Annotated in this window: 43 protein-coding genes, 3 tRNA genes and 2 pseudogenes (2 of these 48 only partly in view); 25 read left to right on the top strand and 23 right to left on the bottom strand. The window is 62.8% G+C overall.

What is annotated here, in order from left to right:
- A protein-coding gene (locus KI241_RS12415) for a FecR family protein (RefSeq protein ID WP_123579966.1) crosses the window boundary here: on the top strand, positions 1-299 show its 3' end. It extends 709 nt beyond the left edge of the window; only the last 299 of its 1,008 coding nucleotides appear in the window; its start codon lies off the left edge, out of view; the stop codon is at positions 297-299.
- Between the two features lie 141 nt (positions 300-440).
- On the opposite strand, the gene KI241_RS12410 is transcribed toward KI241_RS12415, so the two are convergent.
- Positions 441-2,789, bottom strand: coding sequence for an acylase (locus KI241_RS12410; RefSeq protein WP_212803761.1), 2,349 nt, complete (start codon positions 2,787-2,789; stop codon positions 441-443).
- A 298-nt stretch (positions 2,790-3,087) separates the two neighbouring features.
- On the opposite strand from KI241_RS12410, the gene KI241_RS12405 reads away from it, so the two are divergent.
- Positions 3,088-3,468, top strand: a complete 381-nt coding sequence (locus KI241_RS12405; RefSeq protein ID WP_042731963.1) for a fe2+ zn2+ uptake regulation protein — start codon at positions 3,088-3,090, stop codon at positions 3,466-3,468.
- A 9-nt stretch (positions 3,469-3,477) separates the two neighbouring features.
- Here KI241_RS12405 and KI241_RS12400 read toward each other — a convergent pair whose 3' ends face one another.
- The gene (locus KI241_RS12400) at positions 3,478-3,666 is read right to left on the bottom strand and encodes a hypothetical protein (protein WP_042731964.1); all 189 of its coding nucleotides are present in this window, start codon (positions 3,664-3,666) and stop codon (positions 3,478-3,480) included.
- Positions 3,667-3,922: 256 nt separating this feature from the next.
- Between KI241_RS12400 and KI241_RS12395 the strand changes: the two genes are divergently transcribed.
- The 15 genes and pseudogenes from KI241_RS12395 (at position 3,923) to KI241_RS12325 (ending at position 28,356) form a co-directional block, all read left to right on the top strand.
- Positions 3,923-5,917: a methyl-accepting chemotaxis protein gene (locus KI241_RS12395; protein ID WP_047738169.1), complete on the top strand. Its 1,995-nt coding sequence runs from the start codon at positions 3,923-3,925 to the stop codon at positions 5,915-5,917.
- 237 nt (positions 5,918-6,154) lie between these two features.
- Positions 6,155-6,601, top strand: coding sequence for a DUF411 domain-containing protein (locus KI241_RS12390; protein ID WP_042731966.1), 447 nt, complete (start codon positions 6,155-6,157; stop codon positions 6,599-6,601).
- Positions 6,602-6,701: 100 nt separating this feature from the next.
- The gene (locus KI241_RS12385; RefSeq protein WP_042731967.1) at positions 6,702-7,733 is read left to right on the top strand and encodes an alpha/beta hydrolase; all 1,032 of its coding nucleotides are present in this window, start codon (positions 6,702-6,704) and stop codon (positions 7,731-7,733) included.
- An 11-nt stretch (positions 7,734-7,744) separates the two neighbouring features.
- The gene (locus tag KI241_RS12380) at positions 7,745-8,707 is read left to right on the top strand and encodes a D-2-hydroxyacid dehydrogenase family protein (protein ID WP_047738167.1); all 963 of its coding nucleotides are present in this window, start codon (positions 7,745-7,747) and stop codon (positions 8,705-8,707) included.
- Between the two features lie 774 nt (positions 8,708-9,481).
- On the top strand, positions 9,482-11,053 hold the full coding sequence (glgA, locus tag KI241_RS12375) for a glycogen synthase GlgA (protein WP_042730662.1): 1,572 nt from the start codon (positions 9,482-9,484) through the stop codon (positions 11,051-11,053).
- A gap of 7 nt (positions 11,054-11,060) precedes the next feature.
- Complete coding sequence (gene treZ, locus KI241_RS12370) at positions 11,061-12,863, top strand: malto-oligosyltrehalose trehalohydrolase (protein WP_212803760.1); 1,803 nt, start codon at positions 11,061-11,063, stop codon at positions 12,861-12,863.
- Positions 12,860-14,938 (top strand): 4-alpha-glucanotransferase, encoded by a 2,079-nt coding sequence (malQ, locus tag KI241_RS12365; protein ID WP_123579961.1) that lies wholly within the window; start codon positions 12,860-12,862, stop codon positions 14,936-14,938. The genes treZ and malQ overlap by 4 nt, the downstream gene beginning before the upstream one ends.
- Positions 14,935-17,721: a malto-oligosyltrehalose synthase gene (locus KI241_RS12360; protein ID WP_042730659.1), complete on the top strand. Its 2,787-nt coding sequence runs from the start codon at positions 14,935-14,937 to the stop codon at positions 17,719-17,721. The genes malQ and KI241_RS12360 overlap by 4 nt, the downstream gene beginning before the upstream one ends.
- 18 nt (positions 17,722-17,739) lie before the next feature.
- A pseudogene (locus KI241_RS12355) lies at positions 17,740-18,074 on the top strand (DUF2934 domain-containing protein).
- A gap of 215 nt (positions 18,075-18,289) precedes the next feature.
- Positions 18,290-20,449, top strand: coding sequence for a glycogen debranching protein GlgX (gene glgX, locus KI241_RS12350; RefSeq protein WP_042730657.1), 2,160 nt, complete (start codon positions 18,290-18,292; stop codon positions 20,447-20,449).
- A 254-nt stretch (positions 20,450-20,703) separates the two neighbouring features.
- Entirely contained in the window at positions 20,704-21,468 is a 765-nt protein-coding gene (locus KI241_RS12345) for a PIG-L family deacetylase (protein ID WP_042730656.1), read from the top strand.
- Between the two features lie 198 nt (positions 21,469-21,666).
- A protein-coding gene (locus KI241_RS12340; RefSeq protein WP_144419424.1) for an IS3 family transposase occupies positions 21,667-22,814 on the top strand; the annotation gives its coding sequence in 2 pieces (ribosomal slippage) (positions 21,667-21,922 and positions 21,922-22,814; 1,149 coding nt in all).
- Between the two features lie 310 nt (positions 22,815-23,124).
- Entirely contained in the window at positions 23,125-23,925 is an 801-nt protein-coding gene (locus KI241_RS12335) for an endonuclease/exonuclease/phosphatase family protein (protein WP_042730655.1), read from the top strand.
- Positions 23,926-24,102: 177 nt separating this feature from the next.
- The gene (locus KI241_RS12330; protein WP_212803759.1) at positions 24,103-26,556 is read left to right on the top strand and encodes an autotransporter outer membrane beta-barrel domain-containing protein; all 2,454 of its coding nucleotides are present in this window, start codon (positions 24,103-24,105) and stop codon (positions 26,554-26,556) included.
- Between the two features lie 174 nt (positions 26,557-26,730).
- Positions 26,731-28,356: an NADP-dependent glyceraldehyde-3-phosphate dehydrogenase gene (locus KI241_RS12325; protein WP_047738156.1), complete on the top strand. Its 1,626-nt coding sequence runs from the start codon at positions 26,731-26,733 to the stop codon at positions 28,354-28,356.
- Between the two features lie 15 nt (positions 28,357-28,371).
- On the opposite strand, the gene KI241_RS12320 is transcribed toward KI241_RS12325, so the two are convergent.
- Complete coding sequence (locus tag KI241_RS12320) at positions 28,372-29,265, bottom strand: DMT family transporter (protein ID WP_042732545.1); 894 nt, start codon at positions 29,263-29,265, stop codon at positions 28,372-28,374.
- Positions 29,266-29,399: 134 nt separating this feature from the next.
- On the opposite strand from KI241_RS12320, the gene KI241_RS12315 reads away from it, so the two are divergent.
- A complete protein-coding gene (locus KI241_RS12315) occupies positions 29,400-29,837 on the top strand; it encodes an Lrp/AsnC family transcriptional regulator (protein WP_042732546.1) in 438 nt (145 codons plus the stop codon).
- A 44-nt stretch (positions 29,838-29,881) separates the two neighbouring features.
- Here the strand turns inward: KI241_RS12315 and KI241_RS12310 are convergent, their stop codons facing one another.
- On the bottom strand, positions 29,882-31,231 hold the full coding sequence (locus KI241_RS12310) for a hypothetical protein (RefSeq protein ID WP_212803758.1): 1,350 nt from the start codon (positions 31,229-31,231) through the stop codon (positions 29,882-29,884).
- A 972-nt stretch (positions 31,232-32,203) separates the two neighbouring features.
- On the bottom strand, positions 32,204-32,875 hold the full coding sequence (locus KI241_RS12305) for a Bax inhibitor-1/YccA family protein (RefSeq protein WP_030142533.1): 672 nt from the start codon (positions 32,873-32,875) through the stop codon (positions 32,204-32,206).
- A 124-nt stretch (positions 32,876-32,999) separates the two neighbouring features.
- Between KI241_RS12305 and KI241_RS12300 the strand changes: the two genes are divergently transcribed.
- The 3 genes from KI241_RS12300 to KI241_RS12290 all read left to right on the top strand — a co-directional run bounded on the left by KI241_RS12300 (position 33,000) and on the right by KI241_RS12290 (position 36,129).
- Positions 33,000-33,087 (top strand) — tRNA-Ser (locus KI241_RS12300).
- A gap of 130 nt (positions 33,088-33,217) precedes the next feature.
- Positions 33,218-34,072 (top strand): prohibitin family protein, encoded by an 855-nt coding sequence (locus tag KI241_RS12295; protein ID WP_042731637.1) that lies wholly within the window; start codon positions 33,218-33,220, stop codon positions 34,070-34,072.
- 263 nt (positions 34,073-34,335) lie between these two features.
- Positions 34,336-36,129 carry a DAHL domain-containing protein gene (locus KI241_RS12290; protein WP_212803757.1) on the top strand — a complete coding sequence of 598 codons (1,794 nt, stop codon included), beginning with the start codon at positions 34,336-34,338 and terminating at the stop codon, positions 36,127-36,129.
- Between the two features lie 53 nt (positions 36,130-36,182).
- Here the strand turns inward: KI241_RS12290 and KI241_RS12285 are convergent, their stop codons facing one another.
- Positions 36,183-37,082, bottom strand: a complete 900-nt coding sequence (locus KI241_RS12285) for a polysaccharide deacetylase family protein (RefSeq protein WP_042731639.1) — start codon at positions 37,080-37,082, stop codon at positions 36,183-36,185.
- A gap of 239 nt (positions 37,083-37,321) precedes the next feature.
- Here KI241_RS12285 and KI241_RS12280 point away from each other — a divergent pair, with 239 nt between their 5' ends.
- Together KI241_RS12280 and KI241_RS12275 are read left to right on the top strand one after the other, a co-directional pair.
- Complete coding sequence (locus KI241_RS12280; protein ID WP_042731640.1) at positions 37,322-37,576, top strand: DUF6555 family protein; 255 nt, start codon at positions 37,322-37,324, stop codon at positions 37,574-37,576.
- Between the two features lie 150 nt (positions 37,577-37,726).
- The gene (locus tag KI241_RS12275) at positions 37,727-37,957 is read left to right on the top strand and encodes a hypothetical protein (protein ID WP_042731641.1); all 231 of its coding nucleotides are present in this window, start codon (positions 37,727-37,729) and stop codon (positions 37,955-37,957) included.
- A 79-nt stretch (positions 37,958-38,036) separates the two neighbouring features.
- On the opposite strand, the gene KI241_RS12270 is transcribed toward KI241_RS12275, so the two are convergent.
- Entirely contained in the window at positions 38,037-38,264 is a 228-nt protein-coding gene (locus KI241_RS12270) for a PLD nuclease N-terminal domain-containing protein (protein ID WP_042731642.1), read from the bottom strand.
- Between the two features lie 79 nt (positions 38,265-38,343).
- A complete protein-coding gene (locus KI241_RS12265; protein ID WP_042731644.1) occupies positions 38,344-38,529 on the bottom strand; it encodes a hypothetical protein in 186 nt (61 codons plus the stop codon).
- Between the two features lie 243 nt (positions 38,530-38,772).
- On the opposite strand from KI241_RS12265, the gene KI241_RS12260 reads away from it, so the two are divergent.
- Positions 38,773-39,135, top strand: coding sequence for an NUDIX domain-containing protein (locus KI241_RS12260; protein WP_042731643.1), 363 nt, complete (start codon positions 38,773-38,775; stop codon positions 39,133-39,135).
- A gap of 195 nt (positions 39,136-39,330) precedes the next feature.
- Here KI241_RS12260 and KI241_RS12255 read toward each other — a convergent pair.
- Together KI241_RS12255 and KI241_RS12250 are read right to left on the bottom strand one after the other, a co-directional pair.
- Positions 39,331-39,417: transfer RNA gene (locus KI241_RS12255), tRNA-Leu, on the bottom strand.
- A gap of 195 nt (positions 39,418-39,612) precedes the next feature.
- Positions 39,613-39,686, bottom strand: a tRNA-Cys gene (locus KI241_RS12250).
- A gap of 414 nt (positions 39,687-40,100) precedes the next feature.
- On the opposite strand from KI241_RS12250, the gene KI241_RS12245 reads away from it, so the two are divergent.
- Positions 40,101-40,880 (top strand): TSUP family transporter, encoded by a 780-nt coding sequence (locus tag KI241_RS12245; protein WP_042731997.1) that lies wholly within the window; start codon positions 40,101-40,103, stop codon positions 40,878-40,880.
- Here the strand turns inward: KI241_RS12245 and nudC are convergent.
- From nudC to KI241_RS12180, 13 genes and pseudogenes are all read right to left on the bottom strand, one after another.
- Positions 40,848-41,678 (bottom strand): NAD(+) diphosphatase, encoded by an 831-nt coding sequence (gene nudC / locus KI241_RS12240; RefSeq protein ID WP_042731998.1) that lies wholly within the window; start codon positions 41,676-41,678, stop codon positions 40,848-40,850. The genes KI241_RS12245 and nudC overlap by 33 nt on opposite strands.
- A gap of 6 nt (positions 41,679-41,684) precedes the next feature.
- Positions 41,685-42,497, bottom strand: a complete 813-nt coding sequence (locus tag KI241_RS12235; protein WP_042731999.1) for a crotonase/enoyl-CoA hydratase family protein — start codon at positions 42,495-42,497, stop codon at positions 41,685-41,687.
- A gap of 211 nt (positions 42,498-42,708) precedes the next feature.
- Positions 42,709-44,192 (bottom strand): annotated as a pseudogene (locus tag KI241_RS12230) (efflux transporter outer membrane subunit).
- Positions 44,189-47,293, bottom strand: a complete 3,105-nt coding sequence (locus KI241_RS12225) for an efflux RND transporter permease subunit (protein ID WP_042732001.1) — start codon at positions 47,291-47,293, stop codon at positions 44,189-44,191. The pseudogene KI241_RS12230 and the gene KI241_RS12225 overlap by 4 nt, the downstream one beginning before the upstream one ends.
- Before the next feature lie 181 nt (positions 47,294-47,474).
- The gene (locus KI241_RS12220) at positions 47,475-50,570 is read right to left on the bottom strand and encodes an MdtB/MuxB family multidrug efflux RND transporter permease subunit (RefSeq protein WP_123579954.1); all 3,096 of its coding nucleotides are present in this window, start codon (positions 50,568-50,570) and stop codon (positions 47,475-47,477) included.
- Positions 50,567-51,883, bottom strand: coding sequence for an MdtA/MuxA family multidrug efflux RND transporter periplasmic adaptor subunit (locus KI241_RS12215; protein WP_047738128.1), 1,317 nt, complete (start codon positions 51,881-51,883; stop codon positions 50,567-50,569). The genes KI241_RS12220 and KI241_RS12215 overlap by 4 nt, the downstream gene beginning before the upstream one ends.
- A 219-nt stretch (positions 51,884-52,102) precedes the next feature.
- Positions 52,103-52,603 carry a thiol peroxidase gene (tpx, locus tag KI241_RS12210; protein ID WP_047738127.1) on the bottom strand — a complete coding sequence of 167 codons (501 nt, stop codon included), beginning with the start codon at positions 52,601-52,603 and terminating at the stop codon, positions 52,103-52,105.
- Between the two features lie 103 nt (positions 52,604-52,706).
- Positions 52,707-53,378, bottom strand: coding sequence for a DUF3313 domain-containing protein (locus KI241_RS12205; RefSeq protein WP_042728232.1), 672 nt, complete (start codon positions 53,376-53,378; stop codon positions 52,707-52,709).
- Between the two features lie 214 nt (positions 53,379-53,592).
- A complete protein-coding gene (locus KI241_RS12200; protein ID WP_042728231.1) occupies positions 53,593-54,576 on the bottom strand; it encodes a LysR family transcriptional regulator in 984 nt (327 codons plus the stop codon).
- Between the two features lie 102 nt (positions 54,577-54,678).
- Positions 54,679-55,608, bottom strand: a complete 930-nt coding sequence (locus KI241_RS12195; protein WP_042728230.1) for a peptidylprolyl isomerase — start codon at positions 55,606-55,608, stop codon at positions 54,679-54,681.
- Positions 55,605-56,084 (bottom strand): YbjN domain-containing protein, encoded by a 480-nt coding sequence (locus KI241_RS12190; protein ID WP_212803755.1) that lies wholly within the window; start codon positions 56,082-56,084, stop codon positions 55,605-55,607. The genes KI241_RS12195 and KI241_RS12190 overlap by 4 nt, the downstream gene beginning before the upstream one ends.
- A gap of 23 nt (positions 56,085-56,107) precedes the next feature.
- The gene (locus tag KI241_RS12185) at positions 56,108-56,755 is read right to left on the bottom strand and encodes a hypothetical protein (RefSeq protein WP_053144307.1); all 648 of its coding nucleotides are present in this window, start codon (positions 56,753-56,755) and stop codon (positions 56,108-56,110) included.
- Between the two features lie 15 nt (positions 56,756-56,770).
- Positions 56,771-57,671: the 3' portion of a putative porin gene (locus KI241_RS12180; RefSeq protein WP_042728227.1), read on the bottom strand. The gene runs 791 nt beyond the window's last position; the window shows 901 of its 1,692 coding nt (coding positions 792-1,692); its start codon lies off the right edge, out of view; it ends in the stop codon at positions 56,771-56,773.

Below are 57,671 nucleotides of genomic sequence, written 5' to 3'. Positions count from 1 at the left end.
AGCCGCAGGTGCGTGACATTGGCGCCGATGACAGCTCACTGGCGTGGCGCAACGGCAAGCTGGTGCTGGACAACCTCGCCCTCAGCGAGGCACTGCCGCTGATCAATCGCTATCTCGCCCGCCCGGTCATGTTGGCCGACAACAGCACCGGCTCCCTGCGTATCGGCGGGATCTACAGCCTCAATGAAGTGCAGAACCTGGTGCCTTCCCTGCCCAAGGTCCTGCCGGTCTACCTGACCCAGAACAAGGATGGCAACCCGGTCCTCAACGCCATAGGGCAACGGCCAGCTCCACACTGAATGATTCCCCGGCGGGAGTGAGCCTGCTCGCGAAGAGTTGAGCCCAGCCAACATCAATGTCGCCTGGACTGCCGCTTTCGCGAGCAAGCTCGCTCCCACAGGGGGTCCCGGCCGGCCCCATCTCTCCTGTAGGACTGAGGCCTAGTGCGTTGCCAGCCGGCCTCTTTCATCGCGCTCACGAATGATCACGGCCTGGTAATCCGGGTCGGCCTTGATTTGCTCTTCGGTGAACGGCAACACACTCCATTGCTTCTGCGAAAACGCCCGGGTCTGGTCGGTTGAGTAAGGCGACGCCGGGTCGCTGGACAACGAGAACGCCAACAACCCCTGGGCCTGTGGCCCCTTGTCGTCGAAGGTCACCACTTGCAGGTAGCTGGTGCCGCCGACCACTTCGCGCTTGCCGTTCGCCGCCGGTACGCTCTGGATGGCGTTGTAGATCCCCAGTTCCCCTGGCCCGCCGTGGATCGGTGTCTGCCGGTCACCGCTGCTGGCGACTTGAATGTCTTGCCATTGACGGTCCTTAGACCATTGCGCAGCCTCCACTGCCGCCACCGAGGCCAGCATGGCCTCGCGCACGGCCTTGAGCACCGCCGGTCGCTCGATCGCCAGGCCGCGCGGGGTGTGTTGCGGGTCTTTTGGATCGAACGCGACCCGCCACGATTCAGGCAGCGCCTGCACGCGTTCCATGATGTGCTGGAAGTGCACGAAACCCAGCCCACTGTGCAGGCCCGCCGTGCGATCCCAGGCCTTGAGGCTGGCACAGGCCTCGGCGATTGCCGCGGCGTCTTTGCCGGCCTCGGCGGCGCATGCGCCAAGCAAGTCCGGCACGACCTGGTCAGCCAGGTAGACCCGATCGTCCATGACCATGCGTTGCAGATCTTCCACCTTCACCGCTCCGTCCTTGGCGAGCGAGCCCAGCCGATCCAGGGCAAACCGTGAACGCAAGCCCAGCGGCTGGCCGTGCTGGCTGATCAGCGGCGAATAGCCGGTCAGTGGCTGCGCCGGATTGACCATCCAGGCCGAATCGTTGGAGTTCTGCACGTAGTCGCGTCGCAGCAACTGCGGCAACTGGTCGGCGGCATAGATGCCCTGTTGCGCGGCGTTGGGATCCACATCCCAGGCACATTCACTGCGCGAACCGTCCAGCACGATCAGTTGCAGCCCGGCCCGGGGGTCGCTGCAGCGTGCCAGCTTGGCAGCGTTGACGTTCGGCACCACCGACAGGTTCATGTAGAGGCTCTGCCCCTGGTCGTCCACCGCCAGGGTGTTGACCCAAGGGATACCCTGGATGCGATGCACGGAGCCCTGCAAGTCCTTGAGCGAGACCGCCTGGTTCATGGCGTGCCACTGCTCCAGCACTCGGTCGTTGTCCAGGTTCGCGTCCCGCAGGCTGAAAGCGAAGCGGTTATCCCAGTCGAGCTTGCCTGGCCACTGGACGATTGGCCCGAACTGCGAGCCATAGACTACGCGGGACACCGCTTTGACCTGCCCGTCAGGTTGCTTGACGTCCACCGTGACCGCTTGTTGGCTCATTGGCACCGACTGGCCGTCGATCAGGTAGCGGGTCGGGTCCTTCGGGTCGAGTTGCAGGCGGTACAGAGTGAAATGCTTGGAGGTGTCGACAGTGTGGGTCCAGGCCAGGTGCTGGCTGAACCCGATGTTGATCACTGGCAGACCCGGCAGGGCCGCGCCCATGACATCCAGCTTGCCGGGAATGGTCAGGTGCATCTGGTAGAAGCGCATGCCGCCCACCCAGGGAAAGTGCGGGTTGGCCAGCAACATCCCGCGACCGTTGAACGAACGCTCGCTGCCGATGGCCAGCGCATTGCTGCCGCGCTCCAGGGCGAACCGTTGCTGCCGGGTCGCGGCGTCTGCAAAACCGTTGGCGGCAGCGCCATTGAGTGCGCTCGCCTGGGGTGGCTGCGCTCCGGCCAGGGCTTCGGCGAACTGGCCAACGCCGCCTTCCACCAACAGGCGCCGGGTCAGCTTGACCAGGTCCAGCGCCGTGATCGGCCGAACCCATTCGCTGGCGCACTCCACGGGCAGGCCTTTGGCCTTGCGCTCGGCCAGCGCCCGGTTGTAACCCGCCACGTAGCCTTCGATCCGTTGCTGGAGCGGTGGTGTCTGGGCCTGCCAGAAGCCGGACACCGCCTGCGGCGTGTTGAGCCAGTTGAAAAACACATCGCTGACACGGTTTTCCCGCTGCTCCACCGTCAGTTGCTCGGGCCCGAAGTAGCGCGAGCGCTGGCCATTGACCGTGACGATCTCGTTCGCCAACAGGCAGAGATTGTCCTGGGCGTACGCATAGCCGATGCCGTAACCCAGGCCGCGCTCATCCTGGGCACGAATATGCGGCACGCCAAAACGGGTGCGGCGGATCTCGGCGCTGGCCTGCGCCAGGTCGTCTTGCGCCACGACCACGGGGCTAAGCCCCAGGGCTACGCCCATAAAAGCGCCCGCGAGGGCCATCCTCGATAACTGCCCGGACATTCTCACGTTCACTCCAGGTGAAGACTTCAGAAAACCAGGACGGCTACCGACGCTCGTGACAACCGGCTGCGGTTCGCCCTGGAACATCCACACACCGCCCGTTCGAACGGAATGTGCCTCCCCTGGAAACGAACCGGATGAAAAAAAATTAATCGCCTGGAGGGCGTTCTATCACGGGGTTTGACGAAGCAAGGGCAAATTTTTCACATACCGCCCTTCATGATTGCCCGCCCTCGTTCGTCCTATTACAGGAGAGTATCCGTGACCTTTTCTGAACAGGCTGGTAAGGAGTTTCTGCATGCGTAACGCGCAACTGCCCATGGAGGGCAAGCCACGACCGACCGGCGTTTCGCTGGCCGTCCCCCACACCGTCTTCGCCAGGCCCGCCGAGCGCGGCGGCAATGAACACATCCGGCGCCTGCTCAAGAGCTTCGGACTGAGGACCAGCCTGATTCGCCTCAAGGTCATCGACGCGCTGCTCAAGGCGGCCGAGGACAATCACGGCCTGGGCGTGCGGGGTGTACACAGCCAGTTGCTGGGGCTGGACATTCCGTTGTCCTTTCTCAGTGTTCGCGAGGTGTTGAAGCGCCTGTGCAGCGAGGGGGTCATCGTCCTCAACCCCGACAAGAGCTACTGCCTGCACCCCAAGGCCATGGCCGTGATCGAGGCCGGTGAGTGACGCCTGGGGTCAGGGCTTGACCTTGCGCCGCATCACACCGTTGATCACCACCACGATGACCGCCACGGCAATGGCGATGTATTGAAACAGCTGCTCGCTGATCATGCCTTTGCCCTGCATCCAGGACAGGCCCAGCATGATCGCCAGGACCACGAGGACGATCAGAATCGAGTACTTCAAGCGTTGTGAATGAGTCATTGCCAATTTCCTGAATGTTACCGTTCTGTAGCCCGGGGCCTGCCGGGGTGACACCGGATCGAGCGATGACGGGCAGCGCACGGGAGGCCCATGGTACAGGCCAACCCGCCTGTTCGCCTACGGGCGATCACTTGCTGCCAGGGCCCACGACACCGCCGATGCGCGGCATTCAAGCTTGGGCGAGGCGCGCCGATACAAGTTGGTACGTTCATCCCAACTGTTCTTGAAAGACGCCTCCGTGCAAGGAACCACCCCCATGCCCGCATTCCGAACGATTCAGGCTCGCTACACGCTGTTCCTGGTTCTATTCATCCTGGTGCTGTCGATCCTGACGGTCGTGGGCATCAGTTACCTGGTCGCGCCCAAACTGCGCCATACCGAAGAACAGGTGGTCCTCAACCGGATTGGCGAAGTCGCCCAGCAGATCCAGGGCGAATTGAACAAGGTGCAGGCCCAGCAGCGCAGCATCACCCAGACCATTCCACTGCTCGACAGCGACGCCATCGACAAAGTGCTGCCAGGGCTGGTGGACCAGTACGGCGAGCTGAAAGTGTTTGGCGGCGGGATCTGGCCGCTGCCGAACCAGCGCGCCGAGGGGCGCAGCAAGTTCAGTACGTTCTGGCACCGCGATGCCTCCGGCAAGCTGGTGGTCAATACCTTCTGGAACAGTGACGCCGCGCCGAACTACTACGAGCAACCCTGGCACAAGGGCGGTATGGCCACCCCGGCGGGCAAGTGCGCCTGGGCCGCGGCCTACAAGGACGACGCCAGCGCCGAGCCACGCACCAACTGCGCCATGGCCATCCAGAAAAACGGCGTGCCCTATGGCGTGTCGACCATCGACGTGACCCTGGGCTTCTTCAACGAGCTGGTGGCGCGCAAGGAAGCCGACCTGAGCGCCGAGATGCTGATCGTCGAAGGCGACGGCAAAATCATCAGCAACAGTTCGCGCATCAACGGGCCGATCGTCCTGAAGAACATCAGCGAACTGGCCGCCAGCTCGCCCTTCGCCGCCCAGGTCCAGGCCGGCCTGGCCCACCGTGACCAGCCGCTGCAACGGATCGAGTTCGACAACAACGGCGTGGCCAGCACCTTTTTCATGCGCCCCATCGAAGGCTCGCCGTGGTTCCTGGCGACCGCATTGCCGACCCGCCTGATCACCGCTCAGCGCGACGATGTGTTGAACACGCTGAGCCTGCTGCAAATCCCGATGGTGATCCTGCTGGTGCTGATGCAGTTGTACGCGATCCGTCAACTGACCAACCGCATGAAGATCCTCAAGGGCAACATCGACGCCTTGTCCACGGGCGATGCCGACCTGACCCGACGCATCACCATTCGCGCCGAAGATGAACTGGGCGCTATCGGGCATTCGGTCAACGGCTTCATCGCCTACCTGCAGAACATGATTGGCGAAGTCACCCAGGCCACCGGCGCCATGGCCTCCAGCCTTGAGAACCTGCAACGGACCTCGGCCCACACCAGCGAGATCCTGATGCGCCATGCCTCGGAAACCGACCAGACCGTGACCGCCATTACCGAGATGAGCTCCACGGCCGAAAGCGTGGCGCAGAACGCCGCCGAGACCGCCGCGTTCACCCAGCGCGCCAACGAGCACGCCGATCGCTCTCGCGTGGTGGTCGGTGAGGCGTCCAACAGCGTCGTGGCGCTGATCGACGAAGTGTCCAGCGCGACCCGCAAGGTCGAAAGCATGCAGCAGGATGCCCAGCGCATCACCGAGATCCTCGGCGTGATCGGCGCCATTGCCGGGCAGACCAACCTGCTGGCCCTCAACGCCGCCATCGAGGCCGCACGGGCCGGCGAGCAGGGTCGCGGCTTTGCCGTGGTGGCCGACGAGGTCCGCGCCCTCGCCGCCCGTACCCAGGCCAGCACCTCGGAGATCAACGAAATGCTGACTCGGCTGACCCAGGGCGTAAGCTCTTCGGTGCAGGCGATGGAAAACACCCAGGCCAGTTGTCAGTCGGCCGCCGATGCGACTTCCCGAGTTAACTCGGGCCTGGACGAAATGGCCGGTTCCGTCAGCCAGATCAACAGCCTGAGCACCCAGATCGCCACCGCCGCCGAACAGCAAAGCGCGGTGACTGAGGAGATCAACCGCAGCATGGTGCAGATCCGCCACATGGTGGAGGAACTGGTGGAAAGCGGCCTGGCCAGTGAAAACAACACCCGACAACTGCTGGACGCCAACAGCCGGGTGAATGCGATCATGGGTCGATTCAAGGTGCGCTAACGGCTACGGCCATAACCTCCGTGGGAGCCGAGCTTTCGCGATAGCGGTATGTCAGTCGACAATCATGTTGGCTGGCCTGCCGTTATCGCGAGCAAGCTCGGCTCCCACAGGGTATGGCTGACGCCCCCATCCTCAGTCCCACCTGACAATTCTGTCATCTGCGCCTCAGCCCCCTGTCAGCTCTGCCTCGCTACTCTGCTATCCTGCCGCCCAATCGTTCGACATGAGAGCCCCTCCATGGCCAAGCCCCTGCACCTGCTCGCCCTGAGCGCCTTGTTCCTGACCACCCTGGCCCAGGCCGCCGAACCGGTCACCATCGACGTGCACCGCGATGCCAACTGCGGCTGCTGCAAGAAGTGGATTTCGCACCTGCAAGACAACGGTTTCAAGGTCAATGACCATGTCGAAGCCGACATGGCTTCGGTCAAGCAACGCCTGGGCGTGGCGCCCAACCTGCGCTCTTGCCACACCGCCGAGATCAACGGCAAATTCGTCGAGGGTCATGTCCCTGCCGAGCAGGTACTGGCGTTGAGCAAGCGCGATGACTTGCTCGGTGTCGCCGCGCCCGGCATGCCCATGGGTTCGCCCGGCATGGAAATGGACGGCATGAGCGACGCCTACCAAGTGATCGGCCTGAAGAAGGACGGCACGCAAACCGTGGTGGCGGATTACCCTGCCCATTGACGGCGCGCGGTGGAACGTTCGAGCGGTTTGGTTGCCTGTGGTTAATGTCGCCATAATCGGACCGCCCCAGGATCGGCGGCGGTCCCCAAGGAGATTGACCATGTCGCGTTCCACCGCCCGCTGGCTGCCGAGCCTGTTCCTGACTGCCTCGCTGCCCTGGTTCGCCCAGGCCGCCAACCTGTCGCAAGGCCCGGCCTACGGCGCGCAACTGGAAGGCTTCGACTACCCCTACACACTCAAGCACTTCGCCTTCCAGTCCCAGGGCAAAGCCTTGCAGATGGGCTACATGGACGTACCGGCCCAGGGCAAGGTCAATGGCCACACGGTGGTGCTGATGCATGGCAAGAACTTCTGCGCCGCCACCTGGGGCGACTCGATCAAGACCCTCAGCGAGCAAGGCTACCGGGTGATCGCGCCGGACCAGATCGGTTTCTGCACCTCGAGCAAACCCGACCATTACCAGTACAGTTTCCAACAGTTGGCGAGCAACACCCAGGCCCTGCTCAAGACCCTCGGCGTACAGAAAGCCACGGTGCTGGGCCACTCCACCGGCGGCATGCTCGCCACCCGCTATGCCTTGCAGTTTCCCGATCAGGTCGAGCGCCTGGCGCTGGTCAACCCCATTGGCCTGGAGGACTGGAAAGCCCTCGGCGTGCCCTACCGTAGCGTCGACCAGTGGTACCAGCGCGAGCTCAAGCTCAGTGCCGACGGCATCCGCGATTACGAACGCAAGACCTATTACGCAGGGCGCTGGAAGCCTGAGTTCGATCGCTGGGTGGACATGCTCGCCGGCTTGAACAAAGGGCCGGGGCATACGCAAGTGGCGTGGAACTCGGCGCTGATCTACGACATGATCTTCACCCAGCCGGTCTACTACGAGTTCAAGGACCTGCGCGTCCCCACCCTGCTGCTGATCGGCACCGCCGACACCACGGCCATCGGCAGCGACATCGCGCCACCCGCCGTGAAGGCCAGGTTGGGCCGCTATGAGGTACTGGGCAAACAGGTTGCACAGTTGATCCCCCAGTCGACCCTGGTGGAGTTCCCCAACCTGGGGCACGCGCCGCAAATGGAAGAGCCGGAGCGCTTCCACAAGGCCTTGCTCGGCTGGCTGGACAAACCCATTCCCTGACGAGGTGTTCCATGGCGGTGCAAATAGCAGTCATCGACGATTGGCAAGACGTGGCGCGGGACGTGGTCGACTGGTCGCCGTTGGACGCCGTGGGCCACGTGACCTTTGTCCATGACTACCCCGCTGACCGCGACACCCTTGTCGAGCGTTTGCAGTGCTTCGAAGTGATCTGCGTGATGCGCGAGCGCACCACCTTCGATGAAGACCTGTTGCAGCGCCTGCCCCGTCTCAAGCTGTTGCTCACCGGCGGCATGCGCAACGCCGCCCTCGACCTTGAAGCCGCCGCCAGGCTGGGCATCCAGGTGTGTGGCACGCAAAGCTACAAGCACGCCGCGCCCGAACTGACCTGGACGTTGATCATGGCCCTGACCCGGAACCTGGTGCAGGAAGCCAATGCCCTGCGCGCCGGTTTGTGGCAGCAAGGCCTGGGTGGCGACCTGCACGGCAAGACCCTGGGGATCCTCGGCCTGGGCAGCATCGGCACGCGGGTGGCGCAGTTCGGCCAGGTGTTCGGCATGCGGGTGATCGCCTGGAGCCAGAATCTCACGGCCGAACGCGCCGCCGAAGCAGGCGTGACCTATGTGAGCAAGCAAGCGCTGTTCGAGCAGGCCGATATTCTGTCGGTCCACCTGGTGCTCGGCGAACGCAGTCGCGGCCTGGTGGATGCCCAGGCCTTGGGCTGGATGAAACCCTCTGCCTTGCTGGTCAACACCGCCCGCGGGCCGATCGTCGATGAAGCCGCGCTGATCGATGCCCTCCGGCACAAACGCCTGGCCGGCGCCGCCCTCGACGTCTTCGCCCAGGAACCCCTGCCCGCCGACCACCCGTTCCGAACCCTGGACAACGTACTGGCCACCCCGCATGTGGGCTACGTCACGCAACAGAACTACCAGCTCTTCTATTCCCTGATGATCGAAGACCTCCTGGCCTGGGCCGCCGGCCAACCCATCCGCCTACTGACCGCCACCCCCTGACCACACCCGCTCCCACAATTCAATGGCGCATGTCCACAAAACCGGCGCCTGGCCAAGGACCCCTGTGGGAGCGGGCTTGCCCGCGAAGAGGCCGTCCCAGCCAGCATCACCGCCCCAGACAGACCGCTTTCGCGGGCAAGCCCGCTCCCACAATTGAATGGGGCATGTCCACAAAACCCCCACCTGGCAACGATCCTTGTGGGAGCGGGCTTGCCCGCGAAGACGCCATCCCAGCCAACATCACCGCCCCAGCCTGTCGTTCACCAGTAGTTTTTCGACAGCGCACGAGCCATCAAAAAGCTTCCATCGCTCACGCCCCTTAATGGTGCGCGACGCCATCCCATCGCGCGCCGCTATAAAACACGGCATGCCCTCTACACGGTTTTGATTTCAGAAACATGCACTTCGTCGGCGCGTCTTTCGCGCTGTCGTGTAAGACATTGCCGACAAAAAACGTGATTGTCGGACAATTCGACGAAGCGCACCGCAGCGCTCTAGCTTCTGACCTAGACTCGCGAACCGGGGGTAATACCGACCGGTCATCCAGACGAAAAAAAGTCGAAACTTTTCGCAACGGCTACAGGTCAGGGTAATGGAAGGGTAACAGCGGCTGGTGCAGTCCTTGCAACGGCCCTCCCACCTGATTCGCTTCGCCGCATTGGGCAGCGCTTTGCTTACCTTGCGTAGCGCTTGTGCGCCTGGCCGCAGGATTTGGCCAATGTAACAACAGCTCTGGCGCATGCCGGAAACAGATCGAGAAAACAGGAGAGATTTATGATCAGTGCTGCCTTGGAACCACAACAGGTCCGTTCTCAATTACCGCCGGCGGCCGATTCGCCGACGGCTCCGGTGCTCGCCACCGGCGGCAAGGCACTGCTCCCCGTCGTTCGCCACAACCCCAATCGCAAGAAGGTCTTGTTCGTCACGTCGGAAATCGCCGACCTGGTGAAAACCGGCGGGTTGGGCGACGTGTCTTCGGCGCTGCCCCGGGCCATGGCTGGCCTGCATGATGTGCGGGTACTGATTCCCGGCTATCCGCAGGTGATGAACAGCGGCAATCCGATCCACATCATCGGCGAACTGGGCGGCCACGCCGCGCTGCCGCCGTGCAAGATCGGCCGCATGGACATGGCCGACGGCTTGGTGATCTACGTCCTGATTTGCCCCGAGCTGTATGCCCGCGAAGGCTCGCCCTATGGCGCCAACAACGGTCGCGACTGGCCGGACAACCACATTCGCTTCGCCCGCCTGGGCCTGGCGGCCGCCGACATCGCCGCCAACCTCGCCCAGATCCACTGGTGCCCCGACCTGGTCCATGCCCACGATTGGCCGGCTGGACTGGCGCCGGCCTACATGCACTGGCGCGGCCAACGGACCCCCACCCTGTTCACCATTCACAACCTGGCCTACCAGGGCGTGGTGAGCCTGGCGTGCTGCCCGGAGCTGGGCATTCCCGAACACGCCTTGCAACAGGAAGGCATGGAGTTCTACGGCAAGCTGTCGTTCCTCAAGGCGGGCATGGCCTACTCCAGCCACATCACCACCGTCAGCGCCACCTATGCCCAGGAAATCACCACCCCCACCTTCGGTTGCGGGCTCGATGGCTTCCTGGCGGCCAAGACCCAGCAGGGCCTGCTCAGCGGCATCCCCAACGGCATTGACGAAAGCTGGGACGCGGCGACCGACTCGCACCTGTTCCGCCAGTTCGCCATCGGCGACTGGGAAGGCAAGGCCGTCAACGCCGCCCATGTACGCGAGCTGTTCGGCCTGGACGATTGCACCGGGCCGCTGTTCGCCGTGGTCTCGCGCCTGGTGTACCAGAAAGGCCTGGACCTGACCGAGGCGGTCGCCGAGTTTATCGTCGAGTCGGGCGGCCAGATCGCGATCATCGGCCGTGGCGAGCCGGAGGAAGAACAAGCCATGCGCGAACTGGCGCTGCGTTTCCCCGGCCGGATCGGCGTGCGCATCGGCTTCAACGAAACCGATGCGCGGCGGATGTTCGCCGGCAGCGACTTTTTGCTGATGCCGTCGCGCTACGAGCCTTGCGGCCTGAGCCAGATGTACGCGCAGCGCTTCGGCTCGCTGCCGGTGGCACGCAACACCGGCGGGCTGGCGGACACCATCGAGGACGGCGTCACCGGTTTCCTGTTCGACGAGTCCACCGTCGACAGCTACAAGGAGGCCCTGAGCCGGGCCTTCAAGGTCTTCGAATTCCCTGATCTGCTCAATGCCATGCGTTGCCGGGCCATGTCGGCACCTTTCAACTGGAGCAAGGCGGTGGAGCCCTACGCCGAACTCTACGAACAGCTGGTGGCTAAATCACTGGGTAAATCGGCCAGACAATGAGGTAACGATGTCGTCAAGGACGCCTGATACATGGACCCACGGCGCGGTGATGCTCGATAACGAGCACACCCGCTTCGCCCTCTGGGCACCGGATGCTTTTTTTGTCAGTGTCGAATTCGACTCTGGAGATTCAATCCCCCTGCTGCCCCAGGCCGACGGCTGGTTCATGATCCAGACCCGTTGCCCCGCCGGCACCCGCTACCGCTTCAACATCGACGGCGAGCTGGAGGTGCCGGACCCGGCCTCCCGCGCCCAGGCCGGCGATATCGACCGCCACAGCGTGGTGGTCGACCCCCATGCCTACCAATGGCGCCACACCCACTGGTCCGGCCGGCCCTGGTACGACGCCGTCATCTACGAACTGCACGTTGGCGCCCTCGGTGGTTTCGAGGGGGTCGAGCAGCACCTGGCGCGCCTGGCCGGGCTCGGGGTCACCGCCATCGAACTGATGCCGCTGGCGCAGTTTCCCGGCGACCGCAACTGGGGCTACGACGGCGTCCTGCCCTACGCGCCACAAGCCTCCTACGGCACGCCGGAGCAGCTCAAGCACCTGATCGACAGCGCCCATGGCCACGGTCTGGCGGTGATCCTCGACGTGGTCTACAACCACTTCGGTCCCGACGGCAATTACCTGCACCGCTATGCCAAGGGGTTCTTTCGCGAAGACAAACACACGCCTTGGGGCGCGGCGATCGATTTTCGCCGCCGCGAAGTCCGGGACTTCTTCATCGACAACGCGCTCATGTGGTTGCTGGAGTACCGTTTTGACGGCCTGCGCCTCGACGCCGTGCACGCCATCGAAGACCCGGATTTTCTCCAGGAGCTCGCGGCGCGGGTGCGCGAACAAGTGGACCCGACCCGGCACGTCTGGCTGACCGTGGAAAACGAGCACAACCAGGCCAGCCTGCTGGAGCAAGGCTACGATGCCCAGTGGAACGACGACGGCCACAATGCCTTGCACGTGTTACTGACCGGCGAGACCGACGCCTATTACGCCGACTACGCCGAGCAGCCCACCGAACAATTGGCACGCTGCCTGAGCCAGGGTTTCGTCTTCCAGGGCCACATCAACCGCCACGGTGAGCCACGAGGCGAACCCAGCGGGCACCTGCCGCCCAGCGCGTTCGTGCTGTTCCTGCAGAACCACGACCAGATCGGCAACCGCGCCCTCGGTGAGCGCCTGCATCAACTGGCCCCGCCCCAGGCCTTGCAAGCTGCGACGGTCCTGTTGCTGCTCTCGCCGATGATTCCGCTGCTGTTCATGGGCGATGAGGTGATTGCGCCACAGCCTTTCCTGTTCTTCACCAGTCATCACGGCGAACTGGCGCAATTGGTGCGTGAAGGCCGACGCAATGAGTTCAAGGCCTTCAGCGCCTTCGCCGACCCGCAACAGCGCGAGCGGATTCCCGATCCCAACGCGGCCACCACCTTCGAAGCCTCGCGCCCGAACCTGGAGGCCCATGAACCGGAACAACTGGCCCGCGAGACGCTGTATCGCAGCCTGCTGAAGATCCGGCGCGAAGAAATCGTCCCACGCCTGCCCGGCGCCCACGCGCTGGAAACGGACGTGCTCGGCCTGGGCGCCGTCAGTGCCCGCTGGCAGTTGGGCGACGGCAGTGTGCTGCGCATCGACCTCAACCTCAGCGCCGAGCCGGTGGCGCATACCGCCGCCGAGGACCCACGCATTCTTTTCGAACATCCGCCCCACGCCATGGGTCTGTTGCAACAGGGCCACCTTGCGCCCTGCAGCGCGCTGGTCAGCCTGACACAGGCGGCCCCGTTGCCCACCATCACTGGAGAGCGCCCATGAGCGATGCGCAACTGGAAATCCTCGCCGGCCGGGCGGGCCTCGCGGTGGATTGGATCGATGCCAACGGCCGGGCCCAGAAAGTCTCGCCCGCCGTCTTGCGCTCGGTCCTGACGGGCCTCGGCCACCCTGCCGGCAGTGCCCAGGAAATCGACGCCAGCCTGCTGCAATTGCAGCAGGAGCAACAGAACCATCAATTGCCACCGCTGCTCACGGCCGATGTTGGTGTCAGTGTCGACTTGAGTCGTTACTTCGAGGCCGGCACCCCCTGCGAGGTCCGCCAGGAGGATGGCGCCACGCTGAACCTCAAGCTCGACGCCGACGCCAGGCTGCCGGGCATGCTGCCGGTGGGTTACCAGCACGTCAGCATCGACGGGCAGCACTTCACCCTGGCGGTCGCGCCGGCGCGCTGCTACAGCGTCGCCGATGCGGTAAACGATCCAGCGCCACGGACCTGGGGCCTGAGTGCCCAACTGTATGCGCTACGGCGCCCCGGTGACGGCGGTTTCGGTGACACCCAGGCCCTGGAAGACCTGGCACGGGTGGCCGGTGAGCGCGGTGCCGAGGCCATCGCCATCAGTCCGATGCACGCAATGTTCAGCAGCGACACGGGTCGCTACAGCCCTTATTCGCCGTCCAGCCGGTTGTTTCTCAACAGTCTGTACGCGGCGCCAGGCACCATCCTGGGCGAGCGCGCCCTGCGCACCGCCATCGATGCAACGGGCCTTGCCAACCAACTGCAAAAGCTGGAAGACCAACCCCTGGTCGACTGGCCGGTGGCGGCCGAGGCCAAGCAGAAGGTCCTGCGGGCGCTGTACGACGGTTTCAGCCAGGGCGAACACCCCTTGCACGAAGACTTCAGCAGTTTCCGCCACGCCAGCGGCGAGGCCCTGGAAAACCACTGTCGCTTCGAAGCCTTGCAGGCCGAACGCGCCGCCCGCGGCGAAAGCCTCGACTGGCGGCAGTGGCCGGAGGAATGGCGCAACCCGCGCAGCGCCGTGCTGGCGCATTTCGCCGAAGAAAACGCCGATGAAATCGGTTTCTATGCCTTTTGCCAATGGCTGATCGCCCGCTGCCTGGAGCGCGCCCAGAGCGCCGCCAAATCCAGTGGCATGGGCATTGGCCTGATCGCCGACCTCGCGGTGGGGGCCGACGGAGCCGGCAGCCAGGCCTGGAGCCGTCAGGATGAATTGCTCGCCTCGCTGACCGTGGGCGCACCGCCCGACATTCTCAACCGCTCCGGCCAGGGCTGGGGAATCTCGGCGTTCTCCCCCGAAGGGCTGGTGCGCAACGGTTTTCGCGCATTCATCGAGATGCTGCGGGCCAACTTCGCCCACGCCGGTGGCTTGCGCATCGACCACGTCATGGGCCTGCAACGCCTGTGGGTGATCCCCAATGACGCCCCGCCTTCGGACGGCGCCTATCTGTATTACCCGGTGGACGACCTGCTGCGCCTGCTGGCACTCGAATCCCACCGTCACCAGGCCATCGTGCTCGGCGAAGACCTCGGCACCGTGCCGGACGGCCTGCGGGAAAAACTCAGCGCCCGGTCGATCCTGGGCATGCGCGTGCTGTTGTTCGAACAGGACAACACCCACTTCAAGCCGATCCTCGACTGGCCGGACAACGCGCTGGCGACCACCAGCACCCATGACCTGCCGACCCTCAATGGTTGGTGGCACGGGCACGACATCGATTGGAATGCGCGGCTGGACCTGATCGACTCCCACACGGAAATAGACTGGCGCAAGCACCGTGAACGTGAACGCGAAGGCCTGCGCAGCGTGCTGAACCAGGACCCACAGAACTTTCGCGAAGAACACCGCGAGACCGACCAGGTGCTGGACGCCAGCGTGCGCTTTCTCGGCCACACCCGTGCGCCGCTGGTGCTGTTGCCACTCGAAGATGCCCTGGGTATCGAAGAGCAGGCCAACCTGCCCGGCACCATCGATACCCATCCCAATTGGCGCCGCCGCCTGGCCCACGACAGCCAGGCGTTGCTGGATCACCCGGACGCCGCCCGGCGCCTGGAAATACTTGCCTGTGCGCGACTCCAGGCGAACGAGCGTGACCGATGAATCTGCCTACGATCCAACCACTGCGGGCGACCATTCGCCTGCAATTTCATAAAGGCTTCACCCTGGACGATGCCGTCGCGCAGGTGCCGTACTTCGCCGCGCTGGGCATCAGCCATATCTATGCCTCCCCGCTACTCAAGGCCCGTGCCGGCTCCATGCACGGCTACGACGTGGTCGACCCGACCCTGGTAAACCCGGAACTGGGCGGCGAGGACGCCTTGCGACGTCTGGTGGCGACCCTTCGCGAGCACCGGATGGGGCTGATCCTCGACATCGTCTCCAACCACATGGCGGTCGGTGGCAACGACAACCCCTGGTGGCTGGACCTGCTGGAATGGGGACGCCTGAGCCCGTATGGCGAATTCTTCGACATCCAGTGGCACTCTCCCGACCCATTGCTGGAAGGCCAGTTGCTGTTGCCGTTCCTGGGCAGCGACTATGGCGTTGCCTTGCAGGAAGGCACCCTGCAACTGCGCTTCAATGCCGCGCAAGGCAGCTTCTATGTCGAACACTACGAGCACCATTTCCCCATCTGCCCGATGCACTATGGCGAGTTGCTCAAGCCCACCGACGACCTGCCTGGCGAACGGGCCGAAGCCCTCAAGGCGCTGGCCGAACGCTTCACCACGCTGAACTACCAGACCGACGCCCACACCCTCGCCCGCCCGCTACAGGTGCAATTGCGCGAACTGGCGACAGCTCCGGATATCCTCGCCGCCATCGAGGACAACCTGCGCAACTACGATTGCACCCAACCGGAAGGCTTCGAGCGCCTGCACCAACTGCTGGAACGCCAGAGCTACCGGCTCGCCAGCTGGCGCACGGCCGCGGATGACATCAACTGGCGACGGTTTTTCGATGTCAACGAACTGGGTGGGTTGCGGGTCGAGCGCCCGGCCGTGTTCGAAGCGACCCATGCGAAGATCTTCCAGCTGATTAGCGAAGGCCTGGTGGATGGGCTGCGCATCGACCACATCGATGGGCTGGCCGATCCACGGGGCTACAGCCGCAAGCTGCGCCGGCGACTCGATGCCCTGTCCCCGTCGCGGCACCTGCCCATCTTCATCGAGAAGATCCTTGGCGACGGCGAGACCTTGCGTCGGGACTGGAACGTCGACGGCAGCACCGGCTACGAGTTCATGAACCAGATCTCGTTGCTGCAACACGACCCCGCCGGTGCCGAACCGCTTGCCGAGTTCTGGAGCCGCCAGAGCGAGCGACCGGCGCACTTCATCGAGGAAGCCCGGCTGGCCCGCCAGCAGATCCTCAACGGCTCCCTCGCCGGGGACTTCGAAAGCGTCGCCCAGGCCCTGCTGCAAGTGGCGCGGGACGACGTGATGACCCGCGACCTGACCCTGGGCGCGATTCGCCGGGCGTTGCAGGAACTGATCGTGCATTTCCCGGTGTACCGCACCTACATCAGCCCTTTGGGACGCTCGGCCGAAGACGAGGCGTTTTTCAACCAGGCCCTGGAAGGCGCCCGGCAAACCCTCAGCGAAGCCGATTGGCCAGTGCTCGATTGCCTGGCCGGCTGGCTCGGTGGCATGCCCTGGCGCCAACGCCCCCGCGGTCCCCAGCGCAAGCGCCTGCGCCATGCCTGTGTCCGCTTCCAGCAACTGACCTCGCCGGCCGCCGCCAAAGCCGTGGAAGACACCGCGCTGTATCGCTCGGCCGTGCTGTTGTCGCGTAACGATGTGGGCTACAACACCGAACTGTTCAGCGCCCCGCCCCAGGCATTCCACGACGCTTGCCTTGAGCGGCTCGAACATTTCCCCGACAACCTGATGACCACCGCGACCCACGACCACAAGCGTGGCGAAGACACCCGCGCCAGGCTGGCCGTGCTCAGTGAACGCGCCGACTGGTACACCGCCAGCGTGGAGCAATGGCGCATCCTCGCGCCTTCGCTGCACAGCGACCCGGCGGCGCCTTCGGCTGGTGATGAACTGATCCTGTACCAGGCGCTGTTGGGGAGCTGGCCGCTGGACCTGGACATCCAGGACCACAAGGCCCTGGCCGAGTACAACGAACGCCTCTGGCAGTGGCAGCGCAAGGCCCTGCGCGAAGCCAAGCTGCAAAGCAGTTGGGCGGCGGTCAACGACGCCTATGAACAAGCGACCCAGATGTTTCTCGAACGCCTGTTGCTGGGCGATGAAGGGCTGCCGCTGCGCAGTGCCATCGCCGAGGCAGTCCAGGCCATTGCGCCAGCGGGGGCGCTGAACAGCCTGGCGCAAACCTTGCTGCGCATGACCGTGCCCGGCGTGCCGGACTTGTACCAAGGCAACGAGTTCTGGGATTTCAGCCTGGTGGACCCGGACAACCGGCGCCCGGTGGACTTCCAGGCGCGTCGCGAAGGACTACAGGCCGACAGCACGCCGGCGGGGTTGCTGCGCGACTGGCGCAATGGCCGGGTCAAACAGGCGCTCATCGCCAGGACGCTGGCCCTGCGCGCCCAATGCCCGCAGTTGTTCCAGCAAGGCCGCTACCAACCGCTGGAAGTGGTTGGCGAGCAAGCCCGCCGGGTGCTGGCGTTCATGCGCGAGCACGGGCAGCAACGGGCGGTCGTCGTGGTGCCGATCCATGCTGCCCGCTTGCTGGAAAACAGTGCGCAGCCGCAGGTGGCCGCCTCGGACTGGGGCGATACCCGTGTGTCATTACCGTTCGCCACCCAGGAGGGAAAACTGAAGGGACTTTTTTCAAGCACAGCAGTCACACCCCAAGGGGAGCTGATGGTCAGCGCCGCGCTGGGGGATTTCCCGGTCAATGTCTTTATCCAATCTTGAGTTGTCAGGAGCACTGCGATGAGTACCGACGATAAACGTATTCGCGAATTCGCCTACCAGATCTGGGAGTCCGAAGGTAAGCCTACCGGGCACGAAAAACGCCACTGGGAGATGGCGCGCAAACTGGCGGAAGCCGAAGCCCTGGCCCCGAGCAAACCGCCCAAGGCCGCAGGCAAGGCTCCTGCTGCCAAGGCCGACGGCGCCAAGCCTGCCGCCAAACCCGCGGCCAAGCCGGCACCGAAGGCCGCTGCCCCAAGGCCAAGCCCGCCGCCAAACCTGCGGCAGCCAACTCGGCGATTGAAAAACCGGCCGAGAAAAAACCACGGGCGGCCCGTAAGCCTCCGGCGGTGTAATCACAACGCTCACGCAGTGCGCCTGTTGATGTACCACTGTGGCGAGGGAGCCTGCTCTCGCTGGGCTGCTCAGCAGCCCAGGCCCGGGCCGCGTTGCGCCTCGGCGGGGATGAATCTTCCTCGCCCCAGGGGTCGTGCGCCCGGGACGACCCTTGAATCAACGGACCTTGAACCGATCGCTTTGCCGTAACTGTCTGTCTTTTGCAGGAGCAACTATGACCCGTCCAAAAAAAACCACGCCGCCGCCTGTTATCGAGGCTTCGCGGATTCGTGAAGGGCTGCCTTTTCCGCTTGGTGCGACCTGGGATGGCCTCGGGGTCAATTTCGCGCTGTTTTCGGCCAACGCCACCAAAGTCGAGCTGTGCATTTTCGACGATGCCGGCGAAGTCGAACTCGAACGTATCGAGCTGCCGGAGTACACCGACGAGATTTACCACGGCTATCTGCCCGATGCCCACCCTGGCCTGATCTACGGCTATCGGGTCTATGGCCCGTACGACCCGGAGAACGGCCATCGTTTCAACCCCAACAAGCTGCTGATCGACCCGTACGCCAAGCAGTTGGTGGGTGAGCTGAAGTGGTCCGAGGCACTGTTCGGCTACACCATCGGCCACCCTGACGGCGACCTCAGCTTCGATGAGCGCGACAGCGCGCCCTTCGTGCCCAAGTGCAAGGTCATCGACCCGGCGCACACCTGGGGCCACGACCACCGCGTCAGCGTGCCATGGGACAAGACCATCCTGTACGAGACCCACGTGCGCGGCATCAGCATGCGCCATCCCTCGGTGCCGGAGAACCTGCGCGGCACCTTCGCCGGGTTGATGGTCGACGACGTGCTCGAACACATCCGCAAGCTCGGCGTGTCGTCGGTCGAACTGTTGCCGATCCACGGTTTCGTCAACGACCAGCACCTGCTGCACAAGGGCATGACCAACTACTGGGGCTATAACAGCATCGCCTTCTTCGCCCCGGACCCGCGCTACCTGGCCAGCGGCAAGATCGCCGAGTTCAAGGAGATGGTCGCGCACCTGCATGAAGCCAACCTCGAAGTCATCCTCGACGTGGTCTACAACCACACTGCCGAAGGCAACGAACAAGGCCCGACCCTGTCCATGCGCGGCATCGACAACGCCTCGTACTACCGGCTGATGCCTGACGACAAGCGCTACTACATCAACGACTCCGGCACCGGCAACACCCTGGACCTGAGCCACCCGTGCGTCTTGCAGATGGTCACCGACTCCCTGCGCTACTGGGCCACGGAAATGCACGTCGACGGCTTCCGCTTCGACCTGGCCACCATTCTCGGCCGCTACCACGATGGCTTCGATGAGCGCCACAGCTTCCTCGTCGCCTGCCGACAGGACCCGGTGCTGCGCCAGGTGAAGATGATCGCCGAGCCCTGGGACTGCGGCCCCGGTGGCTATCAGGTCGGGGGGTTCCCGCCCGGTTGGATGGAATGGAACGACAAGTTCCGCGACACCGTGCGCGCCTTCTGGAAAGGCGACGACGGCCAACTGGCCGACTTTGCCAGCCGCATGACCGCGTCCGGCGAGATGTTCAACCAGCGGGGCCGACGCCCTTACGCCTCGGTGAACTTCGTCACTGCCCACGACGGTTTTACCCTCAATGACCTGGTGTCGTACAACGACAAGCACAACGAGGCCAACGACGAGAACAACCAGGACGGCAGCAACAACAACCTGTCCTGGAACCATGGCGTCGAAGGGCCGACGGACGATCCGCAGATCAACGCGCTGCGCCATCGGCAGATGCGCAACTTCTTCGCCACGCTGCTGTTTGCCCAGGGCACGCCGATGATCGTCGCCGGGGACGAGTTCGCCCGCACCCAGCACGGCAATAACAATGCTTACTGCCAGGACAGCGAGATCGGTTGGGTCAATTGGGATCTGAGCGAGGACGGCGCGGCGCTGCTCAAATTCGTCAAGCGCTTGATCAAGTTGCGTCTGGCCTACCCGATCCTGCGGCGCGGACGGTTCCTGGTGGGCAATTACAACGAGGACATCGGCGTCAAGGACGTGACCTGGCTGGCACCCGATGGCAACGAAATGACCGTCGAGCAATGGCAGGACAGCCACGGTCGGTGCCTGGGCATGTTGATGGACGGTCGCGCCCAGGAAACCGGGATCCGGCGCAAAGGCGGCGATGCGACGTTGCTGTTGGTGGTCAATGCGCACCACGACATCGTCAACTTCCGCCTGCCTGAAGTGCCTGAAGGCAGTTTCTGGACGTGCCTGGTCGACACCAACCAGCCCACCGTGCGTGGCCAGGAACGGTTCGAGTTCGAGTCCGAATACTCGGTGACTGGGCGCTCGCTGCTGTTGTTCGAGCTGCAACGTGAGGAAGAAGATTAACTATTGGAGTTAAGCCATTGAAAAACGAGGGCCACACAGATGTGGCCTTCTTTTTTATAGGCCCAGTTGAAAGAAAAAAGTACGGTTCAGACACCGATGCCACGCGACGAATCGACCGGCATGGTCAATACTTCGCTTGCGGTAGACTCCAGGATCAGGAGCGCCGCCAATGGCAATCGTGACATGATGCGCCACATCGGGCGGTATGCTCGGTGCAAGGCCGCAGGATTGAATACCACAAGGACGTCTTCCCCATGAAACCCGCCTCTCGCCTTAACAGTCGGCAGCACCCGCAAATATGGAACAGTGCGCCGCAACTGGCCGACATTCCCATTATCAGTACCCAGACCCTGGTGCCTGCCGGCGCCCGCGCCGTGATCCTCGCCCCGCATCCGGGCGATGAGGTCGGGGCCTGTGGCGGCTTGCTCCAGTTGCTGAGCAATCTGGCCCATCCCATGTTGTTGATCTCGGTTTCCGATGGCGACATCGGCCATCCGGGCTCACCGTTGTGGAACGATGAACGCTTGCGCATGCACCGCCCCCATCCCCAGGAAAGCGTCGACGCCCTGCACCGCCTGGGCATTCCCGCCCATGGCCTGCAATGGGTGCGCGGCGGCTTTCCGGAAAAGGCCCTGGCCGAACACGAAGCCGAGCTGACGGCGTTCATCAGCCAACATCTGCGACCCGGCGACGTGGTCTTCAGCACCTGGCGCCTGGACGGTGACAGCGACCATGACACGGTGGGCCGAGCCGGTGCCCAGGCCGCCGAGGCCGTCGGCGCGCTGTTCAACGAACTGCCCGTGTGGGCCTGGCACTGGCCGGTGCGCGAGCAAAAGAAAATCCCCTGGCATCGGGCCCGTAAACTGCGCCTGGACGTCTGGACCACCGCCCGCAAGCGTCACGCCATGTACGCCTACACCAGCCAACTCAACGGCGAACCGGCCAGCGGCATCGCACCCTTGGTACCACGGGTGATCCTCGATCGCATGGGCATGCCGTACGAGATTGTCTTCATCTGAAATCTCAGTTCCTGTGGGCGAGCTTGCTCGCGAAAGCGGTGGGCCCGCCGGTTTCTCTGTTGGATGCGAGGCCGCCTTCGCGGGCAAGCCCGCTCCCACATAGGGCTTTGCATGGCCTGAGGCTCGGGTACAAAGTGAGCTGGTCTAATAGCCCCGGACACCTCAATGGGTGAAACTACACTCATTGAGGAATATTCCATGACTAAGAAGTACAGAAAATTCGACGCCGAGTTCAAGCTGAAGGTCTGCAAGATGGTTGTTGATCAAGGTCTGAGCGTGAACTCGGTTTGTACCGATTTAGGCCTGAGCGATACCGCCGTGCGCCGCTGGGTTCAGCAGTATCAAACCGAGCAGTCGGGCGGTACGGGGATTGGCAAACCATTGACCAGCGACCAGCAGCGTATTCGCCAGCTTGAACAGCAAGTCCGCGAACTGAAGACGGATAATGACATATTAAAAAAAGCTACGGCCTTCTTTGCCCGCGAGTTGAAGTGATCCACCAGTTGGTTCACCAAGTCCAATGCAAGGCCTACCCGGTGGCGCGTATCTGCCGGGTGTTGCGGATCAGTCGTTCGGGGTTTTACGAAGCTCGTCAGCGGCGTTTGAAGCCAAAACCTGTGTGCTCGGTTTCCGCTCAGCTCAAGGCTGCCTTCGTGTCCAATGAACACTGTTATGGCAGCCGTCGTTTGGTGAAAGCGCTGCGTGACACTGGCGTCTCCGTTGGACGGAACAAGGTCCGCCGCCTGATGAAACAACAGGATTTGCGTCCGATTTGGAAGCGCAAGTTCGTTCATACCACTGACAGCAATCACAATTTTCCGGTGGCTGAGAACCTGCTCAATCGCCAGTTCAATCCCGAGCGCATCAACCAGTCGTGGGTCGCTGACATCACCTACATCCGTACCCGCAGCGGCTGGCTGTACCTGGCGGCCGTCATGGACCTGTACTCACGCAAAATCGTGGGCTGGGCCATGGCACCCCACATGCGAGCAGAGTTGGTATGCAGTGCGATGCAACTGGCCATCGCGCAGAGACAACCTGAACCGGGCTTGATCGCTCATTCGGATCGAGGCAGCCAGTATGCCGGTACGGATTACCAGAACTTGCTGACGCGACATGGAATGCGTTGCAGCATGAGTCGCAAGGGCAACTGCTGGGACAATGCGGTCATGGAGCGCTTCTTCTTGAATCTGAAGATGGAGCGTGTTTGGCGCAAGGATTACGCCAACCATGGCGAAGCGATCAAAGACATCACGGACTACATCGTGCGGTTCTATAACGGAAGGCGAATCCATTCATCCTTGGGCTATTTGCCGCCCAATCAGTATGAGCGGCAAGCAGCCTGAAAAACACCGATTGAGGTGTCCGGAAAAAATTGACCACCTCAAAGCAAATCAGGTGTGGGAGCGGGCTTGCTCGCGAAAGCGGTGGGTCCGCCGGCTTCTCTGTTGGATGCAAGGCCGCCTTCGCGGGCAAGCCCGCTCCCACATCGGGCTTCGCATGGCCTGAGACGCGGATACAACGCAAATCAGGTGTGGGAGCGGGCTTGCTGGCGAAGGCGGCGGCCCTGGCAACAACAATGCCCCAGGAAAAATCCGGAACTGCCAAAGCCTCCCATCAGTCGCATGAACAGGTACGTCTGATTCAGGAGTGAACGTGACTCGAGATCCCGATTGGCGAGCCGTCGAAACCATGCCATTGGACACGCCTGCGGCGGTTCATCGGCTACGAGTCCTGACGGTCAATACGCACAAGGGTTTCACCGCCCTCAACCGCCGTTTCATCCTGCCCGAGTTGCGCGAAGCGGTGCGCAGCACGGGCGCCGACCTGGTGTTCCTGCAGGAAGTGCTGGGCGAACATGACCGCCATGCGTCGCGCTACGACAACTGGCCGCAGACCTCCCAATACGAATTTCTCGCCGACAGCATGTGGAATGACTTCGCCTACGGCCGCAACGCGGTGTACCCCGATGGTCATCACGGCAACGCCCTGCTGTCCAAATACCCTATCCGCCAGTTCCGCAACCTCGACGTGTCCATCACCGGCCCGGAACGCCGCGGCTTGCTGCACTGCGTGCTGGAGGTCCCGGGCCACGCCGAAGTCCACGGGATCTGCGTACACCTGAGCCTGCTGGAAAGCCATCGCCAACTGCAACTCAAGCTGCTCTGCCAACTGCTCGATTCATTGCCCGAAGACGCCCCGGTGATCATTGCCGGCGACTTCAACGACTGGCAGTTGCACGGCAACACCACCCTCGCCCGCCGTGGCTACCTGCACGAGGCCTTCGAGCACCATCACGGCCGCCCCGCCCGGACGTATCCGGCGCGTTTCCCGCTGCTGCGCCTGGACCGCGTCTACCTGCGCAATGCCAGCAGCCACGCGCCACAGATACTCGGCACCAAGCCGTGGACCCATCTGAGCGACCACCTGCCGTTATCGGTGGAAGTGCATTTGTAGCCCCGATTTTGCGCCGCGCGCAGCGCAAGCACCTGTAAGTTCTGACAGTAGCGACGCTCGCTATTCGTTGTTAGGGTCCCATCCCATACAGCGAGCGTTGCCAGGTCCTGTGTGCCAGTAGTCGTGCAACCGATGCTGAAACCGGCATTCCAGGATGCTGCTGCAGAGGGAAAGCACATGTGCTCGCGCGATCGTGGATTCAATCGGCTGTTCAACGCCTTATCGGTTTCAAGCCTGTTCCTGCTCAACACCCCGCCGGCCCTGGCGGCTTGCACCTTGACGCCGACCGCAGGCGACGATGCCTACGTCTGCGACAGTGGCAGCACCCCGGGGTTGACTGACCTGGCCGGCAACAACCGCCTGACGATGCCGGCCAATGGCAGCGGCGCCATCACCGGCGACGTCACCTTCGGCGCCGGCACCGACTACATCGAGATCAATGCCAACGGCACCATCGGCGGCGATGTCCAGCAGGGCTCGGGCATCGATGACTTCGTCATGCACGGTGGCAGTATCCAGTCCCTGGCCCAGGGCGATGGCCTCGACACCTTCCTGATGACCGGTGGCACCATCGTCGAGGCCTTCGAGGATGGCGACATCGCCCGCATGACCGGCGGCACCATCGGCCGAGTCGACATGAAGCTCGATGACAACCTGTTCGACATGTCGGGTGGGCAGATCCTCGGCAACCTGGTGACCGGCTTTGGCCAGGACACCATCATCCTCTCCGCAGGACGCATCGGTGGCAACGTGAGTGTCAGCGGCGGTGACGACAGCGTCACCGTCAGCGGCGGGGAAATCGATGGCGAGGTGCGCACCAGCTTCGGCAACGACCGGTTCCAGTGGAGCGGCGGCGTCATTCGTTCAGCCATCCTGATGGGCGACGGCACCGACACGGCGCGGCTGCAAAACCTGGATGAAACCCGGCTCGCCAGCACCCCCAGCCTGGACGGCGGGTTGGGCCAGGACAGCCTGACGTTCGAGGCCACGACCTCCAGCACCGGTGCCCGCTATGTCAATTGGGAGACCGTCAATCTGGCCCAGGGCTCACGCCTGGACCTCAACGACACGCTGGTGCTGGGCGACTCCGCCACGGCCACCGGAGTGCTGAACATCGACAGCAGCAGCGTATTGACGTCAACCCAAGGCAGCGTGAATCCGTTTACCGCTGGCCAATCGGTCACCCTCAACAACAGCGGGACGATTGACCTTACGCGAAACAACACGCGCACCAACGACAGCCTCACCGTGCAGGGCAACTATGTCGGCAACAACGGCCAACTGCGCCTGCAAACGGTGCTCGGCGCCGACGGTTCCCCCAGCGACAAGCTGGTGGTCAACGGCGGCACGCTCACCGGCAACACCGCCATTGCCGTCACGAATGTCGGGGGTGCGGGCGGCTTGACGACCCAGGACGGGATCGAACTGGTCCAGGCCCAGGGTGGCGCGGTCAGCGACAGCGGCGCCTTCTCCCTGGCGCAATCGGTCTCGGCCGGTGCGTTCGACTATCGCCTGTTCAAGGGAGGCGTAACGGGCAACGCAAACAACTGGTACCTACGCTCGACCGTGGTCGCCGGACCGGTGGCCGCGTCTCCCCCGCCGCCACAGCCAAACGCACCTACCCCGCCACCCTTGCCGCCGTTGCCGGTGGCCGTGCCGGGCGCCGCGCCGATCCCGTTGTATCGTCCGGAAGTGCCCACCTGGTCGGTGTTGCCGCCCGCCGCGGCGCAACTGACGCTGATGGCCCTGGGCACCTTCCACGACCGCCAGGGCGACCAACGCCTGCTGACGGAGAACGGGGCCTTCGGTGCGGGTTGGGGCCGGGTCTATGGCAAGGACCTGGACCAGACGTGGGCCGGCACCGTGACACCACGCCTCGATGGGTCCATCAAGGGGTTCCAGGTCGGAAATGACCTGTACAGCGCGCCAATGTTCGGCGGCCAGACCCAGCGAATCGGCTTCTTCGTCGGCCATACCGAATTGAACGGCCACGTCGATGGCTTCAACCTGGGCTTCCAGGGTCGTCGCGCTGGCAAGATCGAGCTCGACGGCGACAGTTACGGGTTGTACTGGACGCTGACCGATTCCTCCGGCGGCTACGTCGACGCCGTCGTGATGGGCACGCGCCTGGACGGCGACAACCGCTCCGAACGCGGCGTGAAGATCGATAACCGCGGCCATGCGCTGACGCTCTCGGCCGAGGCCGGCTACCCGTTCGCGGTGAGCGCCGACTGGGTCCTCGAACCCCAGGTCCAGGTCATCCATCAGAAGGTCTCCCTGGACACCCAGAACGATGGGATCTCCAAGGTCGAATTCGATTCCGACGGGGCCTGGACCGGCCGGGTCGGGGCCCGGCTCAAGGGCCGCTACCAGGTCAGTGGCATGCCCGTGGAACCCTACCTGCGCGCCAACCTCTGGCACACGTTCTCCGGCACCGACGCCGTGACCTTCGATGACAGCGACCGGGTCGAGACCCAGCAGCGGGCCTCCACCGGCGACCTGGGCGTGGGCGTCATCGTCACCTTGGCGCCTGCGGTCAGCGTGTACGCCGCTGCCGACTACAGCAACAACCTCGACAGCAACCCGCAACGCAGCGTGGCAGGTAATCTTGGCGTGAGGATCAGTTGGTAGACCCGCCACCTGCCCCCGAAAGCCTGCCGCCACAGCCCGCCCCTGGGTGGCGAGGGATCATTCCCCCGCCACCGTTTCATCCTTCACTTAAAAAACACCTCCATTAAAGGGTATAACCCTAAAAGCGATTGACGCCTGCAAGCCCCCGGCTCATTTCATTGATGGAGTAACGACATGACCACCGCCCCCCTGCTCGCCAACCTGTTCCCCAGCGCCGACCGGATTCCGGAGGCCTACCGCCTCGAAGGCCAGATCGAACAACGCGAATACCTGGTCGAGGGGGTCTTGAAGACCTGGCAAGGCCCCCTCGCCGTCGTTCGCAGCCCGGTGTACCTGGCCGGAGCCCAAGGCGATGAGCAAGTGATCCTGGGCAGCACGCCGCTGCTGGATGCCGAGACCGCCCTCACCGCCCTGGACGCCGCCGTCCGCGCTTATGACCGCGGCCAGGGCCAATGGCCGACGATGCGCGTGGCCGAGCGCATCCGCCATGTGGAAACCTTTCTGGCGCGCATGCGCGAGCAGCGCGAAGCGGTGGTCAAGCTGCTGATGTGGGAAATCGGCAAGAACCTGAAGGACTCCCAGAAAGAATTCGACCGCACCTGCGATTACATCGTCGACACCATCAATGCCCTCAAGGAACTGGACCGCCGCTCCAGCCGCTTCGAACTGGAACAGGACACCCTCGGGCAGATCCGCCGCGTGCCCCTGGGCGTCGCCTTGTGCATGGGCCCCTACAACTATCCGCTGAATGAGACCTTCACCACGCTGATTCCGGCGCTGATCATGGGCAACACCGTCGTGTTCAAGCCGGCCAAGCTCGGCGTGCTGCTGATACGACCGCTGCTCGAAGCGTTCCGCGACAGCTTCCCGGCAGGCGTGATCAACGTGATCTACGGCAGTGGGCGCGAAACCGTCAGCGCACTGATGGCCAGCGGCAAGGTCGACATCTTCGCCTTCATCGGCACCAACAAGGCCGCCAGCGACCTGAAGAAACTTCACCCGCGCCCCCATCGTCTGCGCGCGGCCCTGGGCCTGGATGCGAAAAACCCCGGACTGGTGCTGCCCGAGGTCGACCTGGACAACGCCGTCAGCGAGGCCCTGACCGGTTCGCTGTCGTTCAACGGCCAGCGCTGCACGGCGTTGAAGATCCTCTTCGTCCATGAGGATGTGGCGCCGGCGTTCATCGAAAAATTCAACGCCCGCCTGGCGGCCCTGAAACCCGGCATGCCGTGGGAGGACGGCGTAGCGCTGACGCCGCTGCCCGAATCGGGCAAGGTCGACTACTTGCACTCGTTGGTCGCCGATGCGCTCGCCAAGGGCGCGCAGGTGACCAATGCCCACGGCGGCGAGGCCCGCAGCTCATTCTTCTACCCGGCGGTGCTCTACCCGGTGAACACAGCGATGCGGGTCTACCACGAAGAACAGTTCGGCCCGGTCGTGCCCATCGTGCCGTACCGCGATCTCAATACCGTCATCGACTACGTCCTGGAATCCGACTTCGGCCAGCAACTGAGCATTTTCGGCACCAACCCGGCGGAAGTCGGCAAGCTGGTGGACACCTTCGCCAACCAGGTCGGGCGCATCAACATCAATGCCCAGTGCCAACGCGGGCCGGACACCTTTCCGTTTAACGGCCGGAAAAACTCCGCCGAAGGCACGCTGTCGGTGCACGATGCGCTGCGAACCTTTTCCATACGCACCTTGGTGGCGACCAAATTCCAGGAGAGCAACAAGGCACTGATCAGCGACATCATCCGAGCGCGCGATTCGAACTTCCTGACCACCGACTACATCTTCTAGCCCGACAGCGGCGCATCACGACAGGGCCGGACGGCGCAGCCTGCTGCCCCAGCCCTGTTGCATGCCGGCCGCCGCCAGCAGGATCGCCGCCACACCCAGCCATTGCAAAGGCTCCAGACGGTGACCGAAGGCGAACCAGTCGACGAAGATCGCCGCGATCGGGTAAATGAACGACAGCGCCCCGGTCACCGCTGTGGGCAGGCGCTGGATGGCGCTGTACAGCAACACGTACATCACGCCGGTGTGCACCATGCCCAGGGTCACCAGGCTGGCCCAGGCTTCGCCCTGTTGAGGCAAAGCCGCGAAGTTGGCCCAGGGCGCCAGCAGCAACACGCCGGTGCTGACCTGGATCAGCGCGATCAGGTGCGGTGGAGTACCGGTCAGGCGCTTGATGATCAACGCCGCGATGGCGTACAGCAGTGCCGCCCCCAACGCCAGCGCAATGCCCAGCAAGTATTCATCGCCCCCTTGTTCCTGAGTGCCGTGGGCACTGACGATCGCCAGCATGCCGAGGAACGACAAGGCCAGCCAGGCCAGTTTCTGCACGGTGATCTTTTCCCCGAGAAACAGCGCCGCCAACCCCACCAGCATGAACGGCTGAATGTTGTACACCGCCGTGCCGATAGCAATCGACGCCCGAGAGTAAGAAGCGAACAACAGCACCCAGTTGCCGACGATCGCCACCCCACTGATCACCGCCAGCCCAAAAGTGGCGCGGCTGAGGATGCCGCGACGCAGGAAGCCGAAGCCGGCGCAGATCAGCAGCAAGGTGACGGCGCCAAACACGCAGCGCCAGAACACCACATCCAGTACCGGCAAGCCGGAAACCAGCACGAACCATCCGATGGTCCCGGAAATCAGCATGGCGGCGGTCATTTCCAGCGAACCGCGACGTAAGGTCTTGTCCATCTTTCAGGCTCCTTCAGCAAGTGAGCACAGTATGCCGAGGCCACTGACCGCTTCTCCATGGCATGAAAAAGGCTAAACTGCCTTTCGACCTTTTTTATCAAGGCAACCTGGCGTATTTGCCTAACGGAGCTGAAATGACTGACGACATCGACCAGATCCTCATCGGCGCCCTGATGGAAGACTCACGGCGCTCCCTCAAGGCCTTGGCGAACCTGAGCGGGCTGTCCTCCCCCAGCGTCGCCGAGCGGCTTCGGCGCCTGGAGGAACGCGGCGTGCTCAGGGGCTACACCGTCGAGGTGGACCCGAAGAGCTTTGGCTATCAGCTACAGGCCATCGTGCGTATTCGCCCGCTGCCGGGGCAGTTGCAGGAGGTGGAGCGGCAGATCCAGGCCATCGCCGAGTTCACCGAATGCGACAAGGTGACCGGCGACGACTGCTTCATCGCCCGCCTCCATGTGCGCTCGATGGAACAGCTCGACACCTTGCTGGACAAGCTCAATGTTCACGCCGAGACCAATACGGCCATCGTCAAGAAGACGCCGGTCAAGCGGCGGTTGCCGCCGATGGCGTGAACGAAAAAAGCCGGCCTCGGATGATCCGAGGCCGGTAAGGGGCGTTACTCGAGCTCTTCCAGTTCGGGACTGCGTTGCACTTTGTGCACTTCGTCCTCAGGCGCATTGCTCGCCTTGATCAGCTTGAGCGTCTGGAGCTTGGTGCAGGCATTGACGCCATCGGCATAGACGCCGCTGTGGTTGCACTTCCAGTCATAGAAGTTGGCCAGGGCCCCGGACAGTTGCAGGCTGTAGTCAGTGCTTTGCGTGCCTGGGCTGAACGGTTGACCGGCCGGGATGTTCTGGAACCACTTCATCCACTCGTCACCGCCCACCGGGGGCGGGTTGGCCTGGAACGTAGGGTTCATGAGCGCCAGTTGTTGGTACTCGGCCGTCATGTGGCAACTCAGGCAAGACGCCTGCGGATTGTCCACCGGCCCGTTGAGCCGTCCGTTCCAACCCAGGTGGGTCGGTGGCAGTTCCTGGGTGTTGGCATTGATCGCAGTCTGCTTCAAGGCCGGGTTGATCTTGGTCTCCACCGGTTTGGGATTGGTGAAGTCGTTGCCGGTCTCCTTGGGATCATTGCCCCACATGATCCCCACCGGCACCAGGTTGTTCCAGTTCGCCTTGCCGGTCACGGCGCCGTTGTATTGGAAGGTGCCGAACAGCCAGCCGGTGTCGCTGACGCGGGTATCGCGCACGGCGATGTCCATCTGGATCAGCGCGACCTGGGTGACGGACCGGTCGGTCGAGGTGAAGGTTTCAGTGGTGTAGGCTTTCCACAGCAGTGGGTTCGCCAGGAACGGCACCGTCTTGACGTCTATGTCAGCGAACAGCGCCTTGCACACCACCGTGCCGTTGGGGAAGCTCTTGGGTTTGGAGGTGTAGCTCGGATCCGGGTTGTCGGGGTCTTTCCAGACCTGGCCGATGGTGTAGGCGCCTATGTCGTTATAGATCCCCACCGCGTAGGTTTGCCCGCTGTCGGTCTGGGTACTTGCCAACTGCCCGGGCTGGATCGGTGCCTCCTTGGTCAGCCCGCTGATGCCTTCACGACCATTGGGGCCGTAATGCTGCCAAGGCATGTGATACCAGCGACGAATCTTGTTTTTTTGCACCTTCCAGCCGATTTCGGTATTGCCTTCCAGGCAGTACTTTTTCACCTCCTCCATGTAGGGACGCCAGGTTTCGAAGTCATTGGAGAATGTCTTGGGCAAATGCTGGAAGAATGCCGGCATCGAGGAAGCACCCGGCGGCGCCTTCGGGTAATCCTGACTGAGCTGGAACGGCGGTCCGGAATATTCGCTCTTGGGCGGGGCGTAGCCGAAATCGGGGAAGACTCCGGCGTGGACGCTGGCGGTGAACAGCGCACCCACCAGGGCCAGCAACGCAACGATCTTTCCTTGAGGCTGGTTCATCAATATCTCCTTATAGGGAAACGCCTGCTGCCGCATCGGATTCCTGGCCGATGTGCAGGGCTTCCTTCTGTTATCAGGCTGCAGCACGATGCCCAAAGCCTGTTCACGGTCCTACGGAGTCGACGTGATAAGCCTCCCTGCCCCAACAGACAGCCACGAGCAAACCGCGCTCGACGGCCAGATACGTGATGGGGAAAATGTCAGGCAGGTCACTCGGCGATCCACTTCTTGCCTCCCATGGCACTACGCTTCCATGTCCATAGGTGTAGATCATTTATCCAAAGTCGCCATCATGGTGGCGCTTTTTTACGGCAATTGGCCATGATGGGACGCATCGTAGGCGAGAAAACCACCGAGGCGTTTTTTAGAAGGGTACTCACGTGCCTGGTGCGGCCTCGTCAACGGCACAGCTGCCGCAGGGATAAACCATCGCTCGCGCGCCCTCACCCGTCGCCAGCCATCGCTCACTTACACTCAACAAGCGCGCCAATTGGGGGAGCCGCGCCTGAGGTACACCCCGGGCGCACCAGTTCGCCAGGCATTGGGGGCTGACCTCAAGCACCTCGGCGAAACCCGCGCTGGAGATGGCGTAGTCTTCGAGCATAGCTCTCAAGCGTTGTCCGCCCGCACGCCGGGTTGAGGGTGACTGTCTGCGCGACTTCGCACGCCGAGCGCTGGTCATTTGTCAGGCTCGCCTCCTTGCCATTCGATGAGCGCGGCAGAATCAGGTATTGGGGGTGGGCCGGGTAGGCATGGAAACGTGTCTTTCAGCGCAAAAGGAACAGGCCTACCGGTAGAAGGTAAAACTCCTACAGACATGGCCCAAATATCGGGACTACTGGGAGCGATGCACCGCTCTCACGAGTTACCTCCACAAGAAGCCGGGGCTGGAGCCAGGACAGGCATGTCAATCTGCGGGCAAGAAAAAGCCCGCCGAAGCGGGCTCTTTCTCACTCATCGAGCGGCATTGGATCAGTCGTCGCGACCCATCAGGCCGAACAGCTGGAGCAGGCTGACGAACAGGTTGTAGATCGATACATACAGGCTAATGGTCGCCATGATGTAGTTACGCTCGCCGCCGTGGATGATCGCGCTGGTCTGATACAGGATGCAGACCGACGAGAACAGTACGAAGCCGGCGCTGATCGCCAGTTGCAGGCCGCTGATCTGGAAGAAGAAGCTGGCCACGACCGCACCCAGCAAGACGAAGAAACCGGCGGTGATGAAGCCGCTCAGGAAGCTCATGTCCTTGCGGGAGATCAGCACGTAGGCCGACAGGCCGCCGAACACCAGCGCGGTCATTGCGAAGGCCGAGCTGACCACCTCGGCGCCGCCCTGCATCTGCAGGTAGCGGTTGAGGATCGGGCCGAGCAGGAAGCCCATGAAGCCGGTCAGGGCAAACGCCGACACCAGGCCCCAGGCCGAATCACGGAGCTTGTTGGTGAGGAAGAAAAGGCCGTAGAAACCGATCAGCACCACGAAGATGTTCGGGTAACCCACCCGCATCTGCTGGGCGACGTAGGCCATCACACCGCTGAAGGCGAGTGTGAGTGCCAGCAGGCCATATGTGTTGCGCAGGACGCGGCTAACTTCTAGCTGCTCAGCCTGCACGCTGTTGTTCACTGCGTAATCCTGTTCGCGCATGGCGACACTCCTCCGGTTCTGAAACATTCAGTGGCAAGGATAATAACAGACGCTCTGTAACAAGCTACGTAGAGAGTTTGACAGTGTGTTTCATTCGGGTATTATGGCGCCCGCAACGCAGTACGGAGGTGTGGCCGAGTGGTTTAAGGCAACGGTCTTGAAAACCGTCGACTGTAACAGGTCCATGAGTTCGAATCCCATCGCCTCCGCCATTTCATGTACGAAAGAGCCCTGATCATTCAGGGCTTTTTTGTGCCTGGCGTTCTGGGTAAACCGCCGACAAACAGGACGCCGGCCCCCACTTATGCGCTATCGCCCACCCACGTGATCAAGGAAAGAAAAGTGACCAGCAAAACCATCGGTTCTCTTGTTGCCGCCCTCATCGGCGTCGTCCTGTTATGCGTCTTCTTTGGCAGTTGGTACACGGTCGACGAAACCGAACGCGGCGTGCTGCTGCGCAACGGTGCGCTGGTCGGCGTGGTGGAACCGGGGCTGTCGTTCAAGACCCCTTTCATCGAATCGGTGCGCCTGATCAGCGTACAGAGCCAGGTCACCGCTTATGAAGACCTCCAGGCCTACAGCAAGGACCAGCAGTCCGCGCAATTGAAGGTATCGGTCTCCTGGCACATCGCGCCCTCCGATGTGGCCAAGGTCTACACCCAGTTCAAGGACCTCGAAGGCATCCGCGACCGCATGATCAGTCGCCAGGTGCCGACCCAGGTAGAAAACGTGTTCGGCAAGTTCAACGCCGTGGCCGCCGTGCAGAACCGTGTCCAGTTGGTCAACGACATTTCCACGGCGATCAAGTCGACCATCACCGGACCGGTGATCATCGACAGCGTCCAGGTCGAGAACATCGACTTCAGCGATGCCTACGAAAAGGCCATCGAAGCGCGCATGGCGGCGGAAGTCCAGGTCAAGACCCGCGAACAGCAACTCGCCACCGAACAGGTCCAGGCGCAGATTCGCGTGACCCAGGCCCAGGCAGAAGCCGATTCGCAAGTCGCCCAGGCCAAGGCGGATGCACTTGCCACCGAACTGCGCGGTAAGGCCGAAGCCGAGGCCATCAAGGCTCGGGCGCAAGCGCTTGCCAGCAACCAGAACCTGGTGGAGCTGACCAAGGCCGAACGCTGGAATGGCGTCCTGCCAACCACCGTGGTGCCCAACGGCGCCCTGCCCTTCATCGACATCAAGTAACGCCTGCGGCGCGGTCTGTCCTGGCCGCGCCTGCTCCCTCCCGCTGCGTACCCGTCGCCCACAACACCCCCCTGGTTAACGCTACACTCACCCACACTGTTCACCGTTAGCAGGGAGCTCAACGTGTATCCAGGCAAACACAGCTTATCCCTCCAGCCGTCCTCCCGCCCCACTGCCCACCGCGCCGACTGGCCTCGCGAACCCTCTTCACGCCTCGGCCACTCACCGACGCCTTCGACAAGCGCCCTGAACAGGAGAGCAGCGTGACCACCTTTATCGCGAAATATAAATGGCCGGCGTTGCTGGCCCTGGCGCTGTTTGTTTTTTCTGCCCTGATATTCTTTCTGATCAAGTCCTACACCTACGACTCATCGACCTACTTCGAGTCCCGTGACTTCATTCGCCAGCTCAAACAGGCCGATGCCAACTGGAACAGCAAAATCCTGAGAAAGAAAATCGGCGTCAACAACAACCTGTCGCTGACTCCACCGCCTGAAGCGAACAGCCGCTGGGAGCAGTTGGAGCGCCTCAACAGCACCGGCCCGCTGGCGAATCTCTGGGCATCCAGACGCCAGGGCTACGTGGATGCCGTCAGGAACAAGACCCTGCTGGTGGATCAATTCCAGCAACACAACGCCCAACTGCGCAGCGCCCTCGATGCATTGCCGACAGCCGAGGACGATATCCAGGCCCTGCTCAAGGATATGGACATCGAGAGCCCGACGGAACGCCTGACCGCCGCGTCCAACATCCTGGAGCTGACCCTGACGACCTTGGAGTACGCGCTTTACGTCACCGCGGACAAAGCCAACGAGCTGCAGAGCCAACTCACAGCACTGGACACCTACATCGACCGACTGCCTTTACAGCATCGATCGGCCTTCATCACGTTGACAGGGCACGTCAATGCCATCGTCCAGGAACAACCGATCGTCAATGACCTGCTCGACCGCATCAGTGTCATCCCGGTAGCGCAGGAGCTGGACAACATCAATGAGCTGCTCAACGAGACACAACGCCGGACAGCCGCGACGGACCGCCAATACCATATCTACCTCGCCATGTGCGCCAGCCTGATGGCGATCCTGATGATCTACCTGGCCGTGCGCCTGGTACGCAGCGCCGCCGTGATCAACCAGATAAACCAGGCCCTGCAAACGTCCAACGAACGCCTGGAAGAACGGGTGCAGGAACGCACTCGCGAGCTGAAAGAAGCCGAGCGCGAATTGATGGACGCCGCGCGGATGGCGGGTATGGCCGAGATCGCGACGAACGTCTTGCACAATGTCGGGAACGTGCTCAATAGCGTGAATATTTCGGCGGAACTGGTGACCCGCAAGTTGAAGAACAGCAAGACATTGGGGTTGGGCAAGGCGGTCAAGATGATGAATGATCACGCCGACGACCTTGGCCGCTTCATCACCGAAGATGAAAAGGGCAAATTGCTGCCGCGTTACTTCAATGAGCTGGTCGAGTCCATCGGGAACGAGCAGGCGTTGCTGGTCGACGAGCTGGCGCAGTTGACCAAGAGCATCGATCACATCAAGGAAATCGTCACCACTCAACAAACCTACGCCGGAGCAGCCAGGCTGGTCGAACCCCTCCACGTCACCGACTTGTTCGAGGACGCCTTGCGCATGAACTCGGGCGCCCTGAGCCGGCACCACGTCACGGTGATCAAGGACTACCAGGACACGCCCACGATCCTGGGGGACAAGCACCGGCTGTTGCTGATCCTGATCAACCTCATCAGCAACGCCAAGTTCGCCATGTCGCACATTTCCGAGCCACGAGAAATGACCCTGGGCATCCGCATCCTGGCCCCCGGCACCCTGAGCTTCAGTGTCAAGGATTGCGGCGAGGGCATTGCCCCCGAGAACCTGTCGCGCATCTTCAACCACGGGTTCACTACCCGCAAGGATGGCCACGGGTTCGGCTTGCACAGTTGCGCACTGGCGGCGGTAGAAATGAATGGGCGCCTGCATGTCCACAGTGACGGGCCAGGCCAGGGCGCCCTGTTCACCCTGGAGATTCCCCTGGAACTGCCGCCGCACTGATCTGTATCGAGCAAGCTTGCTCCCGCCGGGCTGCGCAGCAGCCCTATGCCCCATCAATGGGCATCCGAATCCCACAGCCAGTCCCACAAACCGGGCAGGTGCACCGGCTGGCCGCTGTTTCGCACCGTACGCGCCAACGCTGCTCGCTCCAGCGCCTGGTGGTCATCATAGAAAGGCTTGGCGTCGGTCCTCACACCGGTTTCCCTGGCACTGTCGAGCAGGATTTGCAGGTACTCGCGGGCATGGCGGGCGGTATAGCGGTTGATGTCGTGAAACGTCACCACCACCGGAATCACCCCATCCACCGCCGGCAACTGCCCGGCGGCGATGCGCTCGCGCACTTCGGAGAGCTGGCGGACCAGGTTGATACGCCGTCGCGGGCTGGCCGTGATGCCCCAGACCTTGCCATCGTTGGCGCTCAGGTCGGTCAACAGCACGTGCATGCCATGGCGCTGGTAGGCGGCAAAGGTTCGCCGGTCGTAGCTCCAGAACGGTGGCCTCACCAGGCGCGGTGTCGCACCGCTGATGCCGGCAATATCGTTGCCGCCGTCGACGAGCGACTGCTCCAACTCATCAGGGCTCAGGAAGCGGTGATTGGTGTGCCAGTGCGTCGCCGTGTGGAAGGCCAACACGTGGCCTTCGCGCTGTTCACGGTGCATCACCGAGCGCCCGATATGACTGTTGCCCGCCCGTGCCGCCCGGGTCTGCAGGAAAAACACCGCCTTGATCCCGGGTTGCACGGGGTTCTGGGCCAGGGCGTCGAGCACCTCCTGGCTGGGGTTCCAGAACGACGAAGCACTGGGGCCATCATCAAAGGTCAGGAGGAAGCGGATCGGTGGCTGTTCACGCAAGCGTTGCTCGGTTTGCGGGGTCAGTTCGATGGGCGGACCGATGCATCCCGACACACCGACGGCGAGGCCTGCAATGACCAGCGCCCTGGCGATGATGTTCATGTTTTGCCTTAAAGAGTAATACCGCACTGCCCTGCCTTGAATCCCTGGCCCACGGTGACGAAGCTCACCTTGGAGAAGGTTAACCGGGTTTGGTTCCAGGCCGCGAGTACTGTGCGCTTGTCCCTGGTTGCTTGGGTGGCATGCGCGGCTGGCCGGTCCCAATTTGACCGTCTGGAAATCCGATGGAATTTTCCGCGCGACGCCGTATCCATCCGTATAGGACTAATTAGGGAGGATTTATGGGCGGGCCATCGCTTTACATCATCGACTACATGCTCCATGGCGAGCCTAAGTCATTCATCATCCGCGCCGAGGTGATGAATAACTCCGAAGCTTGGCATTGGGCCAGTTGCGATGCGGGTGTCGGGCGTATACCCAAGTTTGGACGGGAAAAGGTCAAGCGGGTGTCAAAACCCATGGCGGAAAAGTACGGCATCACTGACGTACACTGGCGCGCAAGCGTCGCGCCCACTTGGGTCAAGGAGTCCGGCTGATTCACTGAACCTGTAGACCGGCGCACCGACTGTCCAGCCGGGCGCCGGATTTCGACAGATCCGCAATAACTCGACTACGCTCAATGAACGGTACGACCCGCCTCCCTGGCGGGTTTGCTGCTGCCCATCCACTTTGTATGGAGGTGTGACATGTCGGAAAAAGAGTCCATCACCACCCTGCTCACCCTGCTCGAATCTCGCCAGGCACGCCTGACGGCGGCCTGCAAGGAAATCGCCGACTGGGTCGACCACCAGGGCGGGCATCCCGCCGCCGTGCGGATCCGCGACCGGCTCAACGAGATCGACAAGGACGCCCCGTCGATCCAGAGCGCGCTGACGTCCCTCAAGCCCGTCGAACGGCCATTGCCGAAATTTCGCTGAGAGGCTTTTCTTGCAACGCGCCATGGGACGGTGACCCACCCGAGGCCGCCGACATTGCCGTGACTGGGCGTGCCGTACGCTACCCTTTGCTGTGCTCCGGCGACGACGGGCCTTCCTTGATCCCCCGTGGCCCGGCCACACCCCAAATAACCAGGCCCAGCACTGGCAGGATGATCAGCAGCAGCGCCCAGCCGGCCTTGGTGCCCGCCGACTTGTCGCTGCGAAACACGCTGACGATGGCCCACAGGTCCACGAGCAGCAACAGCACCGCGACGGCAATCCAGAAATAACTGGCTAATTCAGACATGGCCCAATCCTCGTGATGTCCGTGTAAGGGATTAGGCACAACGGCACAGGGTCCGTTCAAACAATCTGCCGGGCCATTCCTACAGACGCTCGTTCAGATAGGCCACCCAGCGCTCATAGGCTTCATGCTGGCGCTGGACTGCTGCGTCCCAGGCCGATCCAGCCATCTGATGGGCACCAATGAGCGACATCATTTCAGATGTGGCCGTGTCGAGTTCTACCAGCAGTTCTTGGGACCTGACTTTAAAGTCTTCGACAGTGGTCATCTCTTCTCTCTCCCCTGTGCGTGGGGTCGGTATCCACAACATGGATGCCTTTTTTTCAATCTGATTCATTTTAGGCGATGACCGGTCGATAGGCAGATAAGGGCCTCGGCGGAGAAATTGAAGTTAAACGTTTCCCGCCTGGCCGCGGTCAACTGAACAGACCCCAAAAGGCCACTACGCGATGTCAGATTCAAATATTTCAGTTATATTTCATTTTAATGACAGTCACTGATTGAGCAGGCCATGAAGATACGAGCGACCGTCATCTGCGAGGAAGACCGCCACGTTTTGTTGGTGCGTAAACCCAACAGTCGATGGGCCCTACCGGGCGGCACGGTCGAGCGCGGTGAAACCCACGCCAGCGCCGCCATCCGGGAACTTGCCGAAGAAACCGGGCTGGACGCCGAGAACCTGCTCTACCTGATGCGCCTCAGCGATGGCGACACCGTACACCACGTGTTTGAAGCCTCGGTGGCCGACCTGCGCGCCGCCCGGCCACAGAATGAAATCAGCGACTGCCTCTGGCAGCCTTTGGACGCGGTGGCTCACTTGCAGATGAAAAAGGGCACCCGGGAGATCCTCGAGGCGTTTCGGCGGCGGTTGTAGCGAGCGGTTGCACGCATGAGGCGCAAACAAAAAGGGTTGCATGAAGTAGTTCATGCAACCCTTTGTTTTTTCAGTCTTTCCGAATCTTTGCTGTATGGCTCAAGGGGGACAGTGTCCGCCGCCAGCGCCCATTATTACGGACCGGAAATGAACAAGGGTTTGCATTAGCTTTCGCCTGCAAACCCTTGTTTTATATGGTGCCCGAAGCCGGAATCGAACCGGCACGCCCTTACGAGCGGGGGATTTTAAGTCCCATGCGTCTACCAGTTTCGCCATTCGGGCGGTAGCGCGGTGTAGCCTTGAAAGGCTGGCAAGATGGGGATCTGCCAGGATCGAGGCGGGTGCAACAAGAGGGGGAATATATACATCCCTCCCCGGCGAAGCAAGGTTGCTCATGTCCTTTTCAAGACAAAACCTTTCCCTGCTCCGTAAACAAAAAAGCTCTGTAGATCATGAATCTACAGAGCTTTTTAAAAGTGGAGGCCGAAGTCGGAATCGAACCGGCGTAGGTGGATTTGCAATCCACTGCATAACCATTTTGCTATTCGGCCTCAAAACGTTCGATGCAATACAGCCACATCAACCGCGTACAAACCTGATCAGGAAAACAGGCTTTTTAAAAGCGCTATCTCCTTGAAAACATTGAGATTTTTTACGTCCCAGTGCGTTCGATGGGCGCAATTATGTACTCATTTCCCAAAGCTGACAACCCCTTGATTTCAAAAAAAAATTGGCGTCGAGCTGATTTCCGTGCCTGATGATTCACTCGGCGGTTGATGTCCGTGGCGAGGGAGCTTGCTCCCGCTGGGCTGCGCAGCAGACCTGTTTATGAGCGTTGCGCACTCAAGCGGGAGCAAGCTCCCACGCCACCGATCCGTCACTGACAGTCGCGGCCCAGGGTCATTGCCGGTAACATACCGGCCTCCCCCGCAACCCTTCGGCCACTCGCCGAATAAGCCGATTCCATGCCTTTTGAACTCAGCGTTGACCTCACTACCCTCGCTATCCTGATTCTTGTCGCGTTCCTTGCCGGTTTCATCGATGCCATTGCCGGCGGTGGCGGCCTGTTGACCACCCCGGCGCTGTTGACGGCGGGCCTACCACCGCACCTGGTCCTGGGCACCAACAAACTGAGCTCGACCTTTGGCTCGGCTACGGCCAGTTTCACCTTCTACCGGCGCAAGCTGTTTCATCCCCGGCAATGGACCCACGCCCTGGTCGGCACGCTGATCGGGGCCTTGGTTGGGGCGGTCGTCGCCCATTACCTGCCCGCCGAATGGCTGAACAAGATGCTGCCGGTGATCGTCTTCGCCTGTGGCCTGTACCTGTTGTTTGGCGGCACGCCCAAGGCCCCGCTGGACAGCGACGCCCCGATCAAGAAGACCTGGCAAGCACCCCAAGGCTTCAGCCTGGGTTTCTACGACGGTGTCGCCGGTCCCGGTACGGGCGCGTTCTGGACGGTCAGCAGCCTGCTGCTCTACCCCATCGACCTGGTCAAGGCCAGCGGCGTGGCGCGTAGCATGAACTTCGTCAGCAACATTGCCGCACTGTCGGTGTTCATCTTTTCCGGGCAAGTGGACTGGGTCATTGGCCTGAGCATGGGTCTGTCGGTGATGACCGGGGCGTTCTTCGGGGCTCGCACCGCCATCAGCGGCGGCGCGAAGTTCATCCGGCCGGTGTTCATCACCGTGGTGTTGGGCCTGACGGTGCGTCTAGCCTGGCAGCACTGGTTCAGCATGGCCTAGACGACGAGCCACGTAGAGGTCGATCAGGTAGCGCGCGATGGAGCGCGAGGCCGGCAGCGGTGGCAGGTTGTGCACGTTGAACCACTGGGCGTCCTCGATTTCGTCCTCCTGGGGCACGATGTCGCCACTGGCGTACTCGGCGTGGAAACCCAGCATCATCGAATGGGGGAACGGCCAGCACTGGCTGCCCACGTACTGGATGTTCTTCACCTCGACGCTGACTTCTTCGCGCACTTCCCGCACCAGGCAGTCCTCGGCGGACTCACCAGGCTCGGCGAACCCCGCCAGGGTGCTGTAGACACCGCTGACGAAACGCGGCGAACGCGCGAGCAGGACCTCATCGCCGCGAGTGATCAACACGATCATGCTCGGCGAAATCCGCGGGTAGTGGCGCAAGTCGCAGGCATCACAGTACATGGCGCGTTCCCGTGGGACCTGGCTCATGCGCTTGCCGCAACTGCCACAGAATCGATGCTCGCGGGCCCAGGTGCCGATCTGCGCCGCATAGCCCAACACCTTGTAGAGCGTGTGGTCATCCTCGAGCATGAACGCCCGCAGGCCCTTCCAGTTGCACCCTGCTATCTCCTGCGTGCCCTGCAACTCCAGCAGGTACACCGGCTCGCCATCCAGGTGACCGATACCGTGTTCGGCAAGGATCGACAGGTCCTGGCGCTTGAGCCATTCGCGGGGAAACAGTGCGCCGTTGTCATCGAACAGAAAGCCTTCCGGGCTTCGGGCCACAGCCCAGCCGCCAGGAAGTTCGGTGTCGATTACTGCGGTGGTCCAGCGTGAAATCATGGTCAGTCAATCCAGAAATTCGGGTTTCTGTTTGCTCATATGGGCGGCCATGGCCACGCGCAGGTCGGTCGATTGCAACATGGCGGCGTTCCACGTGGCGACATACTCCAGCCCGTCGTCGATGCGGTGGTCGCGCATGTAGCTGATCATTTCCTTGGTGCCGGTCACGGCGATCGGCGACTTGGCGGCGATCTCCCGGGCAATGCCCATCACGCCGTCGAGCAAGCCGGCCGCGTCGCTGTAGACACGGTTGACCAGGCCAATGCTGCGCGCTTCGTCGGCCCCGAAGGTACGCCCCGTATAAGCGAGTTCACGCAGCATGCCGTCCCCGATGATCCGGGGCAAGCGTTGCAACGTGCCAACATCGGCGGCCATGCCGATATCGATTTCCTTGATCGAGAACTGGGCGTCCTCGGCTGCGTAGCGCATGTCGCAGGCCGCGATCAGGTCGATGGCACCGCCCAGGCAATAGCCCTGGATCGCCGCCAGCACGGGTTTGCGGCAGTTGTCGACGGCGTTGAACGAGGCTTGCAGTTGCAGGATCTTGCGTCGCAACAGGCGCGCATTGCGGCCCACGTCCTTGCCCATTTCGTTGGCCACGCCGGCCAGCATCATCAGGTCTATCCCCGATGAAAAATGTTTGCCGGCCCCGCTCAGCACCACCACCCGTGCCTCGTCGGTGTCATCGATCCATTGGAAGATCTCGATGATCTCGCTCCAGAACGCGGCGTTCATCGAATTGATCTTTTCCGGCCGGTTGATCTGCACGTGGGCGATGTTGTCTGCAAGTTCGACGCTGAACGCTTGGTATTGCGACATGGCAGTGATCCTTTACCGGCTGAAAAGAGGCCTGAACTATAACAAGCCAACGCGACGGGACGTAGGCAGTGCATCGGCCAAAAGCGGGACTCGATGGCAGCGATAAAGATGATCCGTGGCGAGGGAGCTTGCTCCCGCTGGGCTGCGCAGCGGCCCCATTTTTTGAGTGCTTCGCACTCAGGCATGAGCAAGCTCCCTCGCCACAGGCTAATTAATCAACCTTGTCAGTCGCCTCCAGCCGCCCGTCCCACCCTCCCCCAGCGCGGCAATCAACTGCACGCTGGCGATCAGGCGGCTCTGCTGCAGGCTCAGCACGCTACGCTCATTGCTCAAGGCGGTGGCCTGGACAGTCACCACATCCAGGTACGCGATCAACCCGGCCTTATACTGGTTCTGGGTCAGGCGCAAGGACTCGCGAGCGGCATCGAGGGCCTCCTGGCGCACACGCGCCTCATCTTCCAGCACCTTGAGCTGGATCATGTAGTTCTCCACCTCACGAAAGCCGTCGAGCACGGTCTGGCGATAAGTGGCGACGGTCTGGTCGTAGGCGGCGACGCTGCGGTCGACTTCCGCCGAGCGCTGGCCGCCGTCGAACAGGGTCATGGCCAGCTGCGGCCCAACCGACCAGAAACGGTTCGGCACGCTCACCCAGTTGTCATAGGTACTGCTGCTGTAGCCACCGCTGAGGCTCAAGGTCAGGTCCGGGTAATAAGCCGCCTTGGCCACGCCGATGTTGGCGTTGGCGGCCATCACCGAGCGCTCGGCCGAGGCGATGTCCGGCCGGCGCTCGAGCAGTTGCGAGGGCAGCGCCACCGGGATTTGCGGCAGCGCCGGGACCTCCTGGGTCTCGGCCAGGTTGAACTCGGCCGGCGGCAGGCCCATCAACACGGCGATGGCGTTTTCAAACTGGGCCCGCTGCCAGATCAGGTCGATCAGGTCGCCCTGGGTGGTCTTGAGCTGGTTCTGGGCCTGGGCTACCGCGTCCCTGCCGGAAACGCCGGCGCGGTATTGGTTCTCGGTCATTTTCAGCGAGCGCTGATAGTTGTCGACGGTGCTTTGCAGCAAACGCTTCTGTTGATCGAGAACCCGCAGTTGCAGGTAGTTCTGCACCAGCTCCGACTGCTGGCTCAGGCGCATGGCGGCGAGGTCGGCAAAGCTGGCCTGGGCGCTCGCCTCGTCGGCTTCGAGGGTACGCCGCAGCTTGCCCCAGATGTCGGCCTCCCAACTGACGCCCGCCTGGGCGTTGTAGGTGTCGCGGATACCGCTGGATGAACTGCTCAGGCTCGAACTGCTACTGCCGGTGCCCTGACTGGAGCGGGTCTTGCCCACGGTCAGGTCCACGCTCGGAAAAAACGCGCCCCGGGCACTGCGCACCAGCGCCCGGGCCTGGCGGTATTGCGCCTCGGCCTGGGCCACGGTCTGGTTGGAGGTATTGAGCGTTTCCACCAGGCCGTTGAGCTGCGTATCGCCGTACAACTCCCACCAGGCGCCTCGGGCCAAGGCGTCGCTGGGATTGGCCTGGCGCCAGCCCTGGGCCTGTTTGTACTGCGCTGGCGCGGCGGCCGACGGGCGCTGGTAATCCGGGCCGATGGCGCAGGCACTGAGCATCGCCACGCACAGCGCCAGGCTCAGTCCCCGTGACCCACGGGCGGTCGCCAACACGGTGGCAAGATGGAAAGGCGAACGATCGGTCATAGCGGAGTTTCCAGGGCAGCATCAGTGCGCACGCCGCGCCAGTGGTTGAAGCGATGGCGCAACTTATCAAGATAGAGGTACACCACCGGCGTGGTGTAGAGGGTCAGGACCTGGCTGAACACCAGCCCGCCAATGATGGTCAGGCCCAGCGGCTGGCGCATTTCCGCGCCTTCGGCATTGCCGAGCAGCAGCGGCAAGGCCCCCAGGATCGCCGCCAGGGTGGTCATCAGGATCGGCCGCAAGCGCAGCAGGCAGGCACTGCGGATCGATTCGAGCGGCGACTGGCCGCCTCGCTCCAATTGCAGCGCCAGGTCGATCATCAGGATCGCGTTTTTCTTCACCACACCGATCAGCAGGAACAGCCCCAGCAGTGAAATCAGGCTGAACTCGCTGCCCAGCGCATAGATCGACAGCAACGCGCCGACCCCGGCCGATGGCAGCGTCGAGAGGATGGTCAGCGGGTGGATGTAGCTCTCGTACAGCACGCCCAACACCAGGTAGACCGCCAACAATGCCCCGAGAATCATGAACGGCTGGCTCTTCTGGGTCGCCGCGAATGCGTCGGCGGTGCCGGCCATTTTCACGATGACATCTTCGGGCATGCCGAGCTTGGCAATGGCGCGCTCGATGGCGGCGCTGCCCTGCTCCACCGTCACACCCTCGGCCATGTCGAACGAAATGCTCTCGGAGGCGAACTGGCCTTCATGGCTGACCCGGTCGTCCTCCAGGCTGTTCTCGTAATGGGCAATGGTCGACAGTGGCACTCGCGCGCCGTCGGCCGTGATCACCTGGACTTGCTCCAGGGTGCTCGGGTCCTGGGCGTACTTGGGATTGACCTCCATCACCACCTGGTACTGGTTGAGGCTGTCGTAGATGGTGGAGATCTGCCGTTGGCTGTAGGCGTTGTTGAGCACCGCCGTGACCATGTTCATGTCGATGCCCAGGCGCTTGGCCTGGTCGCGGTCCACCACCAGTGTCACTTGCTGCGCCCCGCCACCGTCGCGCGCGTCGATGGCGGTCAGCTCCGGCAAGGCACGGAACGCCGCCGTGACCTTGGGGTACCACTCGCGCAGGGACGCCAGGTCGGCACTTTGCAGGATGTAGGAATACTGCGAGGTGGTCTGCTCGCGCCCGCCACCGAACTGCAGGTCCTGGTCGGCCATCAACATCAGCTGGGCACCAGGAACCTTGGGCATTTCCTTGCGCAAGCGCTCGATGACTTTCTGCGCGGAAATCTCCCGGTCCTTGATCGGCTTGAGGCGCACCAGCATGAAGGCATTATTGGTGCCGTTGTTGCCGCCAATGAAGCCGGCGACGCTCTGCACCGCATCATCCTTGAGCACAGCACGCCGGAAGATTTCCATCTTCGGTTGCATCACGTTGAACGACAGCCCGTCATCGCCGCGCACGAAACCGATCAACTGGCCGGTGTCCTGCTGCGGCATGAAGGTCTTCGGCACCACCACGTACAACGCCACGTTCACCCCGATGGTCACCAACAGGCTGAGCAAGGTCAGGCGGCGATGGCGCAGGACCCAGTCCAGGCTGGTGGCGTAGCCACGCACCATGCGCTCGTTGAGCCGCTGGCTCCAGCGCTGCAAGCGGTTCTCCTGACCCGGCACGTGCGGCTTGAGCCAGCGGGCGCAGAGCATTGGCGTGAGCGTCAGCGAAACCACCAGCGAGACCACGATGGACGCGGCCAGGGTGATGGAGAACTCGCGGAACAAGCTCTCGATGATCCCGCCCATGAATAGGATCGACAGGAACACCGCCACCAGGGAGACGTTCATCGACAGCAGGGTAAACCCGACTTCACTCGCCCCCAGGTAGGCCGCCTTCATCGGCGCCACGCCCTCGTCGATGTGCCGGGAAATGTTCTCCAGCACCACGATGGCATCGTCCACCACCAGCCCGGTGGCAAGGATCAGCGCCATCAGCGACAAGTTGTTCAACGAAAAGCCGTACAGGTACATCACCGCGAACGTGCCCACCAGCGACACCGGTACCGCCAGGGTCGGGATCAGCGAAGCACGGAAGTTGCCGAGGAACAGAAACACCACCAGCACCACCAGGGCCACGGCGATCAGCAGGGTCATTTCCGCTTCATGCAAGGTCGCCTTGATCACCGGCGAGCGGTCCATCGCCAGGTTCAGCTTGACGCTGGCCGGCAGCACCGCCTGCAACGCCGGCAACTGAGCCTTGATCTCGTTGACCGTCTCAATGATGTTGGCCCCGGCCTGCCGGTTGATCACCAGCAACACCGCGGCATCGTCATTGAAGAAACCGCTGTTGTAGCGGTCCTCGACGCTGTCGGTGACTTTCGCCACGTCCTTGAGCCGCAACACCGAGCCATCCTGGTAACGGATGATCAGCGTTTCGTAGTCCTTGGCCTTTTCCAACTGGTCGTTGGCCTGGACCTGCCACATGCGCCGGTCGTCCTCCACCGACCCTTTGGGCCGGCGCACGTTGCTGTTGGCAATCGCGGTGCGCACGTCATCCAGGGCCACGCCGTACTGGTCCAGCGACTTGGGCTCCAGTTCGATGCGCACCGCCGGCAGGGAGCTGCCGCCGATCTGCACTTCACCGACGCCCGAGACCTGGGACAGGCTCTGGGACAGGATGGTCGAGGCCAGGTCGTAGAGCTGGCCTTTCTCCAGCACGTCCGAGGTCAGCGACAGCACCATGATCGGTGCCTGGGACGGGTTGACCTTCTTGTAGGTGGGCATGCTGCGCATGCCACTGGGCAACAGGTTGCGCGAAGCATTGATCGCCGCCTGCACCTCCCGCGCCGCGCCGTTGATGTCGCGGTCCAGGTCGAATTGCAAAATGACGCGGGTGGAGCCCTGGCTGGAACGGCTGCTCATGGTGTTGACCCCGGCGATGGCGCCGAAGGAGCGTTCCAGGGGCGTTGCCACCGTCGACGCCATCACTTCCGGGCTGGCGCCCGGCAGACTGGCCTGGACGACAATCACCGGGAAATCCATCTGCGGCAGCGGCGACACCGGCAACAGGCCGAAGCACACCCCGCCGAGCAGCGTGATGGCGAAACTCAGGAGCATGGTTGCCACGGGACGGCGGATGAAGGGGCCGGAGAGGTTCATTGGGCTTGGCCCTGAGCATCAAACGACAACCGCGCTCCGCTCTTGTGGCGAGGGGATTTATCCCCGCTTGAGTGCGCAGCGCTCACAACACAGCCTGCTACGCAGCCTGACGGGGATAAATCCCCTCGCCACAAAAGGCAGCTCTGCTCCGGTCGCACACCGGTAGTCAATCTGCTGCCCTTCATGCCTGCACCTCTTTCCCATCCGGCTTGGCAAACCGGCGGCCCAGGCGGTCGAAATACAGGTAGATCACCGGCGTGGTGAACAGCGTCAGCACCTGGCTCACCAGCAGCCCACCCACCATCACCAACCCCAGGGGTTGGCGCAGTTCGGCGCCGGAGCCGGTGGCCAGCATCAGCGGCACCGCCCCGAACAAGGCGGCCAGGGTGGTCATCAGGATCGGCCGAAAGCGCAGCAGCGCGGCCTGGTAGATCGCCGTCTGCGGGTCCACGCCCTGGTTACGTTCGGCGTCGAGGGCGAAGTCGATCATCATGATCGCGTTCTTCTTGACGATGCCGATCAGCAGGATGATGCCGATGATCGCGATCATCCCCAGGTCGTTGCCGGTGAGGATCAGGGCCAGCAAGGCGCCGATGGCCGCCGATGGCAGCGTGGACAGGATCGTGATCGGGTGGATGTAGCTTTCGTACAGCACACCGAGGACGATGTACATGGTCACCACGGCCGCCAGGATCAGTAGCAAGGTACTCGACAGCGAGGCCTGGAACGCCTGGGCCGCACCCTGGAACTCGGTCTGTACCCCCAGCGGCATGCCGATGTCGTGCTGGACCTTTTCGATCACCTCCACCGCGTGCCCGAGGGCCACGCCGGGGGCGAGGTTGAACGACATCATCACCGCCGGGAACTGGCCGATGTGGGCAATCGCCAATTGCGCCTGGCGTTCCTCGACCCGGGCCAGGCTCGACAGCCGCACTTGTCCGCCGTCAGTGGTCTTGACGTGGATCTGGTCCAGCGCCTGGGGCCCGATGCGCTCCCCGGCCTGGGCCTGCAGCACCACGCGGTACTGGCTGGCCTGGGTGTAGATGGTGGAAATCTGCCGCTGGCCGAAGGCGTCATACAAGGCATCGGTGATGTTCGACACCGACACGCCCAGGCGTGACGCGGCATCGCGGTCGATCACCAGATAGACCTGGAGGCCCTTGTCCTGCAAGTCGCTGGCGACGTCGGTCAGTTCCGGCTGGCTGGCCAGGGCTTCGACCAGCCGACCGCTCCAGAGGCTGAGCAACTCGGCGTCCGGCGACGACAGGCTGAACTGGTACTGGGTGCGGCTGACCCGGTCCTCGATGGTCAGGTCCTGCACCGGCTGCATGAACAGGCGGATGCCTACCAGTCGATCCAATTGCGGCTGCAACCGGGCAATGATCTCGGTGGCGCTGTCATCTCGTTCGCCGTGGGGCTTGAGGTTGATCAACAGGCGGCCGCTGTTGAGCGTGGCGTTGTCGCCGTCCACGCCGATGTAGGACGACAGGCTGTCCACCGCTGGATCGGCGAGGATCACCTTGGCCAGTTGCTGCTGGCGTTCACTCATGGCGGCAAACGAAATCGATTGCGGCGCTTCGGAAATGCCTTGGATCACGCCGGTGTCCTGCACCGGGAAAAACCCCTTGGGCACGGCCAGGTACAGCACCACCGTCAGCACCAGGCTGCCCACCGCCACCAGCAGGGTCAGCGGCTGGTGCTTGAGCACCCACTGCAACCGGCGCCCGTAGCCGGCGATCAACCAATCGATCCAGGCCCCGCTGGCGCGGTAGAAACGGCCTTGCTCGTGTGCCTCGGGTTCGCGCTTGAGCAGGCGCGCGCACATCATCGGCGTCAGCGTCAGGGACACCACCAGGGAAATCAGGATCGCCACCGCCAGGGTGATGGCGAACTCACGGAACAGCCGCCCTACCACGTCCGCCATGAACAGCAGCGGGATCAGCACGGCGATCAGCGACAGCGTCAGGGATACCAGGGTGAAGCCGATCTGCTTGGCCCCCTTGAGCGCGGCCTGCAACGGACTGTCGCCTTCTTCGATATAGCGGGCGATGTTTTCCAGCATGACGATGGCGTCGTCCACCACGAACCCGGTGGCGATGGTCAGGGCCATCAGCGTCAGGTTGTTGATGGAGAAGCCCGCCAGGTACATCACGCCGAATGTCCCGATCAACGACAGCGGCACCGCCACGGACGGGATGATGGTGGCGCTGACACGGCGCAGGAACAGGAACGTCACCATGACCACCAGGGCAATGGCGATCAGCAGTTCGTGTTGCACATCGGTGACCGAGGCGCGGATGGTCTGGGTACGGTCGGTGAGCACGGTGACGTCGAGGCCGGCTGGCAGGTTGTCAGTGATGCTGGGCAGCAGGGCCTTGATCCGATCCACCACCTCGATGACGTTGGCCCCCGGCTGGCGCTGGATGTTCAGCAGCACGGCCTGGTTTTCGTTGGCCCAGGCGGCAAGGCGCTCATTCTCGGCACCATCGACGATCTGCGCCACATCCTTGAGCCGCAACGGCGCGCCGTTGGCATAGGCCAGGATCAGCTCGGCGTAATCCTTGGGCGAGGTCAACTGGTCGTTGGCGTCGAGCATCGAGACCCGGGTCGGGCCGTCGAAGTTGCCCTTGGGCTGGTTGACGTTGGACGCACCGATCAGCGTGCGTACATCCGCCAGGTTCAGGCCGTTGGCCGCCAGCGCCTCGGGGTTGACCTTGATCCGCACCGCCTGGCGCTGGCCACCGGCAATGGTCACCATGCCGACCCCGCTGATCTGCGCGATCTTCTGCGCCATGCGGGTGTCCACCAGGTCATTGAGCTTGGGCAGCAGCATGGTCTTGGAAGTAATCGCCAGGGTCAGCACCGGGGTGTCCGCCGGGTTGACCTTATTGTACACCGGCGGCGCCGGCAGGTCGTTGGGCAGCAGGTTGGTGGCGGCGTTGATCGCCGCCTGCACCTGTTGCTCGGCGACGTCCATGTTGATTTCGAGATTGAAGCGCAGGGTGATCACCGACGCGCCACCGGAACTGGTGGAGGCCATCTGCGTCAGGCCCGGCATCTGCCCGAACTGGCGCTCCAGGGGCGCGGTCACCGCACTGGTCATCACATCGGGGCTGGCGCCGGGGTACAGGGTCATCACGCGGATGGTCGGGTAATCGACCTGGGGCAACGCCGACACCGGCAACAGCCGATAGGCGATCAGGCCGGCCAGGACGATGGCCAGCATGCTCAGGGTCGTGGCGACCGGACGCAGGATGAACAGCCGCGAGAGATTCATGCGCCGCCCTTTTTCGCCTTGTCGGCCGCTGCCGATTCAGCCGGCGCCGCCGCGGTCTTGCCCTGCAAGTGTTCGGTGGGTGAAGTGGGCACGTCCTGGCTGTCGTTGACCACTTCCACTTCGCTGCCTTCCTTCAGGCGGTCGGTGCCTTCCAGCACCACCCGATCGCCGGCGGCCAGGCCTTCGGTGACCACGGTGTTCTCGCCGTCGCTGGCGCCGATCTTGAGTTTCTTGAGGGTGACTTTCTTGTCGCCCTCCAGGGCATAGACAAAGGTGCCATTGGTGCCGAACTGGATGGCGGCCGTCGGTGCCAGGATCACGCCCTTGAGGGTGTCGGCCAGCAGGCGCACGTTGACGAACTGGTTGGGAAACAGCGACTGGTCGCGGTTATCGTAGCGAGCCTTGAACTTCAGGGTGCCGGTGGTCACGTCGATCTGGTTGTCCAGGCTCTGCAGGACACCCTTGGCCTGGAGTTTTTCGTCACCCCGGTCCCAGGCTTCGACCGGCAGCTTCGCGCCACTGTGGTAACGGGCCAGCACGGTTTCGAGGCTGTTTTCCGGAAGGGTGAACACGACGCTGATTGGTTGGGTCTGGGTGATGACCGCCAGGGCCGTGGTGTCGTTCGCCGCCACCAGGTTGCCGACATCCAATTGGCGCAAGCCGACGCGCCCGGAGATCGGCGCACGGATCTTGGTGAATTCAAGGTTGAGCCTGGCGTCGTTGACCGCCGCCTGGTTGGTCTTCACCGTGCCCTGGTACTGGCCTACCAGCGCGGCGGCCGTATCGAGGGTCTGCTTGGCGATGCTGTCTTCGGCATACAGCCCGCGATAACGCTCCAGGTCCACTTGGGCATTCTTCAATTGCGCCTGGTTCTGCAACAGCGTGCCTTCGGCCTGGAGCAACGCGTTCTGGTATGGACGCGGGTCGATCTCGGCCAGCAGGTCGCCGGCCTTGACCATCTGCCCTTCTTCAAAGGCAATCTTGACCAGTTCCCCGCCCACCCGGCTGCGCACATTGATGGTGTTGAGCGCCGTGACCGTGCCCAGCGCCTTGTAGTACAGCGGGAAATCACCGGTGACCGCCGGCGCCACGCGGACCGGGATCGGCCCCGAGGCGCCGCCGAATCCAGGCCGCATGCCGCCCGAGCGTCCCATGTGCCCGGCTGCGGCCTTCTGCCCTGCCCCAGGCTTCTGGGTCGTGCTGGAGGGCCAGAACTTCCAGGCCAGCAGCGCGACGACCAGGAGGATAAGCAAGCCGAATAGCCAGCGGCGGGGATGACGGGAAACAGAGGATTGCATGGAGTGATCAACCATTGGGCGCGTGGGCTTCTTCTACGGGAGGCTGAACGATAAGCACTGGGCGGTATTTAGCAAAGCGGCTTTACCGGCAATTTACCTTGGGCTTACCTTTCGTCAAATCGGCTAAAGCCTTGAAGTACAAATAAAAACGGCCTGGGTTGGACCCTGGCCGTCGAAATTGTAATAAATGATCTGTTTCAGAACACTTATTTCAGGATGCCTGGTTTCACGGCATCACTTCAGCGCGCTGAGCGCCGCGTCGTAGTTAGGCTCTTCGGCGATTTCCTTGACCAGCTCGCTGTGCAGCACGGTGTCGTTCTCGTCCAGCACGACGACGGCACGGGCGGTCAGGCCCTTGAGCGGACCATCGGCAATGGCCACGCCATAGTTCTGGATGAACTCGGCACCGCGCAGGGTCGACAGGCTCTGGACGTTGTCCAGGCCTTCGGCGCCGCAGAAACGTGCCTGGGCGAACGGCAGGTCGGCGGAGATGCACAGCACCACGGTGTTATCCAGCTCGTTGGCCTGGGCATTGAACTTGCGCACAGAGGTGGCGCAGGTCGGCGTGTCGACGCTTGGGAAAATATTCAGCACCTTGCGCTTGCCGGCGAAGCTCGCCAGGGTAACGTCGGACAGATTGCCGGCCACCAGGGAAAAGGCTGGCGCCTTGGAGCCGGCTTGGGGCAATTGGCCGTTGACTTGAACCGGGTTGCCTTTGAGCGTGACTTGAGCCATGAACGGATTCCTTCTGACAGGTTTGAAAGGTCGAGGCCGGAGTTAACCATGAAATGCCGCCATGACCTATGCCCGGACAGAAAAAGTCATGCTTCGGGCGCCGCTACTTGGCCTTGAGTTTCAGGAATGACTGGTGCATGTCATTCGCCCAGCCATCGATGACCGGTTTGACATCATCGACTTTCATCACCTGGGCGTCGTTGGCCAACGGCTTGCCCGTGCCTTTGCGCACCACCTGGGCGATCACGGCATTGCTGCCGCCGTCGAGAAACACCGCTTCGGTGCCCAGAGTGGTTTCCTGGTCACGAATACCACTGGCCGTGCTGACCGCCGCCGCCACCAGGGCAATCGGCACCACTTCATAAGGCTTCAGGCCTTGGGTCTTGCTGCCCACGGCAGTAATGGCCGCGCGCATCACCAACACCCCAGGGCCCGGGCTCTTGGCCAACGGCAGGGATCTTCCCGCTTCACGCATGAGCGCCTGGTCGTAGTAAGCCGTGATGCCGGACAAGGTGGCCTGAGGAATCCTGACGGTCGGCTGGGGCTTGGGATAAAGCTGCGTCGGCTCGATATAGATGCTGGTGTATTTGCTCGGGTCGATCGTGGGATCAATCCAGCGCATCACCTCGGCGCCCGACGGCGACTTGTCCTGCTTGAGCCGGCTGTAATCGCCCAGGAAACCGGAGTACTCGTCCGGCTGGGTGACTTGAGTGGAGCAACCCAACAAGGCGAGCGAGGCGATGCAGACGCTGCCAATCATTGACGCGAGTTTCATGCGGCCACTCCTGTCATCCACCCGGGACCGGGTTTGAGTTAAAGGTATAGACAATGCCTGGGGTTTTGCCTGTTTTATCGAAGGCGCCCGACGATGGGAGCAAACCTGCCCGCGACGCGCTCGGTCAGCCGGCATACCCGTGGACCGTGCCGACGCCTTCGCGGGCAAGCTCACTCCTACAGGCATTTGAGGTAGATGCCGATGGGGCCAGGGCTTATGTCTGAAACCAGTCCCGACGCTCATCCAGGGTATGGCGGATCAGCTCGACGAGCATTTGTATCTCTGCCGAGGCTTGGGCGTCGGCGTTGATGGCCATCCATACTTCGCGCTGCATCGGCGAGCCGAAGATGCCCGGCAAGGCCACCAGGCCGCGGTCGAAGCGGCTCATGTACTGCGGCACCAGGCCAATGCAGGCGCTGCATCGGATCATCTCCAGCATCAATTCATAGGATTGCACCTGCACCACGCCGGCCCGGCGCTGCTCCATCAGGCTGTTCCAGGGCGTGAAGCTGTCCACCTGCCGGTCCGCCAGCCATTGCACCAGCATGTAGTCGTTCAGATCCTCCAGGCGCTGCGGACGCGTCGCCGGCCGCGAATAGCGCTTGGCCATGTGTGGCACATAGTCCAGCCGCGCCAGGCGCTGCGCCGGCAACGTAGCGAAGCTGGGCCCCGGCATCGTCGCCTGGGTATCACTGAGCCACAGCACCAGGTCAGCACTGACGGCTTGCAGCGCCAGGTCGCTGTCCAGGGTGATGATCTGCAAGCGGACGCTGGCATTGCGTCGCAACAGCGAGATCAGGTCGCGCCCGAGGATGTCGTGCAGGATCGGTTCGGCCACCGCCAGGCGAATCAGCGGCTGGTCGTTCAGCGGCGGCGTCCCTTCCTGAGCCAGGGCAATCAAGCGTGCCTGCAATTGCCGGCCTTCGCGGCTGAGGGTCAGGGTGCTGCCCTGGTAACTGAACAGCGAGCGTTGCAGGCGCCCTTCCAGGTGCGCCAGTTGCTTGCGCAACCAAGTGGCCTTGACGTTGAGGCTGCGCGCCGCTTGCATGAAGCAGCCACATCGCGCACTGACCAAAAAACATTGCACCACCTGGGGCTCGATGTTCCCGGCCAAGGCAAGCCAGGGGTCAGGGGCACGCAACGGGGTGCGATAAGGGTGGATGACAGCCTGGCGTCCTGCTGGCTCGGTGAAGGTCATGGGTGACTCCCTGTCGGTTGTACGGATAAGCAGGTGCTACACAATCATTCATTTCTGGTTGAACGCGCCTCTGGCAAGAGGTAACACCCTTCGAGTCCAAGGCTAGCGGACCTCCTCCAGGACCTTGCTCAACTGCGCCCCGTCAATGCTCAAGGTCGCGGTGTCGAGCATGCCCTCCAGGTAGGCCTTGGCGATCTGTTCCTGGCGCTGGGCGCGCAGGGCCTGGGTCAACCGTTCGCGGACTTCCTCCAGGGTCGCGTCCCGGGCCGGCTGCTGCTCGGTGAGCTTGATCACATGGAACCCCGCCGCACTCTGCACCGGGTCGGAAACGGCGCCGACCTTCATCCGCGCCACCGTCTCGCGAACCGGTGGCACGAATTGCTGCAACGGCTGGTAGCCACTGTCGCCACCGCGCTCCTGGGAATAGCGGCTGGCCAGGGCGGCAAACTCGGCCGGCGACGCCTGGGCCTTCTTGCTCAACTCCAGCGCTTGTCGGCGCACCGCCTCCACCGTTTGCGGCTCGGTGGCGGCGAGGAATATCTGACTGACGCGGTACAGCGCCGGCGCGGTCCAGTTGGCTTTGCCGGCATCGTAGGCCTGCTTCAGCTCGTCTTCGCTGGGGTACCCGGCGGGCACCTGGCTGACCGATTGCAAGTAGTCGCGAAACACGATCTGCTCGGTCGCCGCCCGGGTCTGGCGCTCCACGTCCGGACGCTGTCGCCAGCCTTGCGCGTCGGCCTGCTCCAGCACGGCTTTTTCTGCCAGGCGCGCGCGGATCCAGCCTTCGAGCGCGGTCCGATTGCCGCGCATCTGCTGACGCACCTCGGGGGTCAGCGCTGCCAGCAGCGACTTGAGTTCGTCCGGGCTGACCTGCTGGTTGCCCAGCCGGGCCAGGCTCGGCGATTCGGACGAAACCACGCTGACGGCCTGCACCGCGGCCACCGGATCGCTGCCCGGCCGCATGCCCAGCACTACCGCCACGGCAACCAGGCCCAGGGTTGCGGCGCTGACGACAAAGGTCGGCTTGTTCACGATGCGACAGCCTCTTGCAGCGCAGCCTCGGCCGGCGACGCCTGGTCTTGCAGCCGCTCGGCGTTCTGGCTGTATTCGCGCAGGTAGACAATGAACTCCTGTAGCAGGCGGTCCCACAGTTCAAGCTGGCTGCGCAGGTGATCGACGCTCACGCCGGCCGCCACCACCACGTCCATTTCCATCACCAGGAACTCGCCCTGCACCGACAACCGGGCAAAGCGGCGCGAGGCGTTCCACAACTCCGCCAGCCCGGCCGGCAACTCACCCTGCACACGCAAGGCACAACTGAAGGTGAAATCCAGGTACTCGCCAGCGCTCGGTGTAGGGTTACCAAAACGCACGGCGTAACCGATGCCCTGGCTGGCGCTGAGCAGTTGCACGATGCCGTTCTGCTCGGTTTCGTTGACCCGGTAACCTGCCGCTTGCAACAGCTCGGTCAGGGATTTGACAGAAACCTGTTCAATCATTGCGCTCATGGTCGGTTCTTCCTTGTTCTGTGTCAGTGGGTGATCGAGGCCTGAGGCGCATCGAAACGGTTCTTGTAGAGATCATCGCCAAAGCCCTGGGCCAGTTCCTCGAAACGCACCCGGGTCTTGGCGGCGAATGGCTGGCGGATCTTCATCACGTCGGCCACGTCGATGGTTTCGTAGGCGTGGAGCAGCGTCTTGGCCACGTCGTACATCTGTTGATTCTTGACCGAACATTGCTGCACTTGTGTGTCACGTTCGGTCAATTGCGCCTCCAGGCGCGCGCGCTCGGCTTCCTTGCCACGGGCCAGGGTCAACAGCTCGTCGTAGGCTTTCTTGAACTTGCCGATCTGCTCGTTGCTGGCCGCGACCTGGGCCTGCGCCTGGCTTTGCAGGCTCTGCTGGTGCCCGGCCAGTTGCTCGTTCAGGGCCTGGGCCTTGCTCAGTTGCGCGGTCAGTTGCTTGATTTGCGCCTGCGCGTCCCGGGCTTGGGTCTCGGCGGCCTGGCGCGCGGCGCTGGCCTGGGCCTGTTCGCTTTGCAGGGCCTGCAATTGCGCCGTGGTGCTGCGCAGTTGCGCGCGCAAGCGTTCCTCCAGGCCTTCGCCGTGGGCACTGCCGTTGAGCAGCAGGCCCGCCAGCAGCAACGTCACCGGCACATGGTTCATGGCTCGCCTTTTCATGAGGCCTCCCTGCGCTTAGAAGCGCGTGTTGATTTCAAGCTGCAAGACATCGATGTCGTACGGCGCGCCGTACACCGCTTCGGAACTCAACCAGCGGCCCGTGGCGAAGACGTTGCTCGCCAGGCCGTAGTTGCCGCCCAGGAAATAACCCTTGGCGTTGGTGCCGCCCAAGTGGAACGACGAATCGTTGAAGCCGTCCGGCAAGGCATCCGGCTGGATGTACTTGTAGCCGGCGAACAGGTTCCAATCGCCCTGGCGCTTGAGCTCCAGCGAATTGCCCAGGGTGAACTGCAGCATCCAGGCGTTGGCGCCGCTCTGCACTTCGCCGTCGCTGTCCAGGTTGTTGGCGAACTGCCCTGCCGAGCGTTTGCGCATCTCGCCTTCGTCGTAGCCCAGGTTGTGGACGTAGTGGGCCTGGCTGCGCAGCTTCAGGTCGGCGGGCAGGTCGGCGTCCCAGGCGAAATTCAGGTCCAGCAGGTTGAATTCCGAGGCCAGGCCGACGAACTGCGGTTGTGGCGTGGTGGCCGGGTTGAGGGGGTTGGGCGTGATGTCCCGCAGCAGGAACACGGTGTTGCCCTTCTGCATGAACGCCACGCGCGAGCCGTCGCTGTCGCAGCCAGGGTCGCCGGCCCACGGCTGGCAAGGCGAGGAGCGCTGGCCTTCGATGTCGTCGAAGCGGTAGTAGGCCATGGCGGCCTTGATCCGGTTGCTGTCGTTGATGGCCCAGTTGGCCCCCAGTTGCGCACCGTACAGCCACTTGTTGTCGCTCTCCTCCTTGTCGGAACCGTTGCTGGTACTGGTGTCGTTGGTGTACTCCACCGGGAACGCGCCGACGGTGCCGAACAGCCCCCAATCCTGGTTGAGCTTGCGATTGAAAATCGCCGCCACGCCATCGAAGTTCAGGTCGCCGGAGTAC

This window comes from Pseudomonas sp. Cab53, assembly GCF_018325965.1.
In the GTDB taxonomy this organism is placed as follows: domain Bacteria; phylum Pseudomonadota; class Gammaproteobacteria; order Pseudomonadales; family Pseudomonadaceae; genus Aquipseudomonas; species Aquipseudomonas chlororaphis_E.
Note: the sequence above shows the minus strand (reverse complement) of the source record. Positions and strands in the feature narration are given on the sequence as shown.

Coding starts and splice junctions, on each gene's coding strand:
- KI241_RS12260 (WP_042731643.1), top strand. CDS start 38,773: ATGAAGATACGAGCGACCGTCATCTGCGAGGAAGACCGCCACGTTTTG.
- KI241_RS12270 (WP_042731642.1), bottom strand. CDS start 38,264: ATGTCTGAATTAGCCAGTTATTTCTGGATTGCCGTCGCGGTGCTGTTG.
- KI241_RS12320 (WP_042732545.1), bottom strand. CDS start 29,265: ATGGACAAGACCTTACGTCGCGGTTCGCTGGAAATGACCGCCGCCATG.
- KI241_RS12205 (WP_042728232.1), bottom strand. CDS start 53,378: ATGAAACTCGCGTCAATGATTGGCAGCGTCTGCATCGCCTCGCTCGCC.
- KI241_RS12265 (WP_042731644.1), bottom strand. CDS start 38,529: ATGACCACTGTCGAAGACTTTAAAGTCAGGTCCCAAGAACTGCTGGTA.
- KI241_RS12275 (WP_042731641.1), top strand. CDS start 37,727: ATGTCGGAAAAAGAGTCCATCACCACCCTGCTCACCCTGCTCGAATCT.
- KI241_RS12200 (WP_042728231.1), bottom strand. CDS start 54,576: ATGACCTTCACCGAGCCAGCAGGACGCCAGGCTGTCATCCACCCTTAT.
- KI241_RS12325 (WP_047738156.1), top strand. CDS start 26,731: ATGACCACCGCCCCCCTGCTCGCCAACCTGTTCCCCAGCGCCGACCGG.
- KI241_RS12330 (WP_212803759.1), top strand. CDS start 24,103: ATGTGCTCGCGCGATCGTGGATTCAATCGGCTGTTCAACGCCTTATCG.
- KI241_RS12245 (WP_042731997.1), top strand. CDS start 40,101: ATGCCTTTTGAACTCAGCGTTGACCTCACTACCCTCGCTATCCTGATT.
- KI241_RS12235 (WP_042731999.1), bottom strand. CDS start 42,497: ATGTCGCAATACCAAGCGTTCAGCGTCGAACTTGCAGACAACATCGCC.
- treZ (WP_212803760.1), top strand. CDS start 11,061: ATGTCGTCAAGGACGCCTGATACATGGACCCACGGCGCGGTGATGCTC.
- KI241_RS12215 (WP_047738128.1), bottom strand. CDS start 51,883: ATGGTTGATCACTCCATGCAATCCTCTGTTTCCCGTCATCCCCGCCGC.
- KI241_RS12385 (WP_042731967.1), top strand. CDS start 6,702: ATGTCGCGTTCCACCGCCCGCTGGCTGCCGAGCCTGTTCCTGACTGCC.
- glgA (WP_042730662.1), top strand. CDS start 9,482: ATGATCAGTGCTGCCTTGGAACCACAACAGGTCCGTTCTCAATTACCG.
- KI241_RS12310 (WP_212803758.1), bottom strand. CDS start 31,231: ATGAACCAGCCTCAAGGAAAGATCGTTGCGTTGCTGGCCCTGGTGGGT.
- nudC (WP_042731998.1), bottom strand. CDS start 41,678: ATGATTTCACGCTGGACCACCGCAGTAATCGACACCGAACTTCCTGGC.
- KI241_RS12360 (WP_042730659.1), top strand. CDS start 14,935: ATGAATCTGCCTACGATCCAACCACTGCGGGCGACCATTCGCCTGCAA.
- glgX (WP_042730657.1), top strand. CDS start 18,290: ATGACCCGTCCAAAAAAAACCACGCCGCCGCCTGTTATCGAGGCTTCG.
- KI241_RS12190 (WP_212803755.1), bottom strand. CDS start 56,084: ATGAGCGCAATGATTGAACAGGTTTCTGTCAAATCCCTGACCGAGCTG.
- malQ (WP_123579961.1), top strand. CDS start 12,860: ATGAGCGATGCGCAACTGGAAATCCTCGCCGGCCGGGCGGGCCTCGCG.
- KI241_RS12410 (WP_212803761.1), bottom strand. CDS start 2,789: ATGTCCGGGCAGTTATCGAGGATGGCCCTCGCGGGCGCTTTTATGGGC.
- KI241_RS12405 (WP_042731963.1), top strand. CDS start 3,088: ATGCGTAACGCGCAACTGCCCATGGAGGGCAAGCCACGACCGACCGGC.
- KI241_RS12400 (WP_042731964.1), bottom strand. CDS start 3,666: ATGACTCATTCACAACGCTTGAAGTACTCGATTCTGATCGTCCTCGTG.
- KI241_RS12185 (WP_053144307.1), bottom strand. CDS start 56,755: ATGAAAAGGCGAGCCATGAACCATGTGCCGGTGACGTTGCTGCTGGCG.
- KI241_RS12380 (WP_047738167.1), top strand. CDS start 7,745: ATGGCGGTGCAAATAGCAGTCATCGACGATTGGCAAGACGTGGCGCGG.
- KI241_RS12395 (WP_047738169.1), top strand. CDS start 3,923: ATGCCCGCATTCCGAACGATTCAGGCTCGCTACACGCTGTTCCTGGTT.
- KI241_RS12345 (WP_042730656.1), top strand. CDS start 20,704: ATGAAACCCGCCTCTCGCCTTAACAGTCGGCAGCACCCGCAAATATGG.
- KI241_RS12220 (WP_123579954.1), bottom strand. CDS start 50,570: ATGAATCTCTCGCGGCTGTTCATCCTGCGTCCGGTCGCCACGACCCTG.
- tpx (WP_047738127.1), bottom strand. CDS start 52,603: ATGGCTCAAGTCACGCTCAAAGGCAACCCGGTTCAAGTCAACGGCCAA.
- KI241_RS12315 (WP_042732546.1), top strand. CDS start 29,400: ATGACTGACGACATCGACCAGATCCTCATCGGCGCCCTGATGGAAGAC.
- KI241_RS12225 (WP_042732001.1), bottom strand. CDS start 47,293: ATGAACCTCTCCGGCCCCTTCATCCGCCGTCCCGTGGCAACCATGCTC.
- KI241_RS12390 (WP_042731966.1), top strand. CDS start 6,155: ATGGCCAAGCCCCTGCACCTGCTCGCCCTGAGCGCCTTGTTCCTGACC.
- KI241_RS12305 (WP_030142533.1), bottom strand. CDS start 32,875: ATGCGCGAACAGGATTACGCAGTGAACAACAGCGTGCAGGCTGAGCAG.
- KI241_RS12285 (WP_042731639.1), bottom strand. CDS start 37,082: ATGAACATCATCGCCAGGGCGCTGGTCATTGCAGGCCTCGCCGTCGGT.
- KI241_RS12280 (WP_042731640.1), top strand. CDS start 37,322: ATGGGCGGGCCATCGCTTTACATCATCGACTACATGCTCCATGGCGAG.